This is a genomic window from Clostridioides sp. ES-S-0108-01 (genome assembly GCF_020662285.1).
In the GTDB taxonomy this organism is placed as follows: Bacteria; Bacillota; Clostridia; order Peptostreptococcales; family Peptostreptococcaceae; genus Clostridioides.
The window spans coordinates 1-57,671 of the sequence record NZ_JADGMN010000009.1 but is presented as its reverse complement, the minus strand read 5'-3'; the positions used below and the strand labels follow the sequence as shown (position 1 = coordinate 57,671).

Genomic DNA, 57,671 nt, shown 5'->3' with positions numbered 1-57,671 from the left:
TCCTACTACACTGTTATTTGTTGAAGCTTTAGAAGAGTGTGGTGAAAATGAACTTGCAATAGATATTGCCAAAAGATATTGTGAACTAGTTGATAAAAACGGCTTTGCTGAAAATTTCAATGCTATTACAGGAGAAGGTCTTAGAGATAAATCTTTCACCTGGACAGCTAGTACTTTCATATACTTAGCTGCTAAAGTTTATAAGTATAACTCTCAAAGAATTAATAATATAAAATAGAGTACAATTTGTACTCTATTTTATATTATTAATTCTTTGAGATTGATGAAAAAATATAAATCCATCAGGTATATGTCTAGACTGCGTATATTCAAACATTATACCTTGAGCATTATAAGTATTATTGCTAACAACTGCAACACAATTATAATCTCCTAATTCTAAATATTTTTTATCTAGTTTAGTTGCTTTTTCAACTGTCATAGTTCTTTTTGTCGTTACTATAGTTTCATTTAATTTACTTTCCATATATTCATATATAGAATTAGATGCTATTTCTTCATTAATATCTTTTACTATATCCTTCATAAAATAATTATGATCCATAATAGATGGTTTATTTTCTAGAATTCTTACTCTTTGTATATAATACACTTCTGTTCCAACTTCAAAGTTAGTTATTTGACTTTTTTTATCATCTATAATCATTTCCTCAAAATGAACTACTTTCGTTTTATATTCTTTATTGTTTCTAATAGCAGACTCTTTAAATGACTCTGTCCCCCCTAACAAAAACTCTGATTGTTTATTAGCCTTATAAATTATAAATACTCCTTTTCCATGCTTACTTTGAACATATCCTTGGTTTGCTAATTCCTGTATAGCTCTTCTAATTGTATTTCTAGAACAACTATACTCTTCTATTAATGTGTATTCTGATGGTAATAAATCTTGGTATAAATATTCTTTATTTTCTATTCTATTTTTTAAATCTATATATATATCATAATACTTGGCTCTTCCCATTCTAACCTCCCAATTTTATATAATTATTTAATTGTGTCTTATTTCTAATAACTATGTATTAATATAATATATTATAAATTAAGCAAATATCAAAATAAATATAAATTTAAAACTGAAACTAAATTTTTTTCTAAAAAACTTCAAATATAAACACTATTAAAATATTGGTTTGATACTAAACTTGATAATACTCTAAATCCAATCTTCCAGTTACACCGAAAATTTTAGAGAAAGTTTTAGTAGATGTTTCTTTATTTGATAAATATAATCGTGCAGACTCTTAAATATATAATAGCAAAAGGAAAATTAAAACTAATAATATTAAAAAGTCTATTCTGTAAATAATAAATTATAAGAATAGACTTTTTAAATTTGTGTTTTTGTAGGATAATTTATTTAATTAAGGTTTGTTCTTTTTTCTAAACGATTCTTTATAAATTCATGTATTGCTTTCACTAATATATTTGTAATTAGTATTAATACAGCTAGTGCTGCTGCCTGTGCTGTACTTCCCTTATCATCCAATTGTACAATTGATATTGCAGCTACCTTTGAACTTGCAGTATATATAAAAACCAGTGCTGATATTGTAACCATAGAGTTTAGGAAAAAATACATAAAGTTCTCTAAAACTGCTGGCAAACAAAGTGGTATAGTTACATTCTTAAGAATTGATGCACTGTTTATTCCCATTGACTTAGCTACCATATCCAACTCTTTATCTATTTTCTTAATAGCTGTAGTAGCAGTTATAAATGCTACTGAAAAGAAATGAACTATATTACATATAACCATTATAAGTAATGTTCCATATAATCCATTAAACAAATTCTTAACGTATATTGTATCCATAAAATTAAACTCTAGTTTATTAAAAAATAGTACATAAGCTATACCTAACACTAACCCTGGCAATGCCATAGGTAATGTACTTAGAAAATATCCAAATGATTTTAAATATGGAGCTTTTTCCGTTTTTTCATTTAGATATGCAAATAAGAAAACAAAGCTTGTCCCTAGAATAGCTGTCAATAGTGACATTTTTATTGAATTTATAAATGGTTTAATTCCATCAATACTGTTTTTCATTGAAAAGTGTTCCAGTGTAAGTCTTAAATCATATGGCCAAACTGAGATTAGTGATGATAAGATTACAGTTAACATTACAGCTATTATACCAAATGCAATAAGTCCTACAATCCCTCCTAGAATTCCATCTCTTAACTTATTAGATTTAACTTTATATGGAATCGACTTTGAATTTATATATGAATTTTGATTTTTTTCAATTTTTTTAGTCACTATAAAAGATATTATTGCAGGTATTAAAAGTAATATTGATACAGTTGCACCCATTGGCATATTTTGTTGACCTATAATTTGCTTATATACATCTATTGATAATACATTAAACTCTCCTCCAATTACTTTTGGAGCTCCAAAATCTGTAAAGCACAATGTAAATGATACAAATGCAGAACTTATTAAAGAATATTTTATACTAGGGATTGTTATACTTATAAACTCTCTTAACTTACTTATCCCCATAGTGTTACTAGCTTCATATAATCTATAATCAGTTGAATCTAATGATATATAAAGTATTTGAAATGATTGAGGAAATACATATATAATTTGTGCTAATATTATTCCCACTGCTCCATATATTGGAATACTTACTCCAAGTAAATTAGTTACCAATCCTTGATTTCCAAATAAATATACTAGACCTATTGCATGCATCATTGTTGGAGCAAACATAGGGAACATTGCTAATGATTTAAAAAAACCTTTGAATTTAACCTTTGTTCTCGTTAATGCATATGCATATACTAATGCAAGTGTTAATGATATTACAGTTGATATAATAGACACAAATACTGTATTTTTCAAGGAATTCAACAGAGTTTCAGAAGCCAAGTATTCTTTAAAATTTTGTAATCCAACAAAAGCTCCATTCTTATCTAAAAATGCTTGTATAAATAGATAGATTATGGGCGCTAATAAAAATATTACTAAAGACATGACTAATACTGTAAGCATACATTTTTTTACATCTAAATTCATTTTTGGTTTAAGACTTATACTTTTAGAACTTATAGCATTATTATTCATATACTTATGCTCCTTTAACTTTTGGATACTTTAAATAGTATTTTTCATCTATATTTATCTTTACAAGGTCGCCTTCTACTAAATTTAAATTAACCCACTCTTTTATAGAAACATCACTTATTATGAAATTTTCATTTAGTTTATCTTTTATTTCCACTCTTAACAAATTACCTCTAAATTCTATATTTGATATTATTCCTTGATAATTTTCTTTTGTTGATTTCTCTATTTGAACATATTCTGGTCTTACGGTTAATATAGAATCCCCATTATCAAAACAGTTTGTATCTCCTATAAATTGAGCTGTAAATAGATTTTGAGGATTTTGGTATATCTCTTCTGGAGTTCCTATCTGCATTATATCTCCTCCATTTAAAATGGCAATTTTATCTGCCATTGTTATAGCTTCTTCTTGGTCGTGTGTTACCATTATTGTCGTTATATTAAGTTCTTTTTGTAATCTTTTAATATCCATTCTAAGCTTGTGTCTAACCTTAGCATCTAATGCAGACATTGGCTCATCTAAAAGTAAAAACTTTGGTTCAAGTGCTAATGCTCTTGCTATTGCTATTCTCTGTTGTTGCCCACCTGATAATTCTTTAGGATATTTATGAGCTTCATTAGTCAAGCCAACTATTTCAAGCACTTCCTTAACTTTATTATCTATTTTTTCTTTTAAAACTTTTCTTTCCTTAAGTGGAAAGGCTATATTGTTATATGCAGTCATATTTGGAAATAATGCATATGATTGAAATACTATTCCAAAACCTCTCTTTGATGGCTCTAAATTTGTAATATCCTTATCTTGAAGAATTATAGCTCCACTATTTACATCTTCAAGACCTGCTATTATCCTAAGTAATGTAGTTTTACCACACCCACTAGGTCCAAGTAAACATAGAAATTCCCCTTCTTCAATATCCAAACTAATATTATTTAAAATCCTTTTTTGGTCATAATTTTTAAACACATTATTTATTTTCAAGTAACTCATATCCTATCTCTCCTTATTATAGTTATATTTTTTATTTTAAATTCTATACTTTACCTTTTCTTCTAAAATTATTTTATCTGAATTATTAAGTTAAACTTTACTTACTTTCAGATTTTGAACCATACTTTGATTCCCAAGTTTTAAGTACTGTACTTCTGTTTTTGGCAGCAGAGTTTAAATCAACTTCTTCTATTAACTGTTCAAATGGTTGTTTAGAATAACCTTTTGGAGCTGGATTATCTGTCTTTATAGAAGTAACTGCTACTTCATGTGCATATCTATCCATAGCCGAATCACTCATTGCCCAGTCTAAAAATAACTTTGCTTCCTTTTTTATATTATCTTTTTTAACTAAGGCATTTGCTTCTAAATCCCAACCTGAACCTTCTTTTGGAAATACTACTTCTATAGGTTCTCCACTGGATAATTGTTGCGTAGCTCTATATCCAAGTGTAATACCTATTGGATACTCTCCAGAACCAGCTAACTTCGCAGGTTTTGAACCTGAATGTGTATATGTAGCTATATTTTTATGTAATTTATCCATATAATTGTAAGCATCTTTTTCACCCATCATTTGAATAAGCCCTGACACTGTAAGATACCCTGTTCCAGATGATGCTGGATTTGGCATTGTTATAAGTCCTTTATATTCTGGTTTTATTAAATCTTCATAACTTTTTGGAATATCTATACCTAATTTCTCAAGTTCCTTATAATTAACTACTATAGCTGTCTCTGGGATACTCATTCCTACCCAAGATACATCATCTTCAGTATCTTTAAATTTTTTATCTACCTTATCATAATTTTTAGGCTTATACGCTTCAAATACTCCATCTTCTTTTAGCTCTATCATATTCATTGCTGATAATCCCCATATAATATCAGCTTGTGGATTATCTTTTTCTGCTAATAATTTTGAAGCTATTACACCATGGGAATCCATAACTATTTCTACATCTACATTAGGATACTCTTCTCTAAATCCTTCCATGTAGTAAGCTATTTGCTCTTCTTCTAATGCTGCATATATCGTAAGTTTATTATTTCCTTTTCCTTGAGTAGTTTGTGGTGTTGTTGATATGCAACTTGTCATAAATGCAATCACTACAATACACAGACAAATAAATAGAAATTCTTTCATATCTTCCCCCTTTTATGCTTTTATCTTTTTTATTTGTTTTTTATTGTTTTTGCTTATGTTTATATAATACACCTAATTTGTTAATATAAAGTTAATTGTAAATTAACAGTTCGTTAATTTTTAGAAATTTTTGTTAAATATATTGTTTTTAGTTAAATACAGTCTGTTTTTAAACAATATATTAATTTTCATAATATCTATACTTTTAATTTAAACATAAAAAATAAGCCTAACCTCTATAAATTAGAACGTTAGACTTATTTTTATAAGTATTTAATTATACAACCAAATCATTTTTTTTCTTTTCTTCAAGTGCTTTTTTAAGCACCATATCCTTAACCTTCATAAGTCTAGTAGTACTTGCTCTCTCATTTTCTTCAAGCTTCATAGCTATATACTTTATAGTCTCAATGTAATTTGGTATCATTACATTTTCAAGAGCATTAACACGTCTACGTGTCTTTTCTATCTCTTGAGCAAGAAGCTGTGCACTTTTTTCACTCTCTGCAAGTCTTAAAAGTGGTTCCATAGCAGCTGAGAATGCTTCCATAGCAGAATCTAATTCACCTGATGTAAAAGCAAGACCATAAGGATAAATATCACTTTGATTGTTTTCAGTTTTAAAGTCAAACACAGGAACATCAACACTCATTATATTTCTTGTAGAAACATCTACTGAAACAGATTGCTTTGGCATCATAAGTGCTGAACCTAGATACTCCTGACTCATAACTGCTCTTGCGATTATAAAATTTTTATAAGCACCATCAAGAGCATTTTCTGCTTCTTCACGCAATCGCTTATTTTCTCTTACAATCTCAAGAAATTGTTTCATAAGTTCATCAAGCTTATCTTTAAGAAGCTTATGACCTCTTGTAGCAGTTTTAAGGAGTTTCTTAAGTCTAGTCATTTCCATACGTGTTGGATTTATATTTAATCTAGCCACAGATATCACTCCTTAGGCATATATTTTTCAAAATATTCATCACGAATACGTTTAAGTTCACTTTTTGGTAACATACTAAGAAGCTTCCATCCGATTTCTAATGTCTGCTCAATAGTTCTGTCAGTTCTAAATCCCTGTGAAACATATTCTTTCTCAAATTCATCTGCAAACTTAGCATACATTAAATCAATCTCAGAAAGTGCAGATTCACCAAGTATTGCCATAAGCTCTTTTGCATCCTTACCTCTTGAATAAGCTGCGAAAAGCTGGTTCATTGTATCTGCATGGTCTTCACGAGTCTTACCTTTACCAATACCCTTATCTTTTAGACGAGAAAGTGATGGTAAAACATCTATAGGAGGCTGTATATCTTTTTTATAAAGCTCACGGCTAAGTATAATTTGTCCCTCTGTAATGTATCCTGTAAGGTCAGGAATTGGATGTGTCTTATCATCCTCAGGCATTGTAAGTATTGGAATCATAGTTATAGACCCTTCATGCCCTTTCATTTTACCTGCTCTTTCATACATTGTAGCGAGGTCAGTATAAAGATATCCTGGATATCCACGACGTCCTGGAACTTCTTTTTTAGCTGCTGAAACTTCACGCAATGCCTCTGCATAGTTTGTAATATCCGTTATTATAACAAGTACATGCATATCTTGCTCAAAGGCAAGGTATTCTGCTGCTGTAAGTGCCATTCTAGGTGTAGATACACGCTCTACAGCTGGGTCATTTGCAAGGTTTACAAATACTACAGAACGGTCGATTGCACCAGTTGCTTTAAAGTCACTTATAAAGAATTCAGCATCCTCAAAAGTTATACCAACTGCAGCAAATACAACGGCAAACTTAGAATCAGTTCCACGTACTTTTGCCTGTCTTGCAATCTGAACTGCAAGATTTGCATGTGGCAAACCAGACCCTGAGAATATAGGAAGTTTTTGCCCTCTAACCAGTGTATTAAGCCCATCTATAGCAGAGACACCAGTTTGTATAAATTCGGCTGGATAGTCACGTGCTGCTGGATTTATTGGAGCTCCATTTATATCAAGTCTTTTATCTGGTATAATTTCTGGACCTCCATCAATAGGTTTACCCATTCCACTAAAAACACGCCCTAGTATATCTGGTGAAACTCCAAAGTCAAGACTCTTTCCTAAAAAACGAACTTTACTTTCAGCAAGGTTTATACCTGTTGAACTTTCAAAAAGTTGAACAAGTGCAGTATCTCCATTTACCTCTAGAACTTTACAACGACGAATCTCTCCATTTGAAAGTTCAATCTCTCCAAGTTCGTCAAATTTTACACCTTCTACGCCGTTTATTAGCATAAGAGGACCGGCTACCTCTTGTATTGACTTATATTCCTTTATCATAGTTCTTCAGCCCCCCTCTTTTTAATAAGGTCTGCAAGCTCGTTGTCTATTTCATCTTCAATTGAATCGTAAGCTGCATCTATATTGTCTTCTTCTACATACTTAGCACGACCAATCTTTTCAAGAACTGAAAGCTTGATAATATCGTTTATAGTAACATTTTGCTTGATAGCATCTTGTGCTGACTTATAGAATTTTAATATAAGCCCCATCATTCTATATTGTTTATGAAGTGATGTGTAAGTATCAACTTCATGGAAAGAGTTTTGATGAAGGAAGTCCTCTCTTATCGAACGAGTAACTTCTAATATCAATCTATCCCCATCTGAAAGTGAGTCAACACCAACCAATTGAACTATTTCTTGAAGTTCAGATTCAACTTGTAAAAGTTTCATAGCTTGAGCTCTTTGAGCTGAGAAATTATCATTTACATTTTTATCTGCCCATATATCAACTTTTTCCTGATAGAGTGAATAACTTGTCAACCAGTTAATTGCTGGGAAGTGACGCTTATATGCTAAAGATGCATCAAGACCCCAGAATACTTTTACTATACGAAGTGTTGCTTGGCTGACAGGTTCTGATGTATCACCACCAGGAGGAGAAACTGCACCAATTGCTGTAAGTGTTCCTTCTCTCTCATCCATACCTAGACAATTTACCTTTCCTGCTCTCTCATAGAATTGAGCAAGACGTGAACCTAAGTATGCAGGATAACCTTCTTCACCAGGCATCTCCTCTAAACGACCACTCATCTCTCTAAGAGCTTCAGCCCATCTTGATGTAGAGTCTGCCATAAGTGCAACGCTATATCCCATATCTCTAAAATATTCAGCTATTGTAATACCAGTATATATAGAAGCCTCACGTGCAGCAACTGGCATATCTGATGTATTGGCTATAAGCACAGTTCTTTGCATAAGTGACTCGCCTGTTCTCGGGTCTTTTAATTCAGGGAATTCAAGAAGAACATCCGTCATTTCATTTCCACGCTCGCCACATCCTATATATACAACTATATCTGCATCTGCCCATTTAGCAAGCTGATGCTGTGTAACAGTTTTTCCACTTCCAAAAGGTCCCGGTATAGCTGCCACCCCACCTTTTGTAATTGGGAAAAATGTATCTATAACTCTTTGACCTGTAACAAGAAGTGAATCTGGTGTTTTCTTTTCTCTATATGGTCTTTCTTTTCTAACTGGCCATTTTTGCATCATAGTTACAGGTATGTCATTACCTTTTTCATCTGTAATAACACAAACTGTATCTTCAACAGTAAATTCACCAGAATATATTTCTTTTATAGTACCTTTAACTCCATAAGGAACCATAATCTTACATTCCACTACAGCTGTTTCTTGAACTCCACCAATTATATCACCTGCTACAACTTTATCACCAACAGATTTTTTAGGTTTAAATTCCCACTTAACTTCCCTATCAAGTGAAGATACTTCAACACCTTTAGTTATATTAGTACCTGAAATATCATACATTTTTTCAAGTGGACGTTGAATACCATCATAAATAGTTGAAATAAGACCTGGTCCAAGTTCAACACTCATAGGCATTCCAAGAGAAACTACTTCTTCACCTGGTCCTAGACCAGAAGTTTCCTCATAAACCTGTATAGAAGCTTTATCTCCATGCATTTCTATAATCTCGCCTATAAGATGTTTATCTGAAACTCTTACGACGTCAAACATATTCGCATCTCTCATGCCCTCCGCTACAACAAGCGGTCCTGACACCTTTACAATTGTGCCTGTTTTCATATTCTCTCACCTGCAATCATATACTTTATCAAAATTTAAATATTCCCTCCTATATTTTATCAATACGTATCTTTAGCACTAATAAAATTTGAGATTGTCTTTTATTCAACTTTCATCTATTCTTTAAATAATATATCTGCACCTATAGCACGTTTACTAGATTCTCTTACTTCATTCATACCTAATCCCATACTTCCTCCAATACCTGGAATAACTATAATGGCGGGAAGTTGGTAGTCTTTGTATTTTGCTATTGATTCTTTTGCAAGCAATGATGCCTGTTCTGTAATATAAATTATCGCATATTCATCTTCAACCAACTTATGTATACTTTTTTTAATTTCGTCACTATCATAGGCTGGGAAGATATCTATTCCAAGAGCTAAAAATCCCATGATGCTATCTTTATCTCCAACTACTCCTACCTTATACATAAGCATCCCTTAGCCTTTCTTTTATAGTATCTGCGTCTATATTATTAAGCTTACTAGTCAAAATAATTCTAATTGTCTTTATTTCTGATTCTTTAGCATATAAATATGCAATTAGTGGTTCTAATGTAAGAGGCTTAAATTTTGCTTCTCTAACATATTCCATAAGATAATCATCACAAAGTTTTTCAAAGACAGTAAAACCACTATCCATGCCATTTTTGCAGACATCAGAGTAAGAAGTAGATTTAAAACATGATGCTGGAGTGTCTGAGGAAAAAGCTTCTAAGAATTTTTCCTTATTAAGTGAACCACCTGAAACAAACACGTTCATAAACATATCAAAATCTTTCTTCATATTTTTGACTCTTATAAAACTCTTTAGATTTGTTAAATCACAAACTTTCATAACATAATCTATTACAAATTTGTTTTGACTTTCTTTAGCAGTCTCTTTCATACTAGAAAAAGTTGCTTTATCTAGAACAATATCAACCATCTGACCATTTTGTGTCTTGCTATAAACATCAAATGCGTCTAATATAGCTGATGTCATTATCTTAGGTAAATCACTAAAACTACGATTTGCTAAAGATTCTCTAAGCTTAATAAGAGGAATTGTACCTCCATCAATCAAATATTTTTCACCATCTACACCAGAAATTTCTTCTTTAATCAGCACTTTTAAGTTGTGATAATCATTTTTATAAAGAAATACATCAACAAATTTTTCTTCAGGAGCTAGACTTTTAAGAATTTCATATGTCTTTGACAATTCTTGAGTCAAAATATTCTCAAAATTATGTATATCATTATTTGATGTATCAGCATAACCTGACTCAGCTATAATTCTTAAAGAGTCTTCAGGGCTTTTGGCTTCTGCCATTTGAATAAACATTTGTCTGTTAAGAAGCTGTTTTTCAAGCACTCTTATTCGTGCCACGGCATAGGGATAAGTTTTTTCTTCTGCCATTTTTTAACCCCTCCTTAATTAAACAAAATTTCTGCTGCAATTTGCTCAATATATTCATGTTCTACTGCAATTATGGCTTCAAATGAATAATTATACTCAATGTCACCTTTTTTAACTATGAAACCTCCAGTAATATCTCTGGTTTCATCAGACACTTTAATGCCTTTTTTTGATAGCACATCTTTTAATGTTTTTTTATCTTTTTTAGATAATACTATCTCTGAATCATCTGTGCAATTTGATTTTTCAATCATATTTAGTATAATCTCTTCATATTCATTATCTTTAAGATTTAAAAGTTTGTTTTTAGCTTCTAAGATTACTTCTTCTAAAATCTCTTGTTTTTTTGATAATATTTGTTTTTTAGCCTCCATATAAGCTCCTGATATTTCCTTAGAAGCCGCTTTTTCTGCTTCTGCTTCTGCAAGCTTTGTATAGGAAGCCATTTCCTTTTCAGCTTTTTCATTAGCTGAATTTATTTTTGAATCTGCCTCACTTTTAGCTTTATCCAATATTTCTTGTGCTTCTTGTTTGGCATCAGCTATAATTCTGTCAATCATTTTTTGTTCATTACCCATAGGAGTGCTTCCTCCTTTTCATTTTTTTTACTTATGAATTATAATCTATAATTAACCAACTGCAATTCCATTGTAAGCTAAGAAAGAAACAAGTAGTCCTAAAAGAGCATATGTTTCAACTATTGCTGCAAATGTTATAGCTTTACCAAGTTCTTCAGGTCTTTTTGCAACTATTCCAACCCCTGCTGCTGCTGCTTTACCTTGTGCTATACCTGATACTAAACCAACTAAACCAATTGGAAGTCCTGCCATAAGAAGTTGTAAACCTTGAGCTGATGTTGGTATTACATCTCCACCAATAATTCCTGCTTTTGATAATATAAGGAAAGCTATGATAAATCCATATAGACCTTGTGTACCTGGAAGAAGTTGTAAAACTAGAAGTTGACCAAATTTACTAGGGTCTTCTGTTACAACACCTGCTGCGGCTTGACCTGCTATTGAAGTACCTTTAGCAGAACCCATACCTGCAAATAATGCTGCTATAGCAGCTCCTGATATTGCCAAAAATTGACCATTTCCTAACGCGTTTAAAAATTCCATATTTACATCTCCTTTTTATTAATGCTTGTATATTTTGTTTTATACTTAAACGGAACAAAAGGAACTCCTCCGCCTTCATAAAACTTGTTGAAAAATTCTACATACTGTAATCTACTTGTATGAACATATGCACCTAGTGCATTTATAAGAAGGTTTATTGTGTGTCCCACAACACCAATTACAACTGCAAAGATTGGACCAGCTATAGCCCCTAAAAGATTGATAACCTGCCCTATAACTCCTGTTGTTAAACAAAGTGCCATAATTCTTGTATAAGATAATATATCAGCAAAATAGCTTGTTATACCATAAAGACTTGAAAACCCTTTGAAAAGCTTAACAGGAACGCCTTTAAAGCTTCTTCCTTGAGTAAGTACAAGACCTATAGCACCTATAATTGCTAAATATTTTCCTACTTCAGAAAATACACCTATATCCCCTGCAACAAAAGGTATTATAAGTAGACATACACCTGTTATACATAAATACCAAAAACCTATGTCAAAAATTGCATCTATTACCTTTCCATCCCTTATTAATGTATATGCTTTTATTCCCAGACCTACATATATATGGATAATACCGAACAGTAACGACATTCCCATAAGTACCATAACATCCTCTAAAGGATTGATTAATGCTTTTATAGGAATTAAATCCCCCAAAATACCCCCGAATATAAGACCCCATATAGTAGTTGAAACTCCACACATACCAATAAGTTTAATTAAATTTCCTTCACCTTTTTGCATCTTGGCTTTGTATACAACAAATCCACATATTAGTGCAATTATTATCCCATATGCAGCATCACTTAGCATCATTCCAAAGAATACAACATAAAAGAAAGTCATAATTGCATTTGGGTCAATATCCTTTGTGCTTGGACAGCTGTACATGTTCGTTACACTTTCAAAAGGTGTTACAAGTTTATTGTTTTCAAGCAGAATTGGGAAGCCTTCTTCTTTACTTCCTTCCTCGGTCTGAACACAACAATCAAATTTTTCTGTAATTTCTTTAATTAGCTCGTCTGCCTTTTTGCTTGGTAACCAACCATTAAGACAGAATGTTGTTTTTGTTTTTACAAGCCTCTCTATAATCTTTTTCTGGTCTCTTTCTATAGTGTAAAAATCATATAGATTCTCAAGCATGTGTATACTATCTGCATGTCTTTTAATTTCTTCTTCCTTGCTTTTAGAAACGTTTTCCTGTGTAATTACCATTTCATTATATTTATTGATAGCTTGTAATGGTGTACCTTCTTCATTTGGTAATGAAACTACTGAAAAATTAAATTCTTTTAAAACTTCTAAAACGTCATCAAAAGTTTCTTTTAAAGTAATTAAATAAACATAGCTCATTAACTTGTCGGAATTGATAATCCCAAGAACACTTTCTGGTATTTCATCTTCTAATTTTACTCTTAAAGCATCAATATTTACACTTATAGGTACAGTTCCAAGTATAGTTTTTGTATACTTAGTTTCCATATTTTCAAGAGGAATATCAAAGTTTACCCATGGTTCTAACATACTTTTATTGTTGTTAAGTAGGTTTATGTTAGACCTTATTGTACCTATCTCCTTATGTAGATTGTTTAACTCCAAAGCTTCAGCATAAATTTGCTCTTCTTTTTCATTATCAATTCTGTTAAACTCTCTTTTTGGTGCAAACAGGGCTTTCTTTTGTTTCACTAGTGAAGAAACAATATTAATTGCTTGATTTACATGAGACATCTTCTGCTCTAGCATTATAACTTCAGATTCTTCACTATCTTTTACAAGATAATTTTTTAATTCCTCCTCCTCAGTAAGAAAGGTACTATCATCAATCTGAACAAACCCACGGTTCATAAGTAGCTTTAAAATCTGGCTTTTTTGAGCTTCTAAGCCAACAATAGATATTTTGTTCATATTAACTATTGCCATATTATCTCACTACCTTTCCAATAACCGCTTCAATCGCCTTGATTTTTCTTTCTTCAGCAGTTTTTTCAATTTTCAGACATTCACTTCTGGCATCAGCTAAGATTTTATCAACCTCTGCTCTACTGTCGGTGACTGCCTTCTCAACAAGAGTTTCTTCCATAAGCTTTGCTTGTTTTTTTACATCAGCAAATATGCTTTCACATTTGTTTACAGCATCAGCTCTGATAGACTCTGCATCAGTAACAGCTTTTACTTTGATACTGTCTGCTGTCTGCTCTGCCTCAACAATGCTTTTTATTATTTCAAAAGCCATCCAAATCACCTCTCTTACCTTTTTACTATGTATATAACCAATTAGATTTTTTATTCTAATTAGATTACTACCTCATTGTTAAAGTATAAACAGCATTTTTATATAATAATTAATATTTTTCAACGTTTATTTCTTAATAAAACATATTTTAGAATAGTACTTTCCTAGATTTACATCCTTTTTCGACTTACTTTTAGACTATGACATGAGTATGATTTTTAAATACCATTATTTTCAATAATTATAATTTAAAGCGATATAGTTTGTCAATAGCGTTATTTTGTTTTAAAATTAACGCTATGTCGACATTTTAAATTTTTACTTTAATTTTTTTTAAATTTTAATTTTATTTATTACATATAAAAGTTTTTTATATTCTTTTTCAACCTCAAAACCTTGAAACTTATTGTTTTTTTTGAATTTTTAGAAATATCTCTCACTATTTCATCTAACTTTTATAAATCATCAATCTGTATCGATTTTTGTCACCTTATTTTTAATCTAATTTTTTTATATAATAACCTCTAGATGTAACAGACTTACAATATAAACCCATAACATCACGTTGTTCTATTGGTTTTATAAGTTCTTTTCTAAACTTATCATCATTCTTAGCTTCTTCTAAAATCTTAGTTAATTTTTCATTCATTATATATTTCTCCTCTTAAATAATCTTTATATAAAAAGGAAGCCATCCTAAATAAACTAAGATGACTTCACTTAACGGTTGCAGTAGATTTACTAGTATAAAATAACTGGTGTACCTGGTTCTATGTTTTCATATATCTTCTTTGCTTTAGAAAAAGGTGTATTTACACATCCATGCGAACCTGAAGACCTATATATACCTCCACCAAAAGAATTTCTCCAAGTAGCATCATGAATTCCTATATTTCCATTAAATGGAAGCCAATAACTTACAGGTGAGCTGTAACCTTGACCAGTTAATGAAACATTTCTAGCTTTATAATTAAGAGGGTATATACCTGATGGCGTAGCAAATCCTCTAGCTAAATCACCTGTTACAACGTCTGTTGATACAAGCATTTCTCCATTTTTAAAGAACCACATATGTTGGTTAGAAAGACTAATCTCTACATATGTATTTCCAATATCATCTCTATTACGAGATACAGCTTTTTGTATGTAAATAGGTTCTCTTGTAACATTTTTACCAGCTTTTACAATATCAACCAATGCTTTAGCTTCTTTATTTTTGTCTATCAACCAACCATAAATTCCACCTGAAATTGTAATATCTCTACCTGTCGCAGTTTTAAATGGTCTTGAATCTCCAAAAGTACTGTATTTTTTACTTAGCCCTCTTACATATTCAACCATTGCATCATTATCAAAGCTTATCTCATAATTCTTTTCTGAGTCTACTTTTAACCATTCATTAATGTAAACACCATCTAAAGTTTCCTTACGGTCACTAAAATCATACGTAACAACTACACCTACATACTTATCTAGTGTCTTTATAGCTTCTTTTAACTTTTCTGAATCCTTTGTATTGTTTGGTGCTTCATACACTTTACTTTCATCTAAAGAAATAGAAGTATTACCAGAATTAATTGAGTTTTGTACTAACTTATAAAAATCATCTTTTTTCACTTTGTTTCCAAGTACCTCTGGTACTATGACATAAGCGTTTTTAATGCTATCATACTTAGGATAAGCACTCTTAGGTTCTACAATATTTTTACTATCAAAGCAAGATAGAGCATTAAATCTTTTTTCTAGTAAATCTTTATTATATGAAAGAGTTATCATATTATTATACTCTTTAGACTTAAAGATTCCACCAATCCATCCAAAAGCACTCTGACTATCTTTTATCTTTTGGACTTTATCATCTGGTATAAACTTTAAATCTATATCTTCTGCTTTTATTTGTTCTTTTTTATTGTTTCTTTCCTCTAAATTTAAAGTATAGGAACTAGTACTAGATGCTAACAAATCATTTACTTGCTCAACTGTTTTTCCTGAGACCTTTACGCCATTAATAGTCGTTCCAAAGTAAAAATGATTTCTAAAAAAGATTGCCATTCCTATATAAGCTACAACCAAAACACCTACTGCTATAGCTATCTTAACTTTTAGATTTTTTTGTCCACTTTCTTGTTTTACCTCTTTTCCATCAATCATAATTAAATCCTTCCTTACATTATAATTACCTACGTACTTTATTTGTTTTTAAACAAAACCATGTATGCCTTCTTATTTCATATACCCAAATTACTGTATTATTATTTATATTTTTAAATATATAGTTATTTTCATAAAACTATTTTGTCTTTTAGACAAAATAATTATTGTAAATCACTCCTTTCAAAATCCCTTAAATACAATCTCTACTATATTAATATATTACCATACTTTTAATAATCGTGGGTGTATCTATCTATTTTTGTAACACTAAACTATTCTTTTCAAAAAAGAAACTAATTTTTCGTTAGTTTCTTTTTATTAACTTATTTTTTTAACATTGTATTTTAGCTTAACATAACGTTGTTATATACATTCTATTTAATTATTTTAGTTTCTATATCTTTTCCACCTGCATATTCTCTAAGCAATTCCTTAGCATATTCAAAATATTCTTCAATATCAGACTCTTGACTAAAAGAAAATATACAAATTAATATTTCATTTGCATCTTCTGTTATCATTGCTCTCTCAGAATCACTAGTTGGACTCCCAAATTTACCCACTGAATCAGACAATATAGGAAGATTTTCTATATTTATTAATTCTTTCCCAATACCCTTATACTGCTCTCCTTCATCTCCTACAGTAAAACATACTGGTGAATGTAATTTACTTACATTATATGTACCTACTGGATATAATGATTTTATTGATATTAGATTATTTATTTCTACTATATTATTTATTGTGTAAAGACCCTTACCTTGAATAATTCTTCTAACCAATGCTTCTGAAGATGTTCTATATCTACTTGGATTTTTGCCAAGTTCTTTATAAGCATTTCTTGCATCTTTGATTTTATCTAGTTTTGTAATATCTTCAACTTTTAAACTTTGATTTAGAATATCACAAAACTCATTTATCTCATCAATTAATTTTTCTGAGCTTTTATTTACTGCTACTTTTGCTTGAATACAACCCAACTTAGCATTAGGCCATCTTTCCTTAAGTTTTTCATCAATACTTACATCTATCATACTTAAACAACTCCCATACACTAAATTTTATTAAAGTTTTTATCATCTATACATTATAGTACTATTATTTTGTTAATAACATGTTTATTAGGAAAATAATTTATTTTTAATATAATTTTTGTAAAATACAATTATTTTTAATTTATACATAGACAATACATAGCTAAAATTCAAAAAACACTAATTATTTAGCGTAAAACATTCTTTAATTATTATAATAACACTATCTAATTGACTTTTAAATTAAAGAATAAAAACTATTCCTTTTTCCAATTAAAAAAACCTTATACATAAAATTAATTTTTATGCATAAGGTTTCTTAATTTATTCATTTTATAGTAAATTTATCTTCCATAATATGAATTCAAATACATGTCTTTTATTTCATTCATAAGAGGATATCTTGGATTTGCTCCTGTACATTGGTCATCAAATGCCTGAATTACCATTTCATCTATTGAGTCCATAAACTTAGATTCTTCAACACCAAAGTCTTTTATAGTTTTAGGAATACCCACTTTTTGTTTTAAATCTTCAATGGCTACCAATAAACTTTGGAACTTCTCTTCATCAGAGTTTCCTTTTAACCCTAAGAATGAAGCTATTTCAGCATATCTCTTTAATGCTTCTGGATATTTATATTGAGAGAATGCTCCCATTTTCTTTGGTGCATCTGAAGAATTAAATTTCATAACCTCTGTTATCAAAAGAGCATTTGCAACACCATGTGGTACATGGTGGAAAGCACCTAATTTATGAGCCATAGAATGACAAACACCCAAAAATGCATTTGCAAAAGCCATACCTGCCATTGTAGAAGCATTTGCCATTTTTTCTCTAGCTTCTGGGTCTTTTGCTCCATTATCATATGCACGTGGAAGATACTCAAATATACTCTTAATAGCTTGTAGTGCTATACCATTTGTATAATCAGTTGCAAGCATAGATACATATGCTTCTAATGCATGAGTTAAAGCATCTATACCAGAAGCAGAAGTTAAGCTTTTTGGCATATTCATCATCATATCAGAATCAACTATGGCCATATTTGGCATCAGTTCATAATCAGCTAATGGATATTTTACACCTGTATCTTGGTCAGTTATAACAGCAAATGGTGTTACTTCTGAACCAGTACCTGCTGATGTTGGTATTGCTACAAAATTAGCTTTTTCACCCATTTTAGGGAATGTATACACCCTTTTTCTTATATCCATAAATCTCATAGCTAAGTCTTGGAAATCTACATCTGGATGCTCATACAATGTCCACATTATCTTTCCTGCATCCATTGCACTTCCTCCACCTATAGATATTATTACATCTGGATTAAATTCTCTCATAGCTTTAGCACCTATCTTGGCACATTCCAAAGTTGGGTCTGGCTCTACTTTAAAGAATGTAGTATGTTTAATATTCATTTCATCTAATAAGTCAGTAACTGCTTTAGTATACCCATTATTGTAAAGGAATGTATCTGTTACAATAAAAGCTCTCTTTTTATTCATTACATCCTTAAGTTCTTTTAATGCTACTCCTAAACAACCCTTTTTGAAATAAACTTTTTCTGGTGCTCTAAACCAAAGCATATTTTCTCTCCTCTCAGCTACTGTCTTAATATTAAGTAAATGCTTAACTCCTACATTTTCAGATACTGAATTTCCACCCCAAGACCCACATCCTAAAGTAAGAGAAGGAGCTAGTTTAAAATTATATAAATCACCTATACCGCCTTGAGAAGAAGGAGTATTAATTAAAATTCTGCAAGTTTTCATAGCTGAAGTAAATTTAGCAAGTTTTTCTCTTTGATTTACATCATCAATATATAATGAAGATGTATGCCCAAATCCCCCATCTTCAACTAACTTTTCTGCTTTTCTAACTGCATCATCAAAATCATTTGCTCTGTACATTGCAAGTACTGGTGAAAGTTTCTCGTGAGCAAAAGCCTCTTCTAATTCAACTGATTCTACTTCACCTATTAAAACTTTAGCATCTACTGGAACTTCAAAACCTGCAAGTTTTGCTATTGTACAAGCTGTTTGTCCAACTATTTTAGAATTTAATCCACCATTTACTAAAATTATATTTCTTATTTTTTCTGTTTCATCTTTATCTAATAAATAAGCTCCACGCTCTTTAAATTCTTTTTTAACTTCATTATATACATTTTCTAATACTATAACTGATTGTTCAGAAGCACATATCATACCATTATCAAAAGTCTTAGATACAAGAATTGAGTTTACAGCAGTTTTTATATCTGCACTATCATCAATTATTGCTGGCGTATTACCTGCACCAACTCCAATAGCTGGTTTTCCAGATGAATATGCTGATTTAACCATTCCAGGTCCCCCTGTAGCAAGAGTTAAATCCACTTCTTTCATAACAGTTGTAGTTAATTCTAAAGATGGCTCATCTATCCATCCTATTATACCTTCAGGAGCTCCAGCTAAAACAGCAGCCTCAAGAACTACTTTTGCAGCTTCTATAGTAGAATTCTTTGCTCTTGGATGTGGAGAGAAAATTATTCCATTTCTAGTTTTAAGTGCCAAGAGTGCTTTAAATATAGCAGTAGAAGTTGGATTAGTTGTAGGTACAACAGCTGCAATAACACCTATTGGTTCAGCAATTTTAGTCATACCAAATGCATCGTCTTTCTCTATTACACCACAAGTTTTAGTTTCTTTATATGCATTATATATATACTCTGAAGCATAATGATTCTTTATGACTTTATCTTCAGCAATTCCCATACCAGTTTCTTTTTGTGCCATTATAGCTAGAGGAACTCTTTGCTTGTTAGCTGCTAAAGATGCTGCTAAAAAAATCTTATCTACTTGCTCTTGAGTATATGTGGCAAATATTTTTTGTGCCTCTCTAATTTTTGCTAATTTTTTAACTAAAGTTTCAACATTATTTACAACATCTACACTAATTGACATAACTTCATCTCCCTTTATATTCTCTATTATATCCTGTTCTTTATTGTCCATTTTAGCAACCTCCTAGAATAGTATTTCCATTTATATGTTAATTTATTAACAGTATAACATCTTATTTTCCTATTTTCAAGTTATTTTTTTAACATTTTATTTTTATTTAATATAAACTTGCTTATCTCGCCAATACCCTACTTTATGAATCTTTACTTTCATTGTATATTACTTTATTTTTTATGCAGATTATAGAAAAATTAATCTCAAAACTTAATGATAACGTTATTATTTTAACATAAATATTTTGCATTTTTCTTATAAATAAAAATATATACTGATAATTTTTTTAATATAGTATAATTAAACATATGCATTCACAATTCTTATATAATACGAAATAATATATAGCTAATACAGTATAAATAAACTTAAAGTTCATAGGAAAAATCCGTATGAAAAAATCAAAAGTAATCAGTATTTTATATTTAATTATAAGTACAATTTCAGCTATTGGAGGTATTGCAGTAGTAACTTATTATGTAGATAATTTATTTATTAGAGGAATATCAGTATTTATCTTGAGTATGTCTGCTTGTTTTGTATCAAGTACAGTGAACTTAATACTTAAAGAAGCAAAGTAATATAAATTCCAATTTATAAATTAGATTAAGTAAATAATTTTGATATATTATAGATTAAAGTCCAGCAAATAATATTGCTGGACTTTGTTAATATTACATACATATATCACATTACTAATCTATTGATGTGGGCTATTTATAACAGGTTGTAATTGCTTATTTTCTAGAGCAAGTTCTATAGTTGGAACTATTAATTCAGTATGTGCAATCATAGAATTAGGCTTTGCTTTACAGTTATCTTGACCAAAAGGTACAAAATATATGTTTTTAGAATTAAGGAGAATACCAATATTTTTAAAATTAAAACTTAGAGCATCATTAGTTGATATTGATATTACCAGTGGTTTATCATTACGAAGATGACCTTTTGCTGCCATTAATACTGGTGAATCTGTAATACCATTCGCTAATTTTGCAGCAGTATTTCCAGTACAAGGAGCTATTATTATAATATCAGCAATTCCTTTAGGTCCAAATGGCTCTGCCTCTTCAATCGTAACTATAGGTTTATTTCCTGTAAGTTCATATGCTTTTTTCATAAACTCTTCAGAATTTCCAAATCTACAATCGATATTTTGTGATACATCTGAAAATATAGTGTGTACATTTGCTCCTTCTTTAACCAAATTCTCTAACTCTATAAATATTTTATCATAAGTGCAAAACGAACCAGTAAATCCTACTCCAATTGTAAGTCCTTTAAGTCTCATTTCTAATCCCTTCTTTCATTTATAATATTTTCTATAGCGTTAACAAGAATTTCACCAGATGTTTTTGGTGAGTATTTACCAGGAAGCCCAGGACAAAGAGTCGCATTAATACCTATATCTTTCGTAACAGAATAATCCACCCCACCAGGAGAAGAAGCTATATCGATAATCACTACTTCTTGTGATACTTTTTCCAGTCTTTCTTTTGTTAAAATACATTCTGGTATGGTATTAAAAATATAATCAAACTGTAAAAGTTTCTCATCAAGTTTATTCAAGGAAATACTAGAGTATCCAAATGCATTAGCCGTACTTCTTGCACCATTATTTCTTGCACCAACACATACTTTTGCATCTAAAGAGTATAATTTTTTGGCAAGTATCTGTGCACACCTTCCAAAACCTAATACTAAGCAATTACTTTGATGTATATTTATTATACTTCTTTTAATAGCTTCTGCTATAGCTCCTTCAGCTGTAGCAACTGCATTTAAAATAGCAACATCATTCATTTTCATAAAATCATAAATCTGAATAGAGTGTTGCTCGCAAAATTTACAAACCTTAGTTGATATGTTTCCTCCAAATAATATTTGATTAGGAGATAAATTAATTAGCAAGTTATCAATAGTAGCATCCAGACAACCACCAGTATTTTCAATGTTAACTTGATTCTTTGTAAATGGAATTGGACATAAAATAATGGAACTTTTGGATAGTGCTTCAGCTAGTGAAGTTGCTTTTCCAACGATTCCATTTACAATTTCATTTGATATTCCATAAGTAACTACAGAATATCCTTTATTAATTAGTTTTTTTACCATGTACACTTGTCGCAGGTCTCCCCCGATAACAGTTATATCGTATTGATTTGACATATTGTAAGCCTCCTTTACTATATACAATATGTTTTTATCAATACATTGGTTCACTAAAATTACTAAATATTATACTTATAACATTTTTAATAATGCTAATCTATCTATTTTTTCAGAAGAGGTATATGGAAATGAGCTTAAAAAGATAACTTTTCTTGGTATTTCATTTTTTATTAAGTTCTCTCTCATTTTAATTAATAAATCTTTCTTTGTAATTCAGGTTGAACAAATTGAAAAATTCCATTTTTTAGACCTATATGACTTCTAAGTCCTCCTAATATAAAAACCTCATCCATAGATTACATCCTTCCTTTATCATATATTTCTTCTTAGTACATTATTCAGTTTAGTACCTAAAAAAGATGCAATAACTGATTTTATTGTATCTCCAATTAAAAATGGAACTACAGCTGCAAAAAGTGCTGCTTCTACTGTCATTTGATTAAAATAACACATAAATACTGTTCCCATAAAATATATAATAGGCATGCCAATAAAAATTGTTATTAGTATATATCTTTTAATATCATTATTTCGTCCTTTTAATAAACTAATAATTAGTGCTGCAAACAAAAATCCAAAATAAAAACCACCTGTTGGGCTTAACAATTTTCCAATCCCAGATGTACCTCCACCAAATACTGGTATTCCAATTAAACCTATCATTATATACACACCAACTGTACTAAATGCTTGTCTTGGTGTTAAAATCAAAGCTATTAAATTTATCATTATTGTCTGTGCTGTTACTCCCGCTGGAGTAAATGGTAATGGTATATATATGTAAGATGATATACACAATAATGCTACACATATTGACATTTTAGTTAAATCTTGAATATTTACTTTAGTTCTTTTCATTTTTATAATTCCCTTCATACATCTTATTCAATTTAGTTTATATGTACATATACAAAGTCTCTATTAAAGCTTTGTTTTAGTATAAAATAAAGATGTTTTTTTGTCAACCTATACAATTATATAAGTTTACATTTAATTTGTAAGTAAGCTCTATATTGTAGCTCTATACTTTAATGGTTATTTATAAAACTTTACTTAAAAACAGCTATATTTAGTCTATACTTGTAAATTATAATATGATATATTTTTATATGAGATTTTATTTTATATAAAAAACAATAAGGAAGTGATGATATGAAGGTCAATGAAAATAATTTAAATAATATAGATGAAGAGTTAGATGAACTTAGTAAGAAAGTTTATTTAGAATCACCAGATTTTTGGATAAGCATTTCTGACAAAATAATAGATAAAGTATTTGATGAAATGTTATTATTTTTTGCAGTTAAATATAACTATTTCAATATATTATCCTTTGCTATTGAAAACAATTATATAGATTTAAACATGCCATCAAAAAATAAAGAATACCCTAATATAATGAGCCATTTTTTAGATACGGCAAAACAGAATGAAGATAAAAAAATTTATAATTATCTTCTAAGCTTAAATAAAGATAACACTCTAGATGAAAGTTCTACTTCAGATGACTTGAATTACAATACTAGTGGTGATACTTTTGAAAAAAAAGATGTATATATTCCAAAGTACTTGTGTCCAAGCTGTAATTCTAATATATTTGATACAGGTTATAAAGTATCAAATGACATAACTTATAAATTTTCTTCTCAAGAATCTGAACCTATTGAAATATCTAATGAAGTTTCCTCTATCAGATGCTACAATTGTGATAGATTCTTAGAAGGTATTACACCTGACAAATTATATAACCTATGTAAAATTCAAAATTGTAATAATTGTGGCTCTAATTTAACTAAAGTAGGAATCATTGCAAAGAAAAAAATGGACTTTGATGAGAATAGTGAAGAATTTAAATATGTCTCAACATCTTACTGTTGTGGAAATTGTGACACTGAAATAAATTTATCTCAAAAAGAACATTTTAAGATTTAAAAATTCATTTTTAGTGTAACGTTATAAAGTATTTAAATAGAATTATAAATAAATTTTTCGAATATATGAATAGACTTCTTTTATATCTAAAAATTGCTATACAACTTGATAATAACGAGCACGTTATATAGCAATTTTTTATTAATATTTAATTTATTAATTTTTAAGCAATCCATTAAAGTAACTTTTAATTTTATTTGCTGATTTTTCTAACACTTCTAAAATATAATCTAATCCAAAAAACGCACTTAATATTAAAATAGGTAGATAACACAATAAATATCTAGACCTAGTCTCCCAGATGATTAAAAACAAAAATACTCCAAATATGCATATGTTAAGGGAACTTGTAAATTCTTTTGGATATTTATAAAATCTTATACTTGATACGACAATCATAATTAAAATAAGTATATGTGAAAACTGACTTACACTCACAAATACACCATTCTTTTTTCCTACAACATGTTCATAAAAAATACTCCCTTTAAATACAGCTTCTCTACTAAGCTTGCTCAAAGAATAGTATGTTCCATCACCCCATGTAAAAGATATTTTATTCTTTAAAAATCTAAGATATCCTTCCACTCCATAGCTTTTTAATCTTTGTTTTATAATTTTAATATTAGCTTTCTTAGTGCCTTCTTTTCCGTTTAAAGAACGTTGCTTTAATGAAAATTGAACATCTTCATGAGAAAAACTCCCATATGGTTTTTCTAGTCCCATCATCATCCAATGTGTGTATGGTAATCCAGCTTCTTTATATGTCACAGGTATAAAGTAAGTTACCATATATTGAAAAAACATCGTCCCTATTATAAAAGGAATTATTATTAGTGATATACACTTTATTGAAGGTTTAATTTTATTTAAAAAAAACAAATATATCACTATGGCTATTAAAGATATTATAACATTTGTTTTCAATGCAGTCCCTACACATGCTAATATGCCAATATAAATTAAATATCTAAACCTTACCTTACTTTTACTATTTATATAGTTATATAAGAATAAAAACATTGTAATTGGAAAAAACATTGTAATTGTATCAGTATATACAATTTGCGAATAAGCATAAAAAGGAGTTATCAACAAGGCAAATACACTAAATAGTGTTTCTTTACATATCCCAAACACTTTCTTTATAAACTTAGATAATATTAGTATTGATATATTTATCATAAATATGTTTAGTAAAGTTCCAAAAGTATAAAAAGTATGTATATTATCTGTATACATACCTATAAATTTATACATACATGATAATAATAATGTTATTGCGATATTATTGGGATATGATACATAAAAATATTCTCCTAATGGCTTATTATATAGAGCAAGTTCTATTGCAGATTGATTTACACTTCTAAAATCCCAAGTAGGATTAACATGAAGAAAGACAGCAAAAATAATCTGTAAAACTAAAATCCCTATAAAACAATTTCTTCTTATTTTTTTTAATTTTTTATCTTCTAAATTATTAAAAAATTTATTTAAAGTATATAATAAAAATAATAATACTAATATTCCAATAATAATTATAAATGGATTCATGTTATAAAATAAATTTACATTATCAAACAATATAATTTTTATTATACATATGAAACTAAAAATAAATATTGATGTAAATAAAAATAATAGTATTTCCTTAAAGTTTAATTTACTCATCATATCTCCTTAATATCTTCGGCAAAACTATTTGTTATTTATAAATTTATCTATTATAAATCTTGGTCTATTCTTAGTTTCCATATATATTTTACCAATGTATTCTCCAACTAAACCTATACAAAACACTTGAAATCCTCCAATAGCCCATATTGAAAATACAATAATTATCCACATATCAACATGTTTTTTTAGGAAATACTGCACAAGTAAATACACTAATATTATTAAACTAGCTAAAAAAATCAAAATACCAGTTGACATTATCATTCTTAATGGCTTTATACTAAAAGAAGTTATACCTTCAAATGCAAATGACAACATCTTTTTTATTGTATATTTTGACTCACCAGCAAGTCTTTCTTTTCTTTCATAAAAAACAAAGCTGGATTTATATCCTATAAGAGGAATTATTCCTCTTAAGAACAAATTTACCTCTCTAAATTGTGAAAGTGATTCTATAGTACGTTTGCTTAAAAGCCTATAATCCGCATGATTATACACTATATTTGAACCTAATAAACTCATTAATTTATAAAACAATTTAGCCGAATTCCTCTTAAATAAAGTATCCTTTTTTCTGCTTTTACGCACTCCATATATAATATCACAACCATCATAAAATTTTTGTATAAATTCATCTAATATATCTATATCATCTTGCAAATCTGCATCTATAGAAATTGTAGCATCACAAAATTCTTTTGTTTGCAGTAAACCTGCTAATATAGCATTCTGATGACCCCTGTTACAAGAAAGTTTAATACCACAAAAAACAGATTTATTTTTACTTAATTCTTCTATAATACACCATGTATTATCTTTACTCCCATCATCTATAAATACAATCTTACTTTTTTCACTAATTATCTTATCATTTATTAATGAATTGATTTTGATTTCTAGTCTATTTGATGTTTCTTTTAAAACATCTTCCTCATTATAGCAAGGTATTATAAAATATATAATTTTCAAGCTAATCATACCCCTTTACAAGTTGATAAAATGACCTAATTTATTAAAGGATACCCTATATTTGCATAGTTTACTGAATTTCTTTATCAATATTGCTTTCTATGATATAATTTATCCTTACACCAATACCCATAAGAATATAGAATATAGGTGAAATAAATACAACACTATCATTAAAAAATCCAGAAATCAGGAAACCAATAATCCCCATCAATATTGCACATCCAATTATATGATAAAAATCATTATTTCTAGATTTTGTATATATTTTAAAGCTTTTTCCTATGTATAAAGTTGTTATCCCTAAAAATGCAAACAACGATATAATACCTGTACCTTGGGCAATCTGAATATACATATTGTGTGGCTTATCCACAATCATGTTAGTAGTATCGTATGCTTTATACAAACCTACATAATCATATTGTGGAAATACTGCTACAAATGTATCTGGCCCATATCCAAATAAAGGTTTTTCTAAAATAATAGGTAAAGCTCTTGACCATATGTATATTCTTGATGTAAGAAGCTCTTCTTTTCCATCTCCCCACCAATATTTTACTTCTTTAGGTTCAATTATTCTACCACCATGAGTTATATATTTAAATACATCATTTTCAGTTGTTAATCTTATATGTATATCTTCATCTACATCGACTTTTATTATATTTTTACCACTTTCTTTTAATCGTACAAACTCAATAATTGTATCTTTATACTCATTTTCTAGAAATTCCCATGACTTTAACTGATTATCAAATTTAAGACTTAGCAGATTATTATTCTCATCTCTAAAAAATAACTGCTGATTGTTTGATTCTATATTTAAAACCTTACCTTTGAAATTTATTTCTGCTAAATTGTCTTTAAGTTTTATATCTTCAAGTTTCGATTTTTCTTTTCCAACATTTACTTCATAGATAAATTCATTTAAGGCACTGCTTGTCTTAGTATAGATTAATCCTTTGGATAAAAAATCAAAAACTCCTAAAACTACAATCAAACAAGAAAGCACTAAAAAGCCTTTTTTATATTCTTCCATTATTTTTTTTCTTAATATTAGAATTAAAATTAAAAATGTAGCCACTACTGAAATGAATCCAGCAGCTGAATCTGATGCCACCAGTACAAATAAATTTAATACTGATATAGGTATAAATATTTTTCTATATTTTTTTGATAAAATTGATATTGTTATCATTATTGGAAGTATAAGCGCAAAGTAACTGCCTAAATAGTTTGAATTACTCAATGTTGAATACACCTTAGCATTATCAGCATTTGAAAATACTATTTTGCCAGCTAAATATTGATGTTCTTTAGGTATTAAACTTTTCTGTATATTGAAATTTTGAAATATATCATGATTGTAATATTGAAATACAGCTATTATTGATATCACTAGTGAAGATGTAATCAATACTATAAATATACTTTTTATTTTATCTTTATTATCAAACATATTAATACTCATAAATAATAGTAATAAGTACACAATTAATGCTATCATGCCTTCGTATCTAAAAACAAACCCATTAATCGCCATATCTTTATACTCTGATAATATAACTGAAATTATTATACAAATTATATAAATTAAAATAAATTTATATATTGGTATGTCTTTTACAAGTTTTTGTTTTTTAATAAATAACATTAATATAGACATTATTGTCATAATAATAGTGAATATAAACTTATAGTATGCAAAAAGATCTATTTCAGCATTTTTTCCATTCCAATTTAAGAATATATTTTCACTTAAAATATCAATTTTCCCATATGAAATCAATGGCATTATCCCTAATATCAATAATAATGGTATTACACCTATAATTTTGGTTATATATTTATCTTTATTCAATTTCATCCCTCACATAAATAAGTGCTATCTAATATAAAAATTTACTTTCTATTTTAAGATAGCACTTTTAATTCAAATTTTATTTTTTAATCTTGCTAACTTGTTGATTTTTAAAATTATCTGTAGCCGTTTTTAATTCTATACTAGCATTGTTTAACTCTTCCTGAGTTATGTTCTCTTTTTTCAATATTGAATCTATTTTATCTATTACCTTTTCATATGTTTCTTTAGATTCAGGAGTAGCATTTACATTGTCTGGACCCAGTACATTTAGGATATATCTAGCATAATTTACTTGGCTTTCTAATTGTTCTTTAGATACTTTTAATACTAAAGGAATGTCTAGTATCTCATCACTTTTATTTCCATAAATATCGGATACTCTCACCTTAAATTTCTCTTTTCCTGCATTAGGTGTAGTTACAGTTATATACAAGATAGGAGTTGAATTATAATTACTATTCTTAACTAAAGAATCTTCTGGCACCTCTGATTCGTTTATTAAATTCATATTTAAATTATAACCTTGGGGAGGAGTGCTCCTGGATACTATTCCAGAACTTCCTATACGAAAATAAGCTTTGTCATCTATAGTTATGGTATTAATACCAAATTTACCAGAATTCTTAATTGCAATTCCTGATACACCATTAATTTTAATTTGCTCAATTTCAGGCTTATCAATAACACCACTATCACCTATTTTAGTTTTTTCAACTATGACATTTCCCCCTTGTTCTACTTTTATCCTTCCATTAACTTCTAAATTTTTAATTGTTAATGTTTTTCCTGACGCTATAATTAAAGTCTGCCCTTCTTTAATATTCAATTCATCATATGATTTAACATTTATATCTTCCGATATAAGTAAAGTATTATGTAATTTTAATTTATTATTTAATTCTTGCTCATTTATAGCTTTTTCAGGAACTACTAAACTCTTAAAATCATTTATTGCAACATCAAGTTCCTCTATTTCTTGATTTATTTTACTTTGAGGAATATTATTTTCCTTATTATCTACCATTTTTTGAGCTTCATTAATTTTACTTTTATAGACACTCTTTGACCCTTGTGGATACTGACCAGTTTCAGTACCTTCTTCAGATTTGTCATGTAAAAGATTACATTCCTTTATCTTATCTATTAACTTACTCTTATCAGCATTTATAGTTGGACCTTTTTCTAAAACAATCCCATTAAGTATATAATCAGCATAAGAACCACAAATTACAGTTACACTACAATTTTCAATAATTTCTTTAGAAGTAATTTTAACTTTTGTAACTAAATCAGTATTCTCAATTTCTTTAACTTCAATCCCGTCAGGACCATGGTATCCACTTGATGTTGAATATACTCCATTTTCATCTTTTTCAAGAAATTTCCATCTATCTACAATAATGCTATCAATAGATGTATTAGCAACATTCTTTATTTCTATTGCAGAATTATTATCAACAGTATCAAGTTTAAGTTTAGGCTCATATAATACACCAAATTTGCTTAATTTAACATTATCCTCTTTACTAACTTTTCCTTCCCCAGTTATTTTACCATTAAGATTCAAATTTATATCATCTATTCCAAGTATCATATCTTTTGGTATTATCAAATTTGTACCTTCTCCAATAGTTAAATCTTTTGTAACATTGATACTATTTTTTAAAGTTACTTCTCGAGTCCCAATGGATAATGCATTTTCTAGTTCTTCCATAGTTGATACTGACGCTTTATTAGGACCTATCTTAAATATAATTTCATCTTTAAAATCTTTACCTGATAAATCTTTTATATCCACATTTTCAAACCTTATAAAATAGGTTCCAAAATCTTCTATAGCTTTATCTTTAATCCTAAAATAATACTTAGTGCCATGATGATAGCTACTTCCTATAAGGTCTTTTTGCAACACAAGCTTTTCATTTTCTTTTTTATAAACTTTAAAGTTACCAAATAGATGCCATACATCTGACTCTTGATTAGTGCCTTTTTTATATAATTTAACAATTCTAGGGAATTTTGCTTCTACATATATATTATCTTTATTATAATAATTATATTTTGCTGCTATACTTGATACTTCACTTTTAGGAGCTTCTACAATACTTAAACATATCTCTCTAGACAAATCTTTATAATTTGGTGCACTAATATTAAGAGTATATTTTAAATTTTCAACTAAAGGTTTACTCAATACCAAAGTATACGAATTTCCACTTATAATTGAATCAACATTACCATCGTATCCATTTCCTGTAATACTAAACTTAATAGAATCTATATTTGGCATTTCTAATTTTATTTTTTCTGAGTTTACGATTTGGATAGAATTAATTTTTATTTCACGTTGCCCTGTATCATCAGGAGCTGTTCCGTCTATAGTCGGCTTATGACTTCCATCCACAGTATCAATAGTACCATTATTTTGTATCTTAACATTTTCAGCATTAGAAGTTACTTTATTAATCTTACCATCATTTTTTATTTGTAAATTCTTAACTGCATTAATAATTTCAATATTCTCTATCTTTCCTTGACTTTTGTTTACAATTCTAGAACCATTATTATCTTTTACTATCAAAGATTTTATAGTTCCACTATTATTAAAAGTGCTATATTTTATATCTTCAATAACCACCTTATCTATTGTTCCATTATTATTTACATCGCCATTAGGTATATCTATAGTAACAGTACAATTATATGTACCCTTCATATTTATAGTTATACTTTTTGTTGTAGACATTATAAAATCTGATGTTATACTTGAAGAGGCATTAAAGTTTATAGTATCATTATTTTTACTATTTGTAATAGCATTTTTCAATTCTAAAATATTTTTTGCCTCAATAGTTCTATTTTGTTCCTTACTATTATTACTAGAACTTCCATTACTATCTTCTTGATATTTCTTCAATTCAGAAATAACAGAACTATTTACTATACCTCCAACTTGAGTTATACTATCAAATTTTTTACCTTTTAATATATCTTTTTGTTTAGAATTCAACTTATCACCAGATATTACAATTGGAGATGAGTTTTTGTTAGCCAGTACTCCTACCACTAGTGCATCTATTAAGTCTTCTTGATTTCTCATGCCGTTTCTAGCCACATATACATTTTTTAAATTTTTTGCTGGATAGAATTTTTCTATAATCTTGGCATTAGTTTCATCTCTGTCTTGACCGCCTATTCTTTCTGAATTAGGCAGACTATTTTTTGTATTTTCAGATATCACATTTGTATTTCCTATAACATATGTTTTCCTTATATCTTTACTTTTTATAAAATTATTAGCTTTTTTAGTTCCTTTTGTTAAATCATCAGCTAACAATATAGGCATATTTTTTTCTGCTGCTATAGCAGCTATACTCACTGCATCAGGAAGTCCATTGTATCCACTTACAACAGCAATCTCAGATATATTTTTCTTTTTATCCATTTTATTTGCTATTTTTAAAGCAGTTTCAAATCTATCACTACCATTTATTACCTCATACTCTAGCCCTTTAGCTTTTATTTTGTCTATAACTTTTTGTGATACAGAATTAAGACCTCCAATTATATAAACTTTTTTAGCTTTCAGCCTATTTATTTCATCTTCAGTCTGTTTTGTCAGATAATGTTTTGATGTCAAAAGAATTGGAGCATTTTCTCTACTCGCAAAAGGAGTTGCAGATAATGCATCTACCATAGAATAATCATTTACTAACACAACACTATTAGAAGTGTCACCTATTTTTTTGCTAACTTTTATTGCTGTTTCATACCTGTTATTTCCAGACAACTTTTCTTCACTAAGTGCATATGTAGGCATTGAACTAGATACCATAAAAATAACAATTAATGATGATATTACTTTCTTAAACCTTTTCATATTATCCCCCCTCAGATAATTTTTTAATTCTTCTGATAACATCCTCAGTTTAAATTTAACTTATACTATACTTATCGCCCTTACAAAAAAAATACTTACCTCTTTACTTCAGTTTTTTTATTTTTCGATAAAATTTTTTCGTATAAGTGCACAAAATATAATGGAAATAATCTATATTAATAAATTATCAAAATAAGATTATTTCCATTACAAATTTTGTAATACCATATTATATATTTTTATATAAATATATATTTATTATGTTCTCAAAACGCCAACCATAACTCTCAAATCAATAGTTATATTAGATATACCTGATTTCATCAACCTTAAAATCTCTTCTTCATCTAATGATGATGTCAAAAGTGTCATTTTAACCAAATTTCTTAAATTTAATGTATTAATATTGTTCTTATAATTAATTCTATTATCATAAATCAAATCAAGATGCTTTTTAAACACATGTATAATATTTTTATTATTATAATTGCTATTTTTTATGTCTTTCTGTATACTTGTCCTTATTTCTTTTAAATAATTTGACTCTGGCACAATCTTTATTACCATTCCATAATTATTTAAAACTCTTGTAAATTCCTTATAGTTTGCAGGAGAAAGTATATTTAGTATTATATCTAACTTATTATCTTTAAATGGTAAATTTGCTAAATCTGAAATACACCATATAATTTATTTAAGAAATATCCTTCACCACAACCTGCATCTAATATATAGTTACTATACTTATTTAAAGTGTAATTTTAATTATAGATTTTATTTCTTTTCTTAAGTACCTGCAAGTCATAATTCTAAAAAATATTTTTAAAATTATGACTAACGAAATGATAAATATATTGATGTTAGTTACTATATTCCATTATGTATTCTTTAAATCCTGAGTCTTCATTTATTTGCTCTTCTACTATTTTAAATCCTTTTTTATTATAAAATACAACTGCTTCTTTATTGTCTTTGTATACTGCTAGACTTAGATTCTTGTATTCTTTAGTTACATAATCTAAGAGCTTACCTCCTATACCTAGATTTTGATAGTTTGTATTTATAAACAAAGCTCCTATAAAGCTTTTATCTATTATGCTTATAAATCCTTTTATTTCTTGACCATCCTCATATACAAATGTATCTGATATAGGTATATATTCGTTTTTGACAGTGTTATAGTTACTTTTCCAGTACTCTTTACTTATAAATTCATGTGCTTTGATTGTGCTTTCCTTCCATATTTCCATGATTTTATTTATATCTTCATCATTTGATTTTCTTATCATAAATTTTATTTCACCCCATTTTTGTATCAATTTTTATTTATAGTATAATACATACTTTTACCTAAATACACTTATACAAGTTTCGTCCACTACAATTTATAAATTGCAGAATTCTTTATAATTTATTATACAGGTTTTTAAATAATAAAAGATATTACTGGCTTATAAATTAATATAAATCCAGCAATATCCATTCATATAAGTATAAATCTAGTAGTTAAAGTTATCCGTATGATTAATGAAGATGTAATTTTAATTCCTACCTCCTAAAAATTAACTAAATTTAACCTTATCTCTTTTAAATAATTATTTCTTACAATTAAAAAATAAACTATTTGAATCAAGAACAAGCTTCCCATTACCAAAACAGCTGACGATGCTACTTCTATATCAAAAGAATTCTTCAAAGCAGTAAGTGCAAATATCGAATGTACAACTGCCACTACATAAGGCAACAAAAACACAATTCCAATCTCAATAGTTGAAGCTTTTTTAATCTCATTATATGTCATCCCCAATTTATTTAACTGCTCATACTTTTTCTTATCAACTTGACAATCCATATAAAACTTATTATATAAGAAACTACTTGTAGTAACAAAGAAAATTAAACCTATAAATATTGCTAAAAATATAAATGTAGAATACATTAATTTCCCAGTTTCTATCATTAAGTCTTTAGAGAAAAACAAATATGGCTGCATCCCAGACTCATTATTAAATTTATTCTCAAATTGTCTACATATCTCTATAGTTTTACTTGAATCCTCTACTTCAAATGCAGTAAATCTATCCACTATAAATTTTGATTCTATACTATCATAAAAATTATCCTTTACCACATACATATTTTTATAATATGCTGGCATAACACATTCTTCTACTTGTTTTGCCACCTTTAAACTTTTATTCCCTACAATAACATTTTCTTTGACTTTCTTATTTCCTGGTAAACTTGATAATAATGATATAGATTCATTATCTTCAAAACTTATAGGCTTAACCCCTATAGCCTCTGTTATTTCTAGGTACTTAGATTCTTTCATAATTCTGACATTAAAATCACTTTTCTTGGGAAATACAGTTTTAAATTCACCATTAATTATTGTATAGTCTATATTTTCTTTTTTTAGCTTAGTTTCTATAAATCTCATTCTTTCCTTATCTTTTTCTTTGCTATCAGGCTTCTTAGGGTCATTATGCAAGGTCATAGTTGAATAATATATTGTATTAGGATATATTAAATTAATTTGACGATTTACATCTTTCCAAAAAGAATAAACTGTACCTATAGCAGTAAATGCTACTGTAGAAGTTATAGTTATCAAGAAAAATATTCTAGCATTATCCTTTACTTTATAAATTAAGTTTGAAATCCAAAGCATATTTGTATTTTTTCTATAAAATCTCTTGTTTAATTTTAGCTTCTTCATAAAAAACACACTAAATTGAGAAAAGAATAAGTAGGTTGCTACTATAGTAAGAGATGTAACTGGAACTAAGCGCATATATGTCGTATATTGGTCAGTTGAGGTAACAGCATTATAATATGCTATTATAAACAGACAAATACTTAATATAGCAAGCATTAGTGATGTTTTAGGCTCTGGTTTTGGAGTTTTTGTCCCTTTAAGTAACTTCAACACCTGATTTTCCTTAACTATAAAAGAAGTAAATATTGATGTTAATATAGCTAAAACCATAAAGTAAATTAAAGTAGACAATATTGCATTTAATGGTATATAGAATTTTAATGGTGATAATTCTAAAAAAGTAGACATAATCACTAAAAATATCTTTGCAAAAATTAAACCTATTATTATTCCAATTACAGAAGATACTATATTTATTATCATATTTTCTATAAAGATTAGTTTCATTACTTGTCGTTTTGATATACCTGTAATATAAAGTATTCCAAATTCTTTATATCTGCTTTTAAGAAATACACTAACTGAATAAAATACAAAGAAGAATAAAAATAAATATGCAATTATCTTACTCATCTTAAGACCTTCTTTTAAATAATCAGGAAATTGATATATATCTAAATCTGGATGACTTGTAAACATAATAAAAGAAAATAGTAGTGAAGATGATATAATAATACTTGCTAAATATCCTAAATATGCTTTAATATTTCTTGAAATATTATTAATGGCAAATTGTTTTATGTTCATTAATTATCTCCTCCCAATAATGCAAGTACATCCATTATTTCTTGATAAAATTGCTCTCTACTACTTCCCTTATATATTTCATTATATATAGCTCCATCTTTTATGAATAATATTCTACTACAATAACTCGCTACTAATGAGTCATGAGTTACCATCATAGTAGTAACCTTATTTTCTTTATTTATCTTTTGAAATAGCTCCATTACAATCTTTGACGACTTTGAATCTAAATTACCTGTCGGTTCATCTGCTAAAAGTATTGATGGCTTGTTAATTAATGCTCTAGCAATAGCAGTCCTCTGAGCTTGACCACCCGATACTTCAAAAGTTCTTTTTCCTAATAAATCTTTTATACCTAATATTGTAGATACTTCATTTAATCTCTCATCTTGCTCTTTTACACTGACCTTATCTAATGTCAATGGCAATACTATATTTTCTCCTATAGTTAATGTATCCAATAAATTAAAATCTTGAAATACAAAACCTAATTCTCTTCTTCTAAATAATGCCAGTTCTTCACCTTTTAACAATAAAGGATTCTTGCCCTTTAGTTCCATAGTTCCTGTAGTTGGCTTGTCAATAGTAGAAATCATATTTAAAAGAGTAGTTTTTCCACTACCAGACGGACCCATAATTCCTACAAACTCTCCATCCTCTACACTAAAATTTATATCATTTAATGCGTTAAAAATTATTTTCTTACCATATACTTTACTTAAATTATTTACAGTTAAAATTTTCATTATTTAACTATCCTTCCTAATCTAATTTTTGAAATAACATATATATAATTGTTAATTATCATTTATCTTAGTTAGTTAATTTTCATAGATAAGAAATCTGCTTTTATCTATACACTAATTATGTTAGTAAAACCTAATATAGCCCCAAGTTGTATTACAACCTCAAACATTTCAGCAAATTGCCCCTTAAAATCTATTAAATTACCAACCAAAATCATATGACCAGTAGATGAAACTGGAATAAACTCCGTAAGCCCCTCTACTATAGCGATTATGATTGATTTCAATATAAAAATAATATCCAAACTCATCAATAAACATCCTTTCTTTTTTACAAAATTTCTTTTTTTATGTTATTTCTTATATTAATTGTAATTTAGATTAGAAAATTTAACTATCTACAAACATTACACAAACCTTACATCTATGTAAGGTTTGCAAATAAACTTTCTTAAAGTTTAATTATTTAACTATAAGTATTTCATTCAATAAATTGTATAATAAAAAAGTATAATCAACTAAAAACTTATTGTAGCAGATGATTTACATCTTTATTAAATGATTCGTATCTTTATTAAAGACTATTGAAACTTCTGTACCTTTTCCTACTTCTGATTTTATACTTATTTTATGACCTAAATCATCACATACCTTTTTTACTAAATAAAGTCCCATACCTGTAGATTCTCCAAACTTACGACCATTTTCCCCTGTAAAAAATGGCTCAAAGACCCTTTTTATATCTTTAGAAACAATCCCTATTCCTTCATCTATTATACTTAAAATTACATATTTATTATTTTCTTCTGATTTTATAGTTAGGTAGTTACTATAGCCTCTAGAATATTTCACCCCATTTGTAATTAATTGACCTATTATAAATTTCATCCATTTTATATCTGTATAAACATAAGTAAACTTGTCTATTTGAATCTTAGGAATCATTCCATTTTTTATAAATAACCTCTTTTCTTCATTTACAATACCAGATACAATTTCATTCAATCTGGTCTTTTCAACCACAAAGTCTTTCTGAAAATTATCTGCCCTTGCAAAATGCATAGCCATATCTAGACCTTTATTTAACCTATCTATCTCCTCTCTTATATTTTCAGTCACTTCTTCTCCCTCATACTCTTGAAGCTGAAGACTTATAACTGATATTGGTGTTTTCATCTGATGAATCCACTGGTTGATGAAGGTTAAATGTTCACTATGTATCTTTTTATGCTCTTGTATCATTGATTGATACAACTTATGTTGTTGTTTTAAAATAACTGATATACTTCTCCCCAAGAAAGAATTTCCTAAATATAAAAATGACTCCTCCAGAGAATGTATACCTTTTTCAAATAGATTATATACTTCTCTATTTTTATAGTACTTATATATTAAAAAGCATAGCAATATAAAAGAACTAAACAAAAGAATATATAAACTCTCTCCAAAACTAATAAACTTCATAAGAGTACAGTAAATAATTGTCAGAACTATGCCTATATAATATACAAAAATATAACCTTTACAATCTTTTAAAAATAACTTCATACGTTCTCCTTACCAGTTTTTATTTAATTTATATCCTAACCCTCGCACAGTCTGCACAGCATTATCTATACCTAATTCCTCAAATCTTTTCCTTATCCTGCTAACATTCACATTTAACGTATTTTCTTCTACAAATTCAATATCATCCCATATCTTTTCTAAGAGATAATCTCTACTTACTACCTTTGGGTATCTTTTGATAAGACATTCAATCAGTATACCTTCTTTTTTAGTTATAATTAGATTCTTACCATTTAGTTCTAGTTCCAACCTTTCTGGATAAAACTTTAATCCGTCTAATTCCACTATTCTTTCATCTATTTTAGGGGAATATTCACCATATACCCTTCTTATATGACTCTTTATCTTTGCCATTACTACATCATAATAAAAAGGCTTTGTTATATAATCATCTGCTCCACTTTCTAAAGCTCTAATCTGGTCTACATTACCATCTCTAGCTGATATAAAAATTATAGGCAGATTCGACTGTTGTCTAATACATCTACACCAGTAGAAACCATCAAATTTAGGTAAATTCACATCTAATAGCACTAAGTCTGGCTTAAAACTTTCAAATGTAATCATTATATTATCAAAGTTTTCTTCGACAATCACTTCAAATCCATATTTCTCAATATAATCTTTGAGTAATGTACTTATTGATATATCATCTTCCACAATATATACTTTATAACTCATATAATCCCTCCTAATATACCTTTTTACTTATCATATAACAGTTCGATTTTAATATATTATAATCTTTTTACCTAATATGTAATTTTAATCATATTACTAACTTCACAATTACTGACTTAATAGGTACAACTATATTATTAGACATCTTAATAAAACTCTATAAAAAAGTATCCTTTTATTATTCATTAATCATTATTGTTAATTAATCATTTTAAAATAAATTCAAATTACTAACTTAAAATAGAAAAAGTTACCTTAATAAGGTAACTTAAACTTTTATTGTATTCTTTACTTAATATTATTTTAGCATAGTTTCTACTTAGTATTATATATTAATTCTTTTATGTTTACTTTTTTCTCTTGTAACTTATTTTTTATTAAATATTATTAATTTCTTTAAATGCTTTTATTTGATTTCATTGTCATTAAAATATCTTTTTTTAATTTAATATAGTAATCTGATGTCAAATCTCTATTATAATCATCTCCTACATTAAATTCTTTTATTTTTTTCTCGTCTGTGAAAACAACTATTTTCTTGCCTATCTTTAATGCTTCATCAATATCGTGAGTTACAAATATTAAACCTTTATTAGTTTATTTATGTATTCTTATAACTTCATTTTGCATATCAATTCTTGTAAAATAGTCTAATGCTGAAAAAGGCTCGTCCATAAACAACATATCTGGATTAAAATAAAAAGCTCTAGCTATACTCACCCTCTGTGCCATACCTCCTGATAATTCATTTAGATAAGAGTTTTTAAATTTCTGCAAGTTCATCATCTTAAGATACTTTTCTACATCAATACTGCTTTTTTTATTACATCTATTTGTTTTATTCAAATTATCATTGGTTTTTAAATCTCTAGAATAACCATTTTCTTTACCAGTATTTATTTCCTGGTATTTGAATTTTCTAAGCACTCTATCTAAAATATTATTTTTTCGTTGATTATGAAAAGCTATATTTTCACTTACATTTAGCCAAGGCATCAATCTACTCTCTTGAAATACAAAACCATTGCCCTTATCCTTAAACTTTTTACTTGCAAAATCCCTTAATTGTGTACATGGACAGGTTACTATCAACATGTCCTCTTTGCTTTTGATATATTTATCATATAAAACTCTACAAGTCCTTACTAGTATTGGTTCTATCATAGGTACTTCAAAACTATCTATCAAGTTATTTCTTTTTAAGAGATTTATACTTTCTGGACATCTACAATCTAACATTGTATTTTCAGTATTTTTTGTATACTCTTTGTATTGCTTCTTTACATATTCCAATTGTGGCTCACATTCTGCCATTATATACTCCTTTTTTATCAAGTTTTCTTTGACAATGTGAAACTTCTCTCCATACATTCTTTCTGCCACTGTATTTATTAGAAGATATTTATTCATAGCTTCCTCCCATCATTCAGTATTGAATATCATTATCAATCACTAATTTGAATGAGCATTTAAAATTTGTCAATACATTAATTTTTTCTTAATAAAATAATCTTTATCTACATTTTTTTACTATTTTGATTGAAATATTAAATAGTATATTTAATTTATTTTAATTAATAATATATACATGTTGCTAATAATCTACTTATATAATAATCTATAAATATTATATAATGATATGTATATAATTATATAATATTTAATAGTAACACTAATTAAAGTAGAAAAATTTAGAAATATTATGAGATATCAAATTGAATTTTGAAACTGCATTAAAAAATGAAGTCTCAACAGACTTCACTTTTTATAACTCTTATAAATAAATTATCCAAAATATTTATACTTCCCTTTCTACTTCAAAACGTAAAACAGTCTTCAATGATTCAGGCGATACTTTTCTAGCATCACTTATATAAATTTCACGATGTATGTGAGATTTTCTTATAAGTTTATTTTTTTACAAAATTCATTCATAATATTAAAACTTTCTGATTCATTATCATATGAGCCTATATGAAGCATTTGAACACATAGACCTTCATTGATAGACCCAAATTTAACTTTTTCAAGAAGATTATGTGGTTTCTTCTTTTTTACTATATCAATAGCTTTATCTAACAGGTCTTGTGTAACAAAATCTGGCTGACGTATCATTATAGTATAAATTAAATCTTCTTTAATAAGTACATCTAAGTATTTGCTTTTTTCTCCCTTATCCCATATACCTTCCAAAGGAAAAACAGTATAGTCAAAATACCCTTCTGATACAATTCCCTTTTTAGGCATGGTTTTTATTGCATATGCCAAAGAATAAAGCACTCCTATTGCTTCGGTAAATTCTTTAGAATTTGGGTCTCCATTCCCTTTTAACATGATAAATTTCTGCTCTGGTACTTCAATTATTACAGGATTCTCCTTAGGTAAATATAACTCTTTATCTCTTTTTCTCCATTCATATTTCATAAAAAATACCTCCATATATATTCTATACATTGATATTATCATGCTAAAGGTGACAACAGTATGTCACAATTTATAAATTATATTATAAAATCTTCATCCTCTAATTCCTCATACACTCCTTTTTGGTATCCATTCCCTTTAGTTGAAAAAAAATCATGTGTTTTAGTTTCAGTACTAAGACCATTTAATACAATTGGATTTATATCACCTACAGTATATAACTTCTCAAATCCTAGATTTTCTAAAGCTCTATTTGCATTGTATTTCAAAAAATTTACGACCTCTTTTTCAAGCCCACTTTCTCTGTATATAACATTTGTGTATTCTATCTCATTTTCCATAAGACTATAAAGTATAGAATACATCTTCTCTTCTAATATTTCCTTATCAATTTCATCAAATGAATTGTATATTTCTTGTGCAAGTAATCCTATATACTTACCATGTAAAGACTCATCTCTAAGAATAAGTGATATTATTTCTCCACTAGCTACCATCTTTCCTTGACCAGATAGATACAATGGATAAAAGAATCCTGAATAAAACAAGAAACTCTCTAAAAATACACTTGTAACCATTGATAAGTATAATCCCTTTTGATTTGTAGTATTTTCGTATTGAGCTAAGACTAAATCAGCCTTTCTTTGTAATGTTGGTTCTGTTTCTATCCATTCAAATAGTTCATCTATTTCTGAATTAGAGAGTAGAGTCATAAATATAGAAGAATAGCTTTTTGCATGTATTTCTTCCATAGTCCCCATAAAAGACAAGACAGCCTTTCTTTGTAAGTTTTCTGTTAAACTCATCATAGATGGTATTCCATTATTCCCCTGTTTTGTATCCAATAATGTTAAACCACCCAATACTTTTTTATATAATTCCTTTTCCTTATCACTTAGTTCATTCCATACCTTGATGTCCTTAGAAACAGATATTTCTTCAGGAAGCCAAAATTGTTTTACATTTTGTTCCCAAAAAGCCTGTGTAAATCCATCTTCTTCTTTATTCCAGTTAACTGCATTATGTATTTTATGTAAATTAAACGTCATATATTTCTCTCCCTATACTGAACATACTAGACACTCATGAGTGTCTCTTGTCATCTTTGTTCTTGTGTAATATAAACTCTTCAGACCTTTTTTATATGCATATATGTAATGTCTAGCTATATCTCTAGTTGTCTTCTCATCTGTGACAAACAGTGTTGTTGATATACCTTGGTCAACATGGTTTTGAACTGTTGCTACTAAATCTATGACCTTTCTCATATCTATTCTGTATGCTGATTGATAATACAACATATTATCATTCGTTAAAAATGGCATTGGATATATTGTGGTAGAATCTCCATACGTTCTTACTTCTACTGGTTCAGTAATTGGCATTATACTTGATGTAGCATTTTGAACATAACTAATACTTTGAGTTGGTGCTACTGCCATTAAATACGCATTATATATACCTTTTTCTTTTACCTCATCCAATAAATTTGTCCAATCTTCTTTTGTTGGTATATAAATACCTTCAAATAATGCTTTTACTTTTTCCGACTTAGGTAGATAAGATTGTTCATAGTATTTTGATAATACCTTGCTATTTCTTCCCTTAGCATATTCTGATTTATCAAATCCTTCAAAAGTTTGATTTTTTTCTATAGCTATTTTCATCGATGCTTTAATTGAATAATATCTAACCATTGCAAAAAATACATTAGAAAAATCTATAGCATCATCTGAAGTATATAAAATATTTTCTCTTACTAAGTATCCATGTAAATTCATAGCTCCTAATCCTATAGAATGAGACTTGCTGTTACTGTTACTTACGGTTGGTACTGGTCTTATATCTGTATTATCTGCTACAAACGACAATGCTCTTATTGCTGTCTCAACCGTACTTTCTATAGTTTTATTATCCATAACATTTGCTATATTTAAAGAACCAAGATTACAACTTATATCTTGTCCCCATTCATTTTTGCCTCCATATCCCTCTATTTCCGAAGGTATCTGATATTGGAATATTTCACAACATAAGTTAGACATCTTAATCATTCCAACATCTTTTAATGTATGTTCCCTATTAGCTGTATCTATGTACACTACATATGGATATCCACTTTCTTGTTGCATCTGTGCTATTTTAGTCAACATCTGTCTAGGATTTATTTCTTTTTTTCTTATATCCTTGTCATCAACCAATTTATCGTACCACTCATTCATTTCTATCTCATCAAGAGAAACCCCATATTTTTTATGTACAGTATGTGGATAAAACGCATATGCGACTTCATTTTTTTCTGCCAACTCCATAAATTTATCGGGTATTATAGCTCCTAGCGATAATGTAGCAAGCCTTATTTTTTCATCTGCATTTATCTTTTTAGTATCCATCAATAATTCAAAATCAGGATGGAATACAGTAAGGTAAACTGCACCGGAACCTTGTCTAGCTCCCATTTGATTAAAATAACTAAATGATTGTTCCAACATTTTAGCTACTCCAACAACACCCCCAGCTGCACCTTCTATATCTTTGATAGATTCACCAGATGCTCTAAGTTTAGATAAATTTAGTGCAACTCCTCCACCAATCTTTGATAAGTGATTTGATGAAGATATAGCATATGATATACCTTCTGTACTATCTTCTACAGACAGTAAAAAACAGGACACCATTTCCCCAGCTCTTTTTCTTCCAGCATTTAAAAAAGTAGGTGTGGCTGGTTGAAATTCTTGTTTTACTATTTTATCTGCTAAGTTTAGAGCTAAACTCTCATCACCATTTCCTAATGTCAAAGCTACAATTAATACTTTATCATTATATGTTTCTAATATTTCCTTTCCATCATTGCTTTTTAATGCATAATTTTGATAAAATTTATTTGCACTCATATATGATTGAAATTCAAACTGATGTTTATCAATAATCTCATATATATTTTTAATAAACTTCATACTATACTGATTTATTATTTCTTTTGAATAATAACCCTCATCTATTAAATACTTCAATCTTTCTTCTAAGTCATTAAATTTTCTCAACTTTGGTTTTATAAATTCTTCTATGTAACTACTTAAGGCTTCCTTGTCCTTTTCTAACTGATACTTACCTTGTTCATTTTTAATTATCACTTGATTGTTAAGCTCTATCCAATTCATTATTTACCGTCCTTTTAACATAATCTTGTGCTATAATTTCATTTAATTTGCTTATTATTTCTTTTAGTATTTATTAGTTGAAATCCACAAAATAACCTATAACTATCGGAATATAATAAGTATTTTTCAAAAACAAAAGCACTACATATAGTCAGTGCTTTATCTATTATATACTACATATAGTATATACACAAATTTTTTTATATCTAAACTTTTATTATTGTATCACTGATATTATTTTTGTTTAAATAAATTTTTATAAACTCAAATATAAAACAATACAAACTTATTATGGTATGTTTAAAAGTACAAATTATCTCTAAATAGTCTAAAAATATATTATAATATATTCAAAACAAAATATTTTAAATATTATATTTTATATATTATTTATAAGTTTTTTATTTATTGTTATATAATTAAATATATGACTATTTTGCTACTACATATATAAAAATAAATTCGTGAAGGTGATTTTAATGAAAACTATTTCTAAACAAGAATTAGAAAAAGCACTTGAGAAACATTATTTATGGCTTAAAAACAATAATGACGGAGAAAAAGCAGATTTAAAAGAATTAAGATTAGAAAACATGGACTTAACGGGATACTGCTTAAGTAATATTGACTTTTCGTGGTCTGACCTTATCAATTTAAATTTAGAAAAAGCAGATTTAGAAAACTCTAGTTTTAAGAATTCTTATTTTTCGGATTGTTCATTAAAAAATTCTATATTAAAAAATGCAGACTTAGGTGGTACAAATTTTAGATTTTGTGATTTATCTAAATCAGATATTAGAGGGGCTAATTTAGAAAATTCTAATTTAGAATATGCTACTTTGGACGGAGTAATATCAGATGAAAATACTCGTTTTTTTAAATTATACTGTCCTGAAACAGGAGCATTTATAGGCTATAAAAAATGTTTTAATTTTAGAATGGTACAATTATTAATACCGAGTGACGCAAAAAGAGTATCTGCTACATCAAATGCTTGTAGATGTAATAAAGCAAAAGTACTGTCAATTACAAGCATAGATGGCAAAGAATCTTTTAAAACTGCTCGTGCATATGCTGATGAAAATTTTATATATAGAGTAGGAGAAATGATTGTAGCTGAAGATTTTAATGAAAATAGATGGAAAGAATCAACTACAGGAATTCACTTTTTTCTAACTAGAGAGGAAGCTATAGGTTATCTGTAAAGTAACTTCTTTTTATAATGATATATATAAAACACATAAATAATAAAAAAAAGGCTGTCTCAAAATTGGATATGTCCCTGTCAAGTAGACAGACTTAAAAAAGGCTATCTTTACGCACAATGAGTTCGATATTCAATCGGACTCATTCCGTTTTTTAATTGTATTCTTTCATTATTATAAAAATAAATATAATCATTTATTAGACTAATCATTTTCTTTGGATCTGTAGTATCAATTAAATATATTAATTCAGATTTAAAATGACTGAAAAAACTTTCTATAGGAGCATTATCCCAGCAGTTGCCCCTTCGGGACATTGATTGTATAATACCATTATTCTTAAGCCTTTTAGAGTAAGATCTACTTGTATATTGTGAACCTTGATCTGTATGTAAAATACAATCTTTAGCTAAATTCATATTTATTAGTTGATTTACTGTATTATTAACTAATTTAGTATCCATTTTTGTACTTATCTCATATGCCACTATTTCACCATTAAATAAATCTTTGGCTACATTCATATATAAGAATTTTTTACCGATAGGTATGTATGTTATATCCATACAAATTTTTTCTAATGGTTGATTAGCTCTAAATTCACGATTTAATATATTATCATATATCTCATATGATTTAAACTTACCTCTATATACTTTCTTTCTAATAATAGATTTAATACCTAGTTCTTTCATCAACCTATATACTCTCTTATGATTAATAGGGGTATCAAGTATTTTATTTAAATAAGTACAAATTCTTTTTCTACCGTAAGTTCCTCTATATTTTTTATGTATTTCAATTATATAATCCTTAATAATTCTATCTTTGATACCCCTATCGGAAGATTTTTTAGAATAACTTAGCCATTTATAGTAACCGCTTCTTGACACACCTATCAACTTACACATACTAGAAATACTATACTTCCTAGACATAAGTTTAATTGTTTTAAATTTATCGCTTACTTTGACTTGTCCAATAGGGTACTTAACTTTTTTAAGAATTCATTCTCCATGCGTAAGTACTTCAATTCTTCTTCAACAGATTTAAATTTTCTATTATCATTTTCTAGACTAATATTTTTAAATCTGCCCCTAGTTTCATCATTAAATGCAGTTTTACCTTTATTTTTATAATCTTTTACCCAGTTTTGAACTTGTGTTTTGCTTCTTATATTCAGCATCTCAGCAATTTTGTATGATGAGTATCCTTCTTTTATATATAAGTTTACAGCTTTTAGTTTAAGTTCTTTGCTATATTTTTTGTGTTTTTTAGACATAGAAAAACCCCCTTAGAGTATACGCTTTTTAGACCTATTATAATAGCCTTTTATTTAAATGTCTACTATAAGGGGATTATACTAAAATAGAGATAGACCTTTTTTCATTGTTGAAATGATGAAAATATATTTGATTTCATACAAAAAGAGTGCCTCATGAAATAAAAAGTTCATTTTTAGACACCCACTTTTTATATTTTATAGTTCACAAGTACATTTTATTTTAAAGGTTATAGTAAATTATTCATATTAATACTATCTACTATTTGGGAAACTTTATCTATATATTCTATATTATTGTACAGATTATTATAATACTTATGACTCTCATCTCTATTTCTAAAAGAATAAACTTTTTTATTTAACTTCAAAGCCTCTTTTATAATATCTATATTCCTTTTGTTTATTTCACCTATATTAAATCCAGTATCTATTATAACCTTAGAATTACTTAGGCTCTTAATGGCCAAATCGAAATTCTCATCACTTATCAACTCAAATGGCTTTTCTGTAAACATCTTTATGCCCATAGTTCTACCAATTTCATAATCAATATCATTTTCATGTATTATTCCAGAGTATAGACCTATACCTTTTTTAGTAAAAACTCTATAAATTGGTGTAGCTTTACCACCACCACCAATTATAAAAACTTCATTTTTAGATTTATTACTAATCTCTACCGCACCTAATAGACTATTGAAATTTTTATCATCCAATTCATAAAGTGAATTTATGATATCTTCATCCACTACATCTTCAGGTTGCCCATAAGCTATGACTTTATTATTCTTTATAAGAGCAACTTTATCACAACTTTTTAATGCTATATCTATTTCATGTAAGGAAAGTATTACTGAAATTGATTTTTCCTTACTTAATTTTTTTAGTATGTTTATAAGCTCTAACCTATGTTTTATATCTAAGTGAGTTGTCGGCTCATCCAATATAATTATTTCTGGCTCTTGAACTAAGGCTCTTGCAACCAATACTTTTTGTTTTTCTCCATCACTTAGTTCATCAAAATATCTTTTTTTTAAGTGTAGTGCATCTACAGATTCTAATGCTTCATCTACCAGTATTAAATCTTTTTTAGATAAACTACCAAAAAATCCTGTATATGGATACCTTCCTATATTAACTATATCTTGTACAGTCATTAAATCACCTAATAATCTATTTGTAAGCACTAAAGCCATTTTTTTCGATAATGCCTTTCTTGATATATGATTTACATCTATGTCATTTAAATATATATCCCCTTTTATTGGCGTTATAAGTTTAGATAAAGACCTCAATATAGTAGTTTTTCCAGCACCATTACTTCCTAAAAGACATAATATTTCTCCATTTTTTACCTCTATATTTATATCACTCACAACTACTTTTTTATTATATCCTACACTTAAATTATTAGTTCTCAACATATCTAAGTCCTATCCTTCCTTTTCATCAATAGCATTACTACAATCGGTGCTCCTAACAAAGATGTTATTGTACTTATTGGTAACTCTACTGGTGACAAAATTACTCTTGATATTAAATCACAAAGGGCTGTAACTATACTTCCTAAAAAGATTACTACTGGTATTAGTACCCTATTATCTGACGTCTTAAATATCAATTTTGAAATTTGAGGCACTGCAAGTCCAATAAATCCTATAGGTCCTGCAAATGCCGATACTATTGCTGCCAATATACTAGATATAAATACTATAAAAACTCTAAAAAATTTTATATTTATACCAATACTTTTTGCATACTCTTCTCCTAATAAAAAAGCATTTAAAGGTTTTATTATGAATATAGTCATCAAAAGACCTAACATACCAACTATTATAAGTATTTCTACCTTTTCCCATGTAAATCCAGAAAAGCTTCCCATAGACCATATAGTAAATTCTTTTAGTTTCTCACTATTTGCAAATGATTGTAATACGTTTGTTATACCACTACACACATATCCAGTCATAATTCCTATTATTAAAAGAGTTGTTATATTCTTTACCTTATTTGCAAATAAAATGACTATAGACATTACAATTAAAGCTCCTACAAATGCTGCTACAAATATACTCATTGAATTTATACTCTCAAATCCCAATGTGTATCCTCCCAAAATCATAAGTGCTACTGACAAAGTAGAACCTGAAGATACACCTAATATATATGGTTCAACTATTGGATTCTTAAAAAATATCTGTAGTAAAATACCAGATACTGCTAAGCATGCTCCACCTACCATAGTTGCAAGTACTCTAGGAATTCTTATATTATATATTATTTTATAATGCTCTGTATTATCCATACCTCTTAATACAACATCTATTATTTCTTTCAGCTCAATTTTTACAGAGCCAAATGCTACACACACTAAAAAAGTAAGTATCATACTTATAATTAGTCCTATAAATACTGTAGTATTCTTTATTCTCATTTTATTGATAAAATCCATTTATATACTCCTCTTAACAACCTATATTAACTAAAATCCATAAAACTCATCTTTTAGTGTCGTCTTCTATATTATTTATCATAATTTATATAATGTTTGATTTTTTCACCTGTAGTACCTGGATGAAACATCTCAATTAAATCTACTATTAATTCATCAGTCTTATCTACTGATTGATAATAATCTGGAGCAAATACCCATAAGTTACCATTTTTTACAACATCTAAATCAGCCAATATAGGTGCGCTAGATTTTATAAAGTCTAAGTTTGGTGTATAATCTGAACTTGATGAGTATACAAATATATCTGCATCTTTTGCAACTTCATGTAATTGTTCAATGCTTACTCGTCCTTCATTTGAATCTATTGAAGCACATGCATTTATTCCACCAGCCATTTTTATCATATTATCTACATATGAATCTTTAGGCGCTATATAAGCATTTCCTTCATATACAGATGCCCATACAACTTTAGGCTTAGCTTTGTTCTTTATTTTTTCACTTACTTCTTCTATCCTTTGTACTGTTTTATCTAGTTCACTAGTAGCTATATCTTCTTTATCATAAAAGGCAGCTATCAAACTTGTCCACTCCATTCTTCCAAATGGATTTTGCTCTTTATATTCATTATCTACAACATAATTAAGCCCTAATTCTTTTAGTTTATCAATAAATTTTGTATCAGCTTCTGATAAACCACTACTCACTATAGTTAAATCAGGATTTAAGTCTACTATTTTTTCATAATCTGGTGCTAAGTTTGAACCAACATAATGTATCTTTCCATCCTTCATTAAATCTTTAATTTCTTTTATAGTCCAATATTGTTCTTCTGTTGTCACTGCTTTTATACTATCTAGTTCTCCTATTGTTCTTAGAGAACAAGCTTGTGTTGTGGATGCTATTAGTACATTATCTACAGGTGTTCTAACTATATTAGAATTTTTATACTTTTTAGGAATTTTAATCTTCTTAGGAATTAAAATTAGTTCTCTATTATCTCCATCAGTCACTTTTTTAATTCCATCTTCTAAATCCTCAACACTAAATCCACTTGCATATTTTAATTCTAACTTTTTACCACTACTAACTTGTGTATTATCTTTATCATTTTTACTGCATCCTATAAGACCTCCAACTAAAAAAACTACCATAACAATTAAAAAAAACTGCTTTAAAACATTTACCTTAAATTTCATCTCTTTCACTCCAATATCTTATTTTTTATGAGTGGCTAAAAAACTTTAATAATATATACTTTTTTAAAATATATCTTATTAAAATTATCTTAAAGTCATCTTTAATAAGTATAACCTTTTAATAAAATAAAAAACTTCTCCTAACTTAGAAAGGAGAAGTCTTATATATCAACTTTACAAAAAATGAATTGATATTTTCATTTTATTATAAATTACAATTTCCACCCTAAATTGAACCTATGTAATACTGGGCAGGTCTCCTGACTCACGGCTTTCCCTCTATCATCCTTCCCAAAATCTCTTACAAATCTCAGTGGATTTTGATTTCGTATCCGTATACAGTAGCGGGGGCTGTAGTGAATTTTCATCACTTTCCCTATTAAACTAATCTAGTACCCTAGTATTATTTAATTTAATTTTTGTTAAGATAATTGTAGTTTATTGTTGGCAACTTTGCAAGGTTGATTTAGCATATATTTAATTCATTCATCAATTTTTTAATCTCACATACTTGATTTTCATTTGGTTTTATAAAAGGAGCAGTCATATAATCACTTACTTTTAATCCTCTAATATTCATAGCTTTTTTCATTGCTGGTATAAATGGGTTTGTTATTGAATAAAAATCCATTGCTTTATTAATATATTTTTGAATTTCTATAACCTTATCCATATCTCTATTATTATAAGCTTCAGCCCATTTAGAACAAACTTCTGGAATTAAATTTGATAGTCCCCCTATACAACCAGCTCCTCCAGACATTAGATTATGTATAAAATTTTCGTCATAACCACTATATATCTTAAACTCTGGGAACTCTGCTTTCATAGTATTTATTAACTCTCTGGTATGTCCCATCAAAGTTACTGTATCCTTATATCCAACTATATTTTTATGCTTTCTCACAAGTCTTAGTGCAAGTTCTGGACTTAAATCATAGCCAGTTCTATCTGGATAATTATATAAATATATTTCTGCTTCTGTATTTTTAGCTATTTCACTATAAAACAATTCAATACTATCATCATCAAGAGAGAAATAATAAGGGCTTATTATCATAACTCCATCTGCTCCACTATTATGTGCATAATTTGAAAGCTCTATAGATTCATCTACACACATACGGCTTGTACCTATAAACACTTTTACTCTCTTATTTACATAACTAGTTACTAAATCTATAAGTTCTTTTTGCATATCCATAGACATATTAAAGAACTCTCCAGTACTTCCCATTATAACTAGTCCATCTACACCTCCATCTATAAGATAGTCGTATACTCTTTTATTTCCTTCTTTATCTAAATTTCCTTCTTCATCAAATATTGTAACAACCGGTGTCAAAAACTCTGCTTTCATAATTTAAACTCCTAAAATTTATTTTAATATGTTCATTAATACATTAGACTCTGTCTTAACATTGATTACATTAAAACATTTACTTAATGTAATTTTTTAAAATTCCAATACTCTCAATCTCACATTCAATTACATCTCCACTACTCATATATCGAGGAGGTGAAAAGCCCATCCCTACTCCAGAAGGTGTTCCAGTAGCTATAATGTCTCCAGCCTCTAAAGTCATACCTTTTGAAAGTTCTGAAACTATGTCTGAAACGTCTGATATGAACAGCTTTGTATTAGAACTTTGTCTTTCTTCACCATTTACTCTACTACATACCTTAAGTTTTATAGGAAAAGGAACTGCACTTTTATGTAAGATACATGGACCTAAAGAAGTAAATGTATCTAATCCCTTTCCTCTAAACCATTGAACGTGCTCTTTTTGCAACTTTCTAGCAGAAATATCATTTATAACAGTGTAACCAAAGATATAATCTTCTACCTCTTCTTTTTTAATATTAACACCTGTTTTACCTATTACTACTCCAAGTTCAACTTCATAGTCTAGTTGTTTATTTATATCAAAATGACCATCTATCTCATCTTCTGGTCCTATTGCTTTCGTTACACGTTTTGTAAAATAAACCGTTTTTTGAGGTTCTTCAAAACTATCATCAAAGTGAGTTTGAGTTTCTTCAAGATGGTCTTTATAGTTCACCCCCACACATAAAATATCATGTATTGGTTTTTCTATAGGAACATGTACAGTACATCTCTCCCTTTTAAAAACATCATAATTGTAAAATGTACCTTCATTTATAATAGTTTTCAACTTAATAACATCTTCTTTAGATATATTTTGAACCAATTCATTTAAATTTTTAAAATTTCTACTAAGATTTAAAGAATTAATGTCTATAATAAATAATTCATCTTTAGAAAAAACTCCAGACCTTTTACACTCATTTTCTCCTTCAGTAAAACTGACAAACTTCATAATCTCACCCTTTATCAAAATTCTATGTATTTAGTTTTTCTTAAATATTATACATAGTTACATACTCTAGCTATTGCCATTTCAGTATATCCAAGAGACTCTGCTTTTGATTGTTTTCCATTTGCTACATCTACAACCATATTTAACAAATCATCTGTTAATTCTTCCATTGTTTGTGGTCCATATATAACTGGGCTAGCATCAAAATCCATATTATCTTCCATATTTGCAAAAGTTATTTTATTCCCAGTTATTTTTATTACTGGAGCTATTGGATTTCCTGATGGAGTTCCCCTTCCTGTACTAAATACTACTATTTGTGCTCCTCCTGCTACCATACCAGCAACAGATGAAGCATCATTTCCAGGGGTATCCATTATAACAAGACCTTTTTTATCAATTTGTTTAGCATAATCATATACTTCACTTATTTGTCTATGACCACCTTTATGTATACAACCAAGCGATTTTTCTTCTAAACTTGTCAAACCACCAGCTATATTTCCAGGAGATGGATTACCTTCTCTAACTTCTTCCCCAACCAATTTTAATGAATTTTCATATCTATGTACTATATGCAATATTTTTTCTTTTACTTCTTCATTCACTGCTCTTCTAGCTAATATATGTTCCGCACCTATAAATTCAGTAGTTTCACTTAAAATTGATGTTGCTCCTAAATCAACAAGTCTATCACTTAATTCACCTATTAGTGGATTTGCTGCTAATCCACTTGTTGGGTCAGACCCACCACATTCAGTTCCTAATATAAGTTCAGATATTGGAAATTCTTCTTTTCTAAGCAAAGAAGCTTCTTGTGCCATTTCTCTAGCATAACGAACAGCCTTTTCTATAGTTTTTAAAGTTCCATGTTCTTCCTGTATTACAAGAGTTTTTATCGGTTTATTCGTTCTCTCTTTTATTGCATCAACTACCAAATCATTTTGGCAATTTTCACATCCTAAAGATACAACTATTACACCATATACATTTGGGTTTGCTGCATAACCAGCCATAACATCCATAGTTAATTGTTGGTCTGAATGTACTTGTGAACATCCATTTTGATTATTAAAGGTAACTGCACCTTGAACCTGTGATGCTATTATTCTAGTCGTATCTGATGCACACACACTAGTAGGTAATATTAATATGTGGTTTCTTATACCAACTCTTCCATCTGGTCTTTTATATCCATAAAATTTCATACTGATTTCCTCCTAAAATAGTCTATATACTTTATAATTTTTATATATTATAATTTTTATTACACTCACTAATCAAACAGCTAAAATCCTATTTAAAAACTATTTGACACTAAAAGCAATGAATACAACTTTTATAACTCTATAAATATTATTTTATATATTAGTCATAACTTGTTTATCCAAATCCTCTCTAACACTTCTAACATTATGAATATGTACATGTTGACCAATTTTTATTTCCTGATTTGCTTCTCCTATATGCTCACCATATTTAGTAACTTTATCACCTTGGGTCATATCTTTTATAGCTAATTTATGATAAATAGTTATATCATCTAGTGCTGTAATCGTTTTTACTGTTTTGTCTTTTAATTTAAAACTAATTTCACTACCTTTAGCTATTGCTTCAATAGCTACTGCAACATTATCTTTTTCATCAATTATCACTGCATTTATCATTATTCTTGCTCTCCTTTATAAATAATATAATTTTATTAATATCCTAAAATCTAATTAAAGAATTTATTATTTTAACAACAACTCACTGTAATATAAATTAAGCTGTTATTGTACCATCCTCATTTTGTTTTGGGAACTTAGGACATCCATACTTCTTAGCCCACCAACTAGTTATAAGAGGGACTAATATTGCAGTGACAACTACTGCGGCTGCCACTTGGGTTGTCGCTGTTGCAACATATGGTTGCCATGATGGGTCAACTAATGCAACAGCAGCAGGTACAGCAATTGCATTTCCAGCAGTTGTAGCTACAGCCCATCCTGCATATCCTGGACGTTTTCCTATAAATTTATCACAGAATACTATAAATATACCTCCTACAAATACAGATATTAATCCAAGTAGTACTCCTGATAAACCTCCTTTTAATATACTTGCAAGATTTATACTACTACCAAGTGCAAATCCTACAAAAGGTACGAGTAAATTACACCCTGGCTCTAAAAACTCTTTCATTTTTTTATCAAAATTTCCTATTATCATACCAACAAGTATTGGCACTATTGCAGCCAATAATGACATCAAAGGTACATTTGCAAGACCTGAAGTTCCAAGAGCTATTAATGTAAAAAATGGACCATCATTTAAAGTAAGTAAACTCATAGTTGCACAATCTGTTTCATCTCCATATGAAGTCATTAGTGAAAGATATATACTACCATTACTATTTGTAACTGCACTTATAACTGCTAAAGTTGTAAGACCAAGTACTCCATCCATCCCAAATAATTTTCCTATAAGTATACCTATTAAAGCTCCTATAGCAAATTTAGAACCAAGAAGTATACCACCTCTTTTTAAAACTTTTGGCATTTCTCTAAATTGAAGCTGAGTTCCCAAGCATACCAGTTGAACCCCAATTATAGTTGCAGACCCAACACTTGAAAATACTGCTGTCGTAAATGAACCTATTTGCACAATATCTGGACAAAAGGTATTAATGAAAGCTGCTATAAACATTGGCACTATCATCATACCTGCAGGAATTTTTTTAATAAAATCCATTATCATAAAGTTACTCCTCCTAAAACATGATATTTAATTACTCTTATTAAGTTTTTAGCTTTAATTCTAACGGCCGTTTTGGTTCGTATTTAAGAACTAAGTTTTTAATTACGAATCTTTGAGTTAATGATAGCATTTTCCTATTTATGAGTCAATAAAAAAATAAATTTTTGTCAAAATTTTTTCAAATTATCTGATAATATATTGTGTATTATCAAATGACTTCATTATATGTAAAAATACAAATTATTTAAAAACTAATTTTTAATGTATAACCTTCTAAAAAAATATCTATCTGTGTTTGAATTAAGAACTCATTTATATTCAAATCTACATATTTATTTTCTACATTGTAAAATATTGCATATTGTGCTAAAATCAACATATTCTAATACTTTAAATTAATAAAAAGAGGGGGAAATTTATGACTTCAGATAATCATCGCCCAACAGCTAGGATATTAGATATTTTAGAAGCATTAGCAGAATCCGAAAATGGATATACTCTTACAGAAATAGCAGATGCTATCAATGCTCCAAAAAGTAGCATCTTTCCTATAGTTCATACACTTAGTGCTAGAAAATATATTACTATTGATAAAAACACATCCAAATATTCTATAGGGATACGTTCTTACACATTAGGGTCTTCATTTTTTGAAAAAAGAACTATTTTTAACTATATAATTGACGAAATGACTAATATAGTTAATTCTTGTTCTGAGACTTGTCAGCTTGGTATACTTGACAATAATGAAGTTCTTTATATTGGCAAAGTAGATTCTCCAGAACCAATTAGACTTATTTCTTATGTTGGAAAAAAAATACCTGCTAACTGTACAGGTCTTGGCAAAGCTCTTTTATGTGATTTTGACAAGGAAAAGCTAATAAGTTTATATCCAGATGGTCTAAAAGGCTTTACTGAAAAATCAATTACAGATTTCAATGTTTTATATGACCAGCTTCTTGAAGTTCAGAAAACACAAATAGCTTCAGAATGTGAGGAGTCAATGGAACACCTAAAATGTATTGCTGTACCAATAAGAAAAAATGGATGTATAAGAGCTGCTGTTAGTGTAACACTACCATTATTTAGAGCTAGTGAAGAAAAAATAGAACTGATAAAAAAATTACTTTTAAATGCTCAGAAAAATATTCAATCAATGATGGAAGAACGCAATGAAGACATTGTAATAAATTAGATTAATATCTTGTATATAAAGTATATTAAAAATCGTAATAATTAAAAATTTTATTTTAAACTAATGTATTTATTTGATTTGTACAATAAAAAACAAAGTTGCTGACTTAATTACAGTAACTTTGTTTTTTATAATATTACTTGGGAAAAGATGTAGGCGTTGATAACCCTAATTTTGAATTGCTTGCAGAAAACTCTATGAAAGACGCTTTTGCTGGAGCTAATCCTGTTTTCTTTGATAAAGACAAGATTATAGAACTTTTTATGAAAATATCGGGGCTGTAAGTAGATTTGTGTAAAAACAAATTTACCTATAGTCTTTTTGGTATACAAAATTGGTAAATTTGGAATAATATTCATATAAAAAATTTTGGAGGTTTTGAAAATGAAAGATATAATTGT

At 28.3% G+C, this 57,671-nt stretch carries 48 protein-coding genes, 3 pseudogenes and 1 riboswitch (1 of these 52 running past the window's edge); of the genes and pseudogenes, 6 read left to right on the top strand and 45 right to left on the bottom strand.

Annotated elements, in window-relative coordinates:
• Nucleotides 1-238, top strand: partial view of an amylo-alpha-1,6-glucosidase gene (locus IR152_RS10170; RefSeq protein WP_227451738.1) — the 3' portion only. 1,502 nt of this gene lie to the left of the window's left edge; the window shows 238 of its 1,740 coding nt (coding positions 1,503-1,740); its start codon lies beyond the left edge, outside the window; it ends in the stop codon at nt 236-238.
• Nucleotides 239-253: 15 nt separating this feature from the next.
• On the opposite strand, the gene IR152_RS10165 is transcribed toward IR152_RS10170, so the two are convergent.
• From IR152_RS10165 to adhE, 17 genes are all read right to left on the bottom strand, one after another.
• Nucleotides 254-985, bottom strand: coding sequence for a UTRA domain-containing protein (locus IR152_RS10165; RefSeq protein WP_227451737.1), 732 nt, complete (start codon nt 983-985; stop codon nt 254-256).
• Nucleotides 986-1,381: 396 nt separating this feature from the next.
• On the bottom strand, nt 1,382-3,100 hold the full coding sequence (locus tag IR152_RS10160; RefSeq protein WP_227451736.1) for a putative 2-aminoethylphosphonate ABC transporter permease subunit: 1,719 nt from the start codon (nt 3,098-3,100) through the stop codon (nt 1,382-1,384).
• Nucleotides 3,101-3,104: 4 nt separating this feature from the next.
• Entirely contained in the window at nt 3,105-4,094 is a 990-nt protein-coding gene (locus tag IR152_RS10155) for an ABC transporter ATP-binding protein (RefSeq protein ID WP_227451735.1), read from the bottom strand.
• A gap of 97 nt (nt 4,095-4,191) precedes the next feature.
• On the bottom strand, nt 4,192-5,241 hold the full coding sequence (locus IR152_RS10150) for a putative 2-aminoethylphosphonate ABC transporter substrate-binding protein (RefSeq protein ID WP_227451734.1): 1,050 nt from the start codon (nt 5,239-5,241) through the stop codon (nt 4,192-4,194).
• Nucleotides 5,242-5,518: 277 nt separating this feature from the next.
• Nucleotides 5,519-6,187: a V-type ATP synthase subunit D gene (locus IR152_RS10145; protein WP_227451733.1), complete on the bottom strand. Its 669-nt coding sequence runs from the start codon at nt 6,185-6,187 to the stop codon at nt 5,519-5,521.
• A gap of 5 nt (nt 6,188-6,192) precedes the next feature.
• Nucleotides 6,193-7,566, bottom strand: coding sequence for a V-type ATP synthase subunit B (locus IR152_RS10140; protein WP_107595665.1), 1,374 nt, complete (start codon nt 7,564-7,566; stop codon nt 6,193-6,195).
• A complete protein-coding gene (locus tag IR152_RS10135; protein ID WP_227451732.1) occupies nt 7,563-9,341 on the bottom strand; it encodes a V-type ATP synthase subunit A in 1,779 nt (592 codons plus the stop codon). The genes IR152_RS10140 and IR152_RS10135 overlap by 4 nt, the downstream gene beginning before the upstream one ends.
• A gap of 116 nt (nt 9,342-9,457) precedes the next feature.
• Nucleotides 9,458-9,775 carry a V-type ATP synthase subunit F gene (locus IR152_RS10130; protein WP_009893746.1) on the bottom strand — a complete coding sequence of 106 codons (318 nt, stop codon included), beginning with the start codon at nt 9,773-9,775 and terminating at the stop codon, nt 9,458-9,460.
• Nucleotides 9,768-10,745, bottom strand: coding sequence for a V-type ATP synthase subunit C (locus IR152_RS10125; protein WP_227451731.1), 978 nt, complete (start codon nt 10,743-10,745; stop codon nt 9,768-9,770). The genes IR152_RS10130 and IR152_RS10125 overlap by 8 nt, the downstream gene beginning before the upstream one ends.
• A 14-nt stretch (nt 10,746-10,759) precedes the next feature.
• Nucleotides 10,760-11,323, bottom strand: coding sequence for a V-type ATP synthase subunit E (locus IR152_RS10120; protein ID WP_227451730.1), 564 nt, complete (start codon nt 11,321-11,323; stop codon nt 10,760-10,762).
• 51 nt (nt 11,324-11,374) lie between these two features.
• Nucleotides 11,375-11,866, bottom strand: coding sequence for a V-type ATP synthase subunit K (locus IR152_RS10115; protein ID WP_227451729.1), 492 nt, complete (start codon nt 11,864-11,866; stop codon nt 11,375-11,377).
• A 2-nt stretch (nt 11,867-11,868) separates the two neighbouring features.
• Nucleotides 11,869-13,794, bottom strand: a complete 1,926-nt coding sequence (locus IR152_RS10110) for a V-type ATP synthase subunit I (RefSeq protein WP_227451728.1) — start codon at nt 13,792-13,794, stop codon at nt 11,869-11,871.
• Nucleotide 13,795: 1 nt separating this feature from the next.
• Nucleotides 13,796-14,107, bottom strand: coding sequence for a hypothetical protein (locus tag IR152_RS10105; RefSeq protein WP_227451727.1), 312 nt, complete (start codon nt 14,105-14,107; stop codon nt 13,796-13,798).
• A gap of 496 nt (nt 14,108-14,603) precedes the next feature.
• Complete coding sequence (locus tag IR152_RS10100; RefSeq protein ID WP_227451726.1) at nt 14,604-14,756, bottom strand: hypothetical protein; 153 nt, start codon at nt 14,754-14,756, stop codon at nt 14,604-14,606.
• A gap of 92 nt (nt 14,757-14,848) precedes the next feature.
• Nucleotides 14,849-16,258, bottom strand: a complete 1,410-nt coding sequence (locus tag IR152_RS10095) for a L,D-transpeptidase family protein (RefSeq protein ID WP_227451725.1) — start codon at nt 16,256-16,258, stop codon at nt 14,849-14,851.
• 377 nt (nt 16,259-16,635) lie between these two features.
• A complete protein-coding gene (locus IR152_RS10090; protein WP_227451724.1) occupies nt 16,636-17,298 on the bottom strand; it encodes a B3/4 domain-containing protein in 663 nt (220 codons plus the stop codon).
• 344 nt (nt 17,299-17,642) lie between these two features.
• Complete coding sequence (gene adhE / locus IR152_RS10085) at nt 17,643-20,297, bottom strand: bifunctional acetaldehyde-CoA/alcohol dehydrogenase (protein ID WP_227451723.1); 2,655 nt, start codon at nt 20,295-20,297, stop codon at nt 17,643-17,645.
• Nucleotides 20,298-20,692: 395 nt separating this feature from the next.
• Between adhE and IR152_RS10080 the strand changes: the two genes are divergently transcribed.
• The gene (locus tag IR152_RS10080; RefSeq protein ID WP_227451722.1) at nt 20,693-20,881 is read left to right on the top strand and encodes a hypothetical protein; all 189 of its coding nucleotides are present in this window, start codon (nt 20,693-20,695) and stop codon (nt 20,879-20,881) included.
• A gap of 119 nt (nt 20,882-21,000) precedes the next feature.
• On the opposite strand, the gene IR152_RS10075 is transcribed toward IR152_RS10080, so the two are convergent.
• The 3 genes from IR152_RS10075 to IR152_RS10065 form a co-directional block, all read right to left on the bottom strand.
• Entirely contained in the window at nt 21,001-21,591 is a 591-nt protein-coding gene (locus IR152_RS10075; RefSeq protein ID WP_227451721.1) for a dipicolinate synthase subunit B, read from the bottom strand.
• Between the two features lie 2 nt (nt 21,592-21,593).
• On the bottom strand, nt 21,594-22,469 hold the full coding sequence (dpsA, locus tag IR152_RS10070) for a dipicolinate synthase subunit DpsA (RefSeq protein WP_227451720.1): 876 nt from the start codon (nt 22,467-22,469) through the stop codon (nt 21,594-21,596).
• Nucleotides 22,470-22,784: 315 nt separating this feature from the next.
• On the bottom strand, nt 22,785-23,330 hold the full coding sequence (locus IR152_RS10065) for a biotin transporter BioY (RefSeq protein WP_227451719.1): 546 nt from the start codon (nt 23,328-23,330) through the stop codon (nt 22,785-22,787).
• 294 nt (nt 23,331-23,624) lie between these two features.
• Between IR152_RS10065 and IR152_RS10060 the strand changes: the two genes are divergently transcribed.
• Nucleotides 23,625-24,404: a hypothetical protein gene (locus IR152_RS10060; protein WP_227451718.1), complete on the top strand. Its 780-nt coding sequence runs from the start codon at nt 23,625-23,627 to the stop codon at nt 24,402-24,404.
• A 156-nt stretch (nt 24,405-24,560) separates the two neighbouring features.
• Here IR152_RS10060 and IR152_RS10055 read toward each other — a convergent pair whose 3' ends face one another.
• Nucleotides 24,561-26,078: a glycosyltransferase family 39 protein gene (locus IR152_RS10055; protein ID WP_227451717.1), complete on the bottom strand. Its 1,518-nt coding sequence runs from the start codon at nt 26,076-26,078 to the stop codon at nt 24,561-24,563.
• Between the two features lie 142 nt (nt 26,079-26,220).
• On the opposite strand from IR152_RS10055, the gene IR152_RS20440 reads away from it, so the two are divergent.
• Entirely contained in the window at nt 26,221-26,454 is a 234-nt protein-coding gene (locus IR152_RS20440) for a ThiS-like ubiquitin domain-containing protein (protein WP_413927267.1), read from the top strand.
• 95 nt (nt 26,455-26,549) lie between these two features.
• Here the strand turns inward: IR152_RS20440 and IR152_RS20435 are convergent.
• The 14 genes and pseudogenes from IR152_RS20435 to nrdE form a co-directional block, all read right to left on the bottom strand.
• A pseudogene (locus IR152_RS20435) lies at nt 26,550-27,062 on the bottom strand (glycosyltransferase); the annotation flags it as partial.
• A 61-nt stretch (nt 27,063-27,123) separates the two neighbouring features.
• On the bottom strand, nt 27,124-28,917 hold the full coding sequence (locus tag IR152_RS10040) for an O-antigen ligase family protein (protein ID WP_227451716.1): 1,794 nt from the start codon (nt 28,915-28,917) through the stop codon (nt 27,124-27,126).
• A gap of 79 nt (nt 28,918-28,996) precedes the next feature.
• Entirely contained in the window at nt 28,997-32,800 is a 3,804-nt protein-coding gene (locus IR152_RS10035) for a cell wall-binding repeat-containing protein (RefSeq protein WP_227451715.1), read from the bottom strand.
• Nucleotides 32,801-33,058: 258 nt separating this feature from the next.
• On the bottom strand, nt 33,059-33,367 hold the full coding sequence (locus tag IR152_RS10030; protein WP_227451714.1) for a hypothetical protein: 309 nt from the start codon (nt 33,365-33,367) through the stop codon (nt 33,059-33,061).
• A gap of 293 nt (nt 33,368-33,660) precedes the next feature.
• The gene (locus IR152_RS10025) at nt 33,661-34,089 is read right to left on the bottom strand and encodes an N-acetyltransferase (protein WP_227451713.1); all 429 of its coding nucleotides are present in this window, start codon (nt 34,087-34,089) and stop codon (nt 33,661-33,663) included.
• A 266-nt stretch (nt 34,090-34,355) separates the two neighbouring features.
• A complete protein-coding gene (locus tag IR152_RS10020; RefSeq protein ID WP_227451712.1) occupies nt 34,356-36,269 on the bottom strand; it encodes an ABC transporter permease in 1,914 nt (637 codons plus the stop codon).
• Nucleotides 36,269-37,015, bottom strand: coding sequence for an ABC transporter ATP-binding protein (locus tag IR152_RS10015; protein ID WP_227451711.1), 747 nt, complete (start codon nt 37,013-37,015; stop codon nt 36,269-36,271). Before IR152_RS10015 ends, IR152_RS10020 begins: the two co-directional genes overlap by 1 nt.
• 134 nt (nt 37,016-37,149) lie before the next feature.
• Nucleotides 37,150-37,326 (bottom strand): annotated as a pseudogene (locus tag IR152_RS10010) (undecaprenyl-diphosphate phosphatase); the annotation flags it as partial.
• Between the two features lie 232 nt (nt 37,327-37,558).
• A complete protein-coding gene (locus tag IR152_RS10005) occupies nt 37,559-38,479 on the bottom strand; it encodes an ATP-binding protein (RefSeq protein WP_413927486.1) in 921 nt (306 codons plus the stop codon).
• Nucleotides 38,480-38,572: 93 nt separating this feature from the next.
• Nucleotides 38,573-39,265, bottom strand: coding sequence for a response regulator transcription factor (locus IR152_RS10000; RefSeq protein ID WP_227451709.1), 693 nt, complete (start codon nt 39,263-39,265; stop codon nt 38,573-38,575).
• 396 nt (nt 39,266-39,661) lie between these two features.
• A pseudogene (locus IR152_RS09995) lies at nt 39,662-40,360 on the bottom strand (ATP-binding cassette domain-containing protein).
• 807 nt (nt 40,361-41,167) lie between these two features.
• Entirely contained in the window at nt 41,168-41,689 is a 522-nt protein-coding gene (locus IR152_RS09990; protein WP_413927485.1) for a GyrI-like domain-containing protein, read from the bottom strand.
• A gap of 77 nt (nt 41,690-41,766) precedes the next feature.
• Entirely contained in the window at nt 41,767-42,738 is a 972-nt protein-coding gene (nrdF, locus tag IR152_RS09985; protein WP_227451708.1) for a class 1b ribonucleoside-diphosphate reductase subunit beta, read from the bottom strand.
• Between the two features lie 12 nt (nt 42,739-42,750).
• Nucleotides 42,751-44,850 carry a class 1b ribonucleoside-diphosphate reductase subunit alpha gene (gene nrdE, locus IR152_RS09980; RefSeq protein ID WP_227451707.1) on the bottom strand — a complete coding sequence of 700 codons (2,100 nt, stop codon included), beginning with the start codon at nt 44,848-44,850 and terminating at the stop codon, nt 42,751-42,753.
• A 479-nt stretch (nt 44,851-45,329) separates the two neighbouring features.
• On the opposite strand from nrdE, the gene IR152_RS09975 reads away from it, so the two are divergent.
• A complete protein-coding gene (locus IR152_RS09975) occupies nt 45,330-46,055 on the top strand; it encodes a pentapeptide repeat-containing protein (protein ID WP_227451706.1) in 726 nt (241 codons plus the stop codon).
• 110 nt (nt 46,056-46,165) lie between these two features.
• Here IR152_RS09975 and IR152_RS09970 read toward each other — a convergent pair whose 3' ends face one another.
• The 10 genes from IR152_RS09970 to IR152_RS09925 form a co-directional block, all read right to left on the bottom strand.
• Entirely contained in the window at nt 46,166-47,002 is an 837-nt protein-coding gene (locus IR152_RS09970; RefSeq protein ID WP_311315438.1) for an IS3 family transposase, read from the bottom strand.
• Between the two features lie 17 nt (nt 47,003-47,019).
• A complete protein-coding gene (locus IR152_RS09965) occupies nt 47,020-47,337 on the bottom strand; it encodes a transposase (RefSeq protein ID WP_003428598.1) in 318 nt (105 codons plus the stop codon).
• A 230-nt stretch (nt 47,338-47,567) separates the two neighbouring features.
• Nucleotides 47,568-48,764 carry an ABC transporter ATP-binding protein gene (locus IR152_RS09960; RefSeq protein WP_227451705.1) on the bottom strand — a complete coding sequence of 399 codons (1,197 nt, stop codon included), beginning with the start codon at nt 48,762-48,764 and terminating at the stop codon, nt 47,568-47,570.
• A 2-nt stretch (nt 48,765-48,766) separates the two neighbouring features.
• Complete coding sequence (locus IR152_RS09955; RefSeq protein ID WP_227451704.1) at nt 48,767-49,792, bottom strand: FecCD family ABC transporter permease; 1,026 nt, start codon at nt 49,790-49,792, stop codon at nt 48,767-48,769.
• Between the two features lie 71 nt (nt 49,793-49,863).
• Nucleotides 49,864-50,994, bottom strand: a complete 1,131-nt coding sequence (locus IR152_RS09950; RefSeq protein WP_227451703.1) for an ABC transporter substrate-binding protein — start codon at nt 50,992-50,994, stop codon at nt 49,864-49,866.
• 232 nt (nt 50,995-51,226) lie between these two features.
• Nucleotides 51,227-51,409: riboswitch (cobalamin riboswitch) on the bottom strand.
• A gap of 51 nt (nt 51,410-51,460) precedes the next feature.
• Nucleotides 51,461-52,354 (bottom strand): dihydrodipicolinate synthase family protein, encoded by an 894-nt coding sequence (locus IR152_RS09945; protein WP_227451702.1) that lies wholly within the window; start codon nt 52,352-52,354, stop codon nt 51,461-51,463.
• A 79-nt stretch (nt 52,355-52,433) separates the two neighbouring features.
• Nucleotides 52,434-53,336: a fumarylacetoacetate hydrolase family protein gene (locus tag IR152_RS09940; protein ID WP_227451701.1), complete on the bottom strand. Its 903-nt coding sequence runs from the start codon at nt 53,334-53,336 to the stop codon at nt 52,434-52,436.
• 47 nt (nt 53,337-53,383) lie between these two features.
• Complete coding sequence (locus IR152_RS09935) at nt 53,384-54,544, bottom strand: UxaA family hydrolase (protein ID WP_227451700.1); 1,161 nt, start codon at nt 54,542-54,544, stop codon at nt 53,384-53,386.
• A gap of 153 nt (nt 54,545-54,697) precedes the next feature.
• Nucleotides 54,698-55,003, bottom strand: a complete 306-nt coding sequence (locus IR152_RS09930) for a UxaA family hydrolase (protein ID WP_227451699.1) — start codon at nt 55,001-55,003, stop codon at nt 54,698-54,700.
• A gap of 97 nt (nt 55,004-55,100) precedes the next feature.
• Nucleotides 55,101-56,075 carry a 2-keto-3-deoxygluconate permease gene (locus tag IR152_RS09925; protein WP_227451698.1) on the bottom strand — a complete coding sequence of 325 codons (975 nt, stop codon included), beginning with the start codon at nt 56,073-56,075 and terminating at the stop codon, nt 55,101-55,103.
• 418 nt (nt 56,076-56,493) lie between these two features.
• Here IR152_RS09925 and IR152_RS09920 point away from each other — a divergent pair, with 418 nt between their 5' ends.
• Entirely contained in the window at nt 56,494-57,270 is a 777-nt protein-coding gene (locus IR152_RS09920) for an IclR family transcriptional regulator (protein ID WP_227451697.1), read from the top strand.
• The last annotated feature ends 401 nt before the right edge of the window (nt 57,271-57,671 follow it).

Excerpts from the sequence above, each read along its gene's own strand:
- IR152_RS10095 (WP_227451725.1), bottom strand. The coding sequence starts at position 16,258 with ATGATTGATGGAAAAGAGGTAAAACAAGAAAGTGGACAAAAAAATCTA.
- IR152_RS10135 (WP_227451732.1), bottom strand. The coding sequence starts at position 9,341 with ATGAAAACAGGCACAATTGTAAAGGTGTCAGGACCGCTTGTTGTAGCG.
- IR152_RS10160 (WP_227451736.1), bottom strand. The coding sequence starts at position 3,100 with ATGAATAATAATGCTATAAGTTCTAAAAGTATAAGTCTTAAACCAAAA.
- IR152_RS10060 (WP_227451718.1), top strand. The coding sequence starts at position 23,625 with ATGAAGGTCAATGAAAATAATTTAAATAATATAGATGAAGAGTTAGAT.
- IR152_RS09955 (WP_227451704.1), bottom strand. The coding sequence starts at position 49,792 with ATGGATTTTATCAATAAAATGAGAATAAAGAATACTACAGTATTTATA.
- IR152_RS09975 (WP_227451706.1), top strand. The coding sequence starts at position 45,330 with ATGAAAACTATTTCTAAACAAGAATTAGAAAAAGCACTTGAGAAACAT.
- nrdE (WP_227451707.1), bottom strand. The coding sequence starts at position 44,850 with ATGAATTGGATAGAGCTTAACAATCAAGTGATAATTAAAAATGAACAA.
- IR152_RS09990 (WP_413927485.1), bottom strand. The coding sequence starts at position 41,689 with ATGAAATATGAATGGAGAAAAAGAGATAAAGAGTTATATTTACCTAAG.
- IR152_RS09965 (WP_003428598.1), bottom strand. The coding sequence starts at position 47,337 with ATGTCTAAAAAACACAAAAAATATAGCAAAGAACTTAAACTAAAAGCT.
- IR152_RS09925 (WP_227451698.1), bottom strand. The coding sequence starts at position 56,075 with ATGATAATGGATTTTATTAAAAAAATTCCTGCAGGTATGATGATAGTG.
- IR152_RS10150 (WP_227451734.1), bottom strand. The coding sequence starts at position 5,241 with ATGAAAGAATTTCTATTTATTTGTCTGTGTATTGTAGTGATTGCATTT.
- IR152_RS10130 (WP_009893746.1), bottom strand. The coding sequence starts at position 9,775 with ATGTATAAGGTAGGAGTAGTTGGAGATAAAGATAGCATCATGGGATTT.
- IR152_RS10055 (WP_227451717.1), bottom strand. The coding sequence starts at position 26,078 with ATGAGTAAATTAAACTTTAAGGAAATACTATTATTTTTATTTACATCA.
- IR152_RS09950 (WP_227451703.1), bottom strand. The coding sequence starts at position 50,994 with ATGAAATTTAAGGTAAATGTTTTAAAGCAGTTTTTTTTAATTGTTATG.
- IR152_RS10015 (WP_227451711.1), bottom strand. The coding sequence starts at position 37,015 with ATGAAAATTTTAACTGTAAATAATTTAAGTAAAGTATATGGTAAGAAA.
- IR152_RS10120 (WP_227451730.1), bottom strand. The coding sequence starts at position 11,323 with ATGGGTAATGAACAAAAAATGATTGACAGAATTATAGCTGATGCCAAA.
- dpsA (WP_227451720.1), bottom strand. The coding sequence starts at position 22,469 with ATGTCAAATCAATACGATATAACTGTTATCGGGGGAGACCTGCGACAA.
- IR152_RS09920 (WP_227451697.1), top strand. The coding sequence starts at position 56,494 with ATGACTTCAGATAATCATCGCCCAACAGCTAGGATATTAGATATTTTA.
- IR152_RS10105 (WP_227451727.1), bottom strand. The coding sequence starts at position 14,107 with ATGGCTTTTGAAATAATAAAAAGCATTGTTGAGGCAGAGCAGACAGCA.
- IR152_RS10000 (WP_227451709.1), bottom strand. The coding sequence starts at position 39,265 with ATGAGTTATAAAGTATATATTGTGGAAGATGATATATCAATAAGTACA.
- IR152_RS10020 (WP_227451712.1), bottom strand. The coding sequence starts at position 36,269 with ATGAACATAAAACAATTTGCCATTAATAATATTTCAAGAAATATTAAA.
- IR152_RS10100 (WP_227451726.1), bottom strand. The coding sequence starts at position 14,756 with ATGAATGAAAAATTAACTAAGATTTTAGAAGAAGCTAAGAATGATGAT.
- IR152_RS10005 (WP_413927486.1), bottom strand. The coding sequence starts at position 38,479 with ATGAAGTTTATTAGTTTTGGAGAGAGTTTATATATTCTTTTGTTTAGT.
- IR152_RS10125 (WP_227451731.1), bottom strand. The coding sequence starts at position 10,745 with ATGGCAGAAGAAAAAACTTATCCCTATGCCGTGGCACGAATAAGAGTG.
- adhE (WP_227451723.1), bottom strand. The coding sequence starts at position 20,297 with ATGGACAATAAAGAACAGGATATAATAGAGAATATAAAGGGAGATGAA.
- IR152_RS10165 (WP_227451737.1), bottom strand. The coding sequence starts at position 985 with ATGGGAAGAGCCAAGTATTATGATATATATATAGATTTAAAAAATAGA.
- IR152_RS09945 (WP_227451702.1), bottom strand. The coding sequence starts at position 52,354 with ATGAAAGCAGAGTTTTTGACACCGGTTGTTACAATATTTGATGAAGAA.
- IR152_RS10030 (WP_227451714.1), bottom strand. The coding sequence starts at position 33,367 with ATGGTAATAAAGATTGTGCCAGAGTCAAATTATTTAAAAGAAATAAGG.
- IR152_RS10080 (WP_227451722.1), top strand. The coding sequence starts at position 20,693 with ATGAAAAAATCAAAAGTAATCAGTATTTTATATTTAATTATAAGTACA.
- IR152_RS10140 (WP_107595665.1), bottom strand. The coding sequence starts at position 7,566 with ATGATAAAGGAATATAAGTCAATACAAGAGGTAGCCGGTCCTCTTATG.
- IR152_RS10115 (WP_227451729.1), bottom strand. The coding sequence starts at position 11,866 with ATGGAATTTTTAAACGCGTTAGGAAATGGTCAATTTTTGGCAATATCA.
- IR152_RS09960 (WP_227451705.1), bottom strand. The coding sequence starts at position 48,764 with ATGTTGAGAACTAATAATTTAAGTGTAGGATATAATAAAAAAGTAGTT.
- IR152_RS10110 (WP_227451728.1), bottom strand. The coding sequence starts at position 13,794 with ATGGCAATAGTTAATATGAACAAAATATCTATTGTTGGCTTAGAAGCT.
- IR152_RS10025 (WP_227451713.1), bottom strand. The coding sequence starts at position 34,089 with ATGATAAGAAAATCAAATGATGAAGATATAAATAAAATCATGGAAATA.
- nrdF (WP_227451708.1), bottom strand. The coding sequence starts at position 42,738 with ATGACGTTTAATTTACATAAAATACATAATGCAGTTAACTGGAATAAA.
- IR152_RS09940 (WP_227451701.1), bottom strand. The coding sequence starts at position 53,336 with ATGAAGTTTGTCAGTTTTACTGAAGGAGAAAATGAGTGTAAAAGGTCT.
- IR152_RS10035 (WP_227451715.1), bottom strand. The coding sequence starts at position 32,800 with ATGAAAAGGTTTAAGAAAGTAATATCATCATTAATTGTTATTTTTATG.
- IR152_RS10155 (WP_227451735.1), bottom strand. The coding sequence starts at position 4,094 with ATGAGTTACTTGAAAATAAATAATGTGTTTAAAAATTATGACCAAAAA.
- IR152_RS10065 (WP_227451719.1), bottom strand. The coding sequence starts at position 23,330 with ATGAAAAGAACTAAAGTAAATATTCAAGATTTAACTAAAATGTCAATA.
- IR152_RS09930 (WP_227451699.1), bottom strand. The coding sequence starts at position 55,003 with ATGATAAATGCAGTGATAATTGATGAAAAAGATAATGTTGCAGTAGCT.
- IR152_RS09935 (WP_227451700.1), bottom strand. The coding sequence starts at position 54,544 with ATGAAATTTTATGGATATAAAAGACCAGATGGAAGAGTTGGTATAAGA.
- IR152_RS10075 (WP_227451721.1), bottom strand. The coding sequence starts at position 21,591 with ATGAGACTTAAAGGACTTACAATTGGAGTAGGATTTACTGGTTCGTTT.
- IR152_RS10090 (WP_227451724.1), bottom strand. The coding sequence starts at position 17,298 with ATGATAGATGTAAGTATTGATGAAAAACTTAAGGAAAGATGGCCTAAT.